The sequence below is a fragment of the Sporosarcina sp. BI001-red genome (assembly GCF_003384035.1).
Lineage (GTDB): Bacteria > Bacillota > Bacilli > Bacillales_A > Planococcaceae > Sporosarcina.
The window spans coordinates 403,374-461,044 of the sequence record NZ_QQAK01000009.1; the positions used below are offsets into that span (position 1 = coordinate 403,374).

The following is a 57,671-nucleotide window of genomic DNA, read 5'->3' on the forward strand; positions in this document are numbered from 1 at the left end:
ACAAGGCTTCCATCACGATGCGCTCTATTCAAATAGCTTAACAGCGACTGAAGTGAGTTTCACAACTGCACGGACGTTGCCTGAAGCGTTCAAATGCACAGCTAAATTCAGATACCGTCAACCAGATACGGGTGTCTCTGTTAAAATGACAGGCCCGACTACTGCTGAAGTTGTATTTGACACTCCAGTACGAGCAATTACACCAGGACAAGCTGTCGTCTTTTACGATGGCGATGAATGTCTAGGTGGGGGAACCATCGATACAGTCATCAAAAATGGAAAAACACTCGACTATGTCGGATAAGGGAGAACTAAAAATGGGACACAATGAACAAGCGATAGAAGCCTTACAAGCAGGTAACTTTGAAAAAGCGGTTGCAGAATTCATTAAAGCAGCAGAAGAAGCTCCTGATGATCCGGTCGGTTATGTAAATGTCGGAAATGTATTCGCATCCATTGGCGACACTGAAAAAGCAGAACCGTTTTTCCAAAAAGCCCTCACATTAGATGGCGAAATGGGAACAGCCTATTACGGGCTTGCGAACTTGTACTTTAACCAAGAGCGGTATGACGAAGCGACAACGCTCTATGAAAAAGCGATTTCCTGTGGTGTTCAAGAAGCGGATGCCTATTTCATGCTAGGGAAAAGCTTGGAGCGTGCTGAAAAAGGACGCTTAGCGTTGCCTTATTTACAACGTGCACTTGAATTGTCACCAGACGATCTCGAAATCCGTTTGTCTTATGGGATTTTGCTAGCCAACGAGGGAGTTTATGATTTAGCGGAAGACCAATTCAAATCTATCTTAGAAGTGGAAACGGAGAACTCTGACGCTCACTTCAATTTAGGATTCTTATACGCAGTTTCTACAGAAGACAAAGAACAAGCGCTCCATCATCTAGAGCGTGCATACACGATTGATCCAGAACATGTCCAGGCGAGATATATCTATGACATGATTCAAATGGGGGAAGAAAACGAATCCGCTGACGAATGAGGTGACACTAGACGTATGGAAAAAACCGATTCAGCAGTTCAAGAAGAACCTTTTTTAATTGGCCGAGCGGTCGTGACAATTTTCCATAACACGGATAGCTTGTTTACGATTGCTAAGTTGAAAGTGCGAAAAACAAATTGTTCATTTGAGGGAAAAGAAATTGTCGTCAAAGGGAACTTTCCAAAACTATCTGAAGATGAAGAATACCGGTTTTCAGGAAGGCTTATAAATCACGCAACGTATGGTCAGCAATTTGATGTGATAACGTTTCAAAAAGAATTGCCTGCGACTGAAACAGGATTAATCCATTACCTATCAGGAGATTTGTTTCCGGGGATTGGGCGGAAAACAGCTGAAACAATTATCAATCATCTTGGTCCAGAAGCAATTCGTAAGATTATGGAAAACAAAGATGTCCTGGATGAAATCCCTCGTCTTAACGCTGAAAAGAAAGAAACACTCGTTTCCGTCCTTCGCGATAATCTTGGTTTGGAACGAACTATTGTCAAATTGAACGAATGGGGGTTCGGACCGCAGGTTGCCATGCGGATTTATCAAACTTACAGGGAAGAGACGATTGAAAAGCTGACTGAGAACCCTTACCGTCTCATTGAAGATGTGGAAGGGGTCGGATTTCAACGGGCAGATGAACTTGGTAGGCAACTAGGGATCACTGGTACTCATACATCTCGAATACAGGCTGCAATCCTGCATACGATCAATACTGGCATTCTTTCGAGTGGTCATGTGTACTTGGAAGCCGTTCAAGTGTTACCTGAAGTCAAACGGCTGTTGGAATCCAGTCAACCTGAGGAAATCCCATTCAAACTAATATCCACCGCTATTATTGAACTAGTTGAGGAAAGCCGATTGAGTGCAGAACAGCGCAAGCTCTACTTGCCCTCTTTGTACTTTTCAGAACTAGGAATTGCTTCTAAAATGGAGCGGATTTTGGATCAAGACCGTAAAAATACGTTCCCTTCCTCAGAAATGAGAAAAGCGATTGGCGAAACGGAAGACCGTCTTGAAGTCAACTATGCGGAAACGCAAATTGCTGCGATTGAACAAGCGCTCAATTCTCCTGCTATGATTTTAACAGGTGGACCCGGGACCGGTAAAACTACTGTAGTAAGAGGTCTTGTTGAAGTATACGCGGAGTTGCATGGCCTGACACTTGATCCCAAGGAGTACGCAAAAAAAGAAGAGCCATTTCCGATCATTTTGGCGGCTCCTACAGGGCGAGCGGCAAAAAGGCTGTCGGAATCCACTGGACTGCCCGCGATGACGATACATCGTCTTCTCGGCTTTACGGGGCAAGAAAAAGAAGAAGAAACCGAACGTGAAATCAAGGCTAGACTTGTCATCATTGATGAGACGTCCATGCTCGATACGTGGCTTGCCCATCAGCTGTTGAAGGCGATCGACGATGACGCTCAGATCCTGTTTGTCGGAGACCAAGATCAGCTACCTTCTGTTGGTCCAGGTCAAGTGTTACGTGACTTTTTAGAGTCGGGAACAATACCAGTCGTTGAGCTTACCGAAATCTATCGTCAGAGTGCGGGGTCGACAATTATTGAATTGGCTCACGCTATCAAAAAATCCGAACCACTTGGGAATTTGGCGTTAAAAACATCGGACCGTTCATTCATTCGTACGGATGCGGACCAAGTAACGACCGCTGTAAGCCAGATTGTTAAAAATGCGTTAGCGAAAGGCCAAGCCATTAAAGATATTCAAGTGCTTGCCCCGATGTACAAAGGTCCTGCGGGCATTGATGCATTAAATACGATGATTCAGGAAATGGTGAACCCAGCTTCACCAGGTCGTAAGGAAGTGGCTTTCGGAGACGTTGTCTACCGAATTGGTGATCGCGTACTTCAACTAATCAATCAGCCGGAAAGTAATGTGTTCAATGGGGATATGGGTGAAGTGATTGCGATCTTGAAGGCTAAGGAAACAATCGAGAAAAAAGACCTGATGGTTGTATCGTTTGACGGGATTGAAGTGACGTATGAACGGATAGATTTGAATCAGCTAACGCTTGCGTACTGTTGTTCCATCCATAAGTCGCAGGGAAGCGAATTCCCTACAGTCATCATGCCGGTCGTTCGTAGCCATCGGAAAATGTTGCGTCGCAATTTACTCTACACAGGGATCACCAGAGCCAAAAACTTTCTCATTCTGTGTGGCAGTCCTAGCGAATTTGAAGAAGGCATTGCACGGATGGATGAACGTGAACGTCAAACTACTTTAAAAGAACGTCTTCGCGGAGAAAGTCCGGAGCCTGTTACGAATGAGACGACTAAAGCGGAGGCACCTGCTTCTTTCACAGTAGAAACGACTGATACAAAAAATGCTAAGCCGGAAACATCCCTTCAAACTGAACCAGCTATTGAAAACGGTGCCCTGGTCCCAGCGCACAAGGAATTGCCACAAGTCCTATCCATCGAAACTGTATTGGACGTTGCCCCGATGGTAGGGATGAATGGAGAGAGTCCATATGACTTTATGCAAAGTGTGGATTGACAACACTTTCTGACTTCCTTATAATCCAAGTATAGCTTGAATACAAAACACATTGATGGAGAAAGTATGCATGATGAAGTGTGGAAAGAGAGGCTTCCCCAGGCTGAAAGGGAGCTCACACAGAGAATGCTGAAAGCTGCTCCGGAGTGCGGGTGAACCTCGCCGTCTGCCGCGTTACGGCAACTCAAGATGCCGGAGTCTACGTTTTCGGCAATGAGGGTGGTACCGCGAAAAAACTTCGTCCCTTTCCAGGGGCGGAGTTTTTTTATTTTCAGTTAGGTCCTTCTATAGTAATGAAGTCCTCTGAAGGCAGCGGTTTTTAGCTTTAATCAATCGAACTGCCTGTACCTAAAAATGTTTTTCAGAAAGCCTATTTCCGAGGAGGAATTGATGATGAAATCACTAACAGCATCCGAAATACGTAGTTTATTTTTAGAGTACTTTAAAGCGAAAGGGCATAGTATCGAGCCTTCTGCACCACTAGTCCCAATCGACGATGCTTCCCTACTATGGATCAACAGCGGGGTCGCAACTCTTAAAAAGTACTTTGACGGACGAGTTGTTCCCGAAAATCCACGGATCGTCAATGCTCAAAAATCAATCCGTACGAATGATATCGAAAACGTTGGGAAAACTGCACGCCATCACACATTCTTTGAAATGCTTGGCAATTTTTCAATCGGGGACTACTTCAAAGAAGAAGCGATCCTTTATGCTTGGGAGTTTCTAACACATCCAGATTGGATCGGGTTCAATCCTGATTTGTTATCGATCACGATCCATCCTGAAGATGAAGAAGCCTATATGATTTGGAAGGACAAAGTGGGCTTACCGGAAGAACGTATTATTCGTCTGGAAGGAAACTTCTGGGACATTGGTGAAGGACCAAGCGGACCGAACTCTGAAATCTTCTATGATCGTGGGCCTACTTACGGAGACGACTTCTCTGATCCAGAACTCTACCCTGGTGGAGAAAACGACCGCTATTTGGAGATCTGGAACTTGGTATTCTCGGAATTTAACCATAATCCAGACAATACGTATACACCACTACCTAAGAAAAATATTGATACAGGTATGGGGCTTGAACGGATGGCGTCTGTCATTCAAGAAGTTCCAACTAACTTTGACACAGATCTTTTCTTGCCGATCATTCGTGCTGTTGAAAACTTTTCGGGGGACACGTACGGTAAAGACGAAGTGAAAGATACAGCATTCAAAGTCATTGCGGATCATATCCGTACCGTTGCATTCGCAATCGGTGACGGTGCACTTCCTTCCAACGAGGGTAGAGGGTATGTGCTCAGAAGACTTCTACGTCGTGCTGTACGTTTTGCAAAACAGCTTGGCATCGATCGTCCATTCATGTATGATCTCGTTCCAGTTGTTGCTGACAAAATGGAAGATTTCTATCCACAAGTAAAAGAAAAACAGGAATTCATCATGAAAGTCGTTAAAAATGAAGAAGATCGATTCCACGAGACATTATCGGAAGGCATGAGCATGTTAACTGGTATTTTGGAGAAAGCGAAATCTACCGAACAGCCGACAGTTTCTGGTGCGGACGCATTCCGACTTTATGATACTTACGGATTCCCGTTCGAATTGACTGAAGAATTTGCTGAAGAAGCAGGTGTAGCGGTTGATGAAGTTGGTTTCCGTAGCGAAATGGAAGCACAGCGTAAGCGTGCAAGAAGCGCTCGTCAAGATGTTGACTCAATGCATGTACAGTCAGGGGTGCTTGGTGATATCCATGAATCGAGTGAATTCATCGGATATGAGCAACTGGAAAGTGAATCTAAAATTGTTGTCCTCTTAAAAGATGGTGAACTTGTTGAGACTGCAACAATAGAAGATGAAATTCAATTTATTCTTGACCGGACTCCGTTTTATGCGGAAAGTGGGGGTCAAATAGCAGATAAAGGGTTGATTGCGAATGATTCATTTTCTGCAGAAGTGTTGTCTGTCAAGAAAGCACCGAATGGTCAGCATTTGCATACAGCCATTGTACGCTCAGGTGAAGTGACACCTGCAACATTTGTGCGTGCACAAGTGAATAAGGCTGATCGTGCTCTGACTGTGAAAAACCATACGGCAACACACTTATTGCATAAGGCTTTGAAAACAGTCCTTGGAGAGCATGTTAACCAGGCAGGCTCTTATGTAGGGCCAGATCGCCTTCGCTTTGACTTTTCACACTTCGGACAAGTTACAAAAGAAGAGATAGAGCAAATCGAACAGATTGTGAACGAGAAGATTTGGGAAGACATCGCGGTTTCAATTGAACAAAAAGGCATTGGAGAAGCGAAAGACATGGGCGCAATGGCATTGTTCGGAGAAAAATATGGAAACGTCGTACGTGTGGTATCGGTCGGGGACTACTCACTAGAGTTATGTGGTGGCTGTCACGTTCATTCAAGTGGTGAAATCGGAGTCTTCAAGATTGAATCCGAAGGCGGTATTGGAGCAGGAACTCGACGCATCGAAGCTGTGACTGCGAAACAAGCCTATCGTTCATTTAAAGAAGAGGAAGCAATTTTAATTGAAGTTTCGTCACTACTAAAGTCCAATCCAAAAGAGCTTGCGACAAAAACGGCATCGTTCCTAGCTGATTTTAAGGATTTGCAGCGTGAAAATGATTCGTTATCTGCTAAACTTGGGAATAGCCAATTGACGGATGTCTTAGCCAATGCAAAACAAATTGACGATATGACAATCATCGCTGCTCGTGTCGATACGAAAGATAATAATGCATTACGCCAGATGATTGACGAATTGAAGCAAAAGGTGGAAAAAGGGGTTATTGTCCTTGGGGCGGCATCTGGAGGCAAAGTTATGCTTGCAGCAGGCGTAACTTCTGATTTAAAAGGTAGACAGCATGCTGGTAAAATCGTCAGCCATGCGGCGTCATTATGCGGAGGTAAGGGCGGAGGTCGTCCCGATATGGCAATGGCTGGAGCAAAAGACGTCTCAAAACTTGATGAAGCGCTACTTTCCGTGTATGATTATGTCAAATCTGTTTAACTGAATCCGGCTTCCGAATTTGTGTCTCGTGAGGGTCATAGAAATGGTTAGCCGATCGGACGAATTGAAAGCGGGGTGTCGATTGTGAATTCATATGACAAAACGATGAAGTTCAATTTTCCTGAGGAATCGATGGAGCAAGAGGTCAAACAGGTGATGCTCCATGTGTACAAAGCTTTAGAGGAAAAAGGATACAATCCCATTAATCAGCTTGTGGGCTACTTGCTCTCGGGCGATCCTGCTTATATCCCACGCCATGAGGATGCACGTAATATGGTCCGTAAATTGGAGCGGGATGAAATTTTGGAGGAACTAGTGAAGTTCTATATCCGTGAAAACGGAGGCAGTAAGAATTGAGAGCGATGGGCCTAGATGTAGGATCTAAAACAGTTGGCGTAGCAATCAGCGATGCCCTGGGTTGGACTGCTCAAGGAATTGAAACAATTCAGATCGATGAAGAATCAGGTAACTTAGGGATGAAACGTATTAAGGAACTTGTCAAAGAATACAACGTCAGTTCTTTTGTAGTCGGTCATCCTAAAAACATGAATAATTCGATTGGTCCTCGTGCCGAGGCCTCTGAAAGGTATGCCGCGTTGTTGACACAAAAGTTTGAGTTGCCCGCACTACTATGGGATGAACGGATGACGACGATGGCTGCTGAACGGATGTTGATCGAAGCGGATGTAAGTCGTAAAAAACGAAAAACTGTCATCGATAAGATGGCAGCAGTCATGATTCTTCAAGGATATCTTGACTCAAAAACTTTATGAGGTGATTAAATGGAACACGGTATGGAAACAATGACAATTGTAGATGAAAAAGGGCAAGAACATGTATGTGAAGTGATTTTTACATTTGAGTCAGAAGACTATGGTAAATCGTACGTACTTTATCACGTACTTGGTGAAGAGTCTGAAAACGAAGATGAAGAGATTGAAATCTTTGCTTCAAGCTTTGTCCCTTCAGAAGAAGGCGAAGACGGAGATCTAATGCCTGTAGAGTCTGACGAAGAGTGGGAAATGATCGAAGAAGTTTTCGGCACTTTCTTGGACGAGCAAGACGAAGACGAAGACGAAGAATAAGCCATATGCGCACGTACGGAACGGTGCACACCGTTCCGTTTTTTTCATTGCAGACGATTGGGTGCTTTTAGTCCACTGGCCCGTGATACAACGAGAAAGAGGTGACCTTCCATATGGCGAAGGGTTCAAAAAAAGAAGTTATGTTTGAACGTATGCAAGAGCAGAAGAAAGAAGTTAAAGTTGTTCGCAAAATTGTCTTTTGGGTAGCGATTGCATTGATTTTAGTTGTTGCTGTTGGTGGATTCTTCACTTATCGATACATAAAAAGTGCCCTTGAGCCAATCGAACCAGAATCCGAAAAAGCAGTAGAAGTTGAAGTGCCAATTGGTTCAGGATTAGATACGATTTCTCAGATCCTTGAAGATAAAGGGCTTATTAAAAGCGCGAAAATTTTCAAGTATTATGCGAAAGTGAACAACGAATCAGACTTTCAAGCAGGATCTTATAAATTGTCAAAAGCTATGACGCCCAATGAACTTCTTGAAAGTTTAAAAACAGGCAAAGTCTATCGGACTCCTGTATTTACGATGACGATTCCGGAAGGGTTATCAGTTGAGCAAATTGCGGAACGTGTAGCATCGAAAACAACCATAACAAAAGAAGAATTTTTAACATACATTGACGCAGATGAGACAATCGCGAATTTGCAAGCTATCTATCCGGAAATAATTACCGACGAAGTGAAAAATGAAAACATTCGTCATCCCTTAGAAGGCTACCTATTCCCGGCTACCTATCCATTTTATGAAGAGGAACCTACTGTACAGACTGTAGTTGAGACTTTAATAGATGGGACAAAAGCGAATGTCACTCCATACCTAGCAGCGCTTGAAGAAGATAAGAAGTCCGTTCATTGGTTGCTTACTTTTGCATCATTACTTGAACGTGAAGCAACTGCACAAGCAGATCGCGAGACGATAGCTAGTGTCTTTAACAATCGTTTAGAAGAGGGCATGCCACTGCAAACGGATCCTACTGTTCTTTACTCGTTAGGAGAACATAAGGATAAAGTATCTCTGAAAGACTTGGAAGTAAAGAATGCGTACAATACGTATCAGAACAAAGGATTACCACCTGGTCCAATTGCAGCACCAGGAGCTGCATCTATCCAAGCTGTCATTGATCCTTCTGATACATCCTATTTCTATTTCCTAGCAGATAAAACTGGGAAAAACCACTTCGCCAAAACGTATGATGAGCATTTGAAGTTAAAAGCGGAGTATATCGATGGCAAGTAAAACAGCAGGATGGAGTTTGAATGATGACGAATTATGAAACATATAGGTTGAACTTCGAGAAGGAGTTGGATCCCGTTGTAAAGGAAATGGAAGAGGATGCAAAAGTGCATTTTGTTCCAATCATGGATCCTATCGGCATTGAGACGTTTATCGGCTTGTTAACTATTCAAAAGCCGACTACGTTATTAGAAATTGGAAGTGCTATCGGATATTCTGCAATTCGTCTGGCGCAGGCAAACCCGGAACTGCGTATTGCAACGATCGAACGTGACGAAGAACGACATGCAAAAGCAGTTCATTATATTGAACGTGCCAAGCTGAACGAACGAATTTCACTTTTCAAAGATGACGCCTTAACTTTTGACACAACATCTCTTCCATACGATTATTTTGATGCTTGTTTTATCGATGCAGCAAAAGGGCAGTACCAACGTTTCTTCGAGAAGTACGAGCCCCTCGTTAAGACGGGTGGGTTCATTTATTGTGACAATATGTTTATGCATGGAATGGTATTTCTGGATGACCAGGAGGTACCCAAACGCAGTCGGACGATGATTCGTAATTTAAAAGCATTTACTGAATGGATAATGGGAAATCCTGCGTATGAAACTTCCTTACTTCCTGTAGGAGACGGAATTTTAATCGCTCGTAAAAATTCATAAAGTTGCACGAACTACAGAGGAGGAATTAGGAAGATGGGAACGCAAAAACCATTAGTCATCGGTATCGCAGGGGGCTCAGGCTCAGGGAAAACAAGTGTTACAAAAAAGATTCATCAAGTTTTTCAAGAGCATTCTGTAGTCGTCATCGAACAAGACTTTTATTATAAAGATCAGTCACATTTAGAGTTTGAAGAACGTCTCAATACAAATTACGATCATCCACTTGCATTCGATACGGATTTATTAATTGAGGATTTGGAAAAACTCCTCATTCGACAGCCTATCAAAAAGCCAGTCTATGACTATGCTTTTCATACACGTTCCAGTGATAAAATTGCAATCGAGCCTAAAGATGTGATTATCCTTGAAGGGATCCTGATCCTAGAAGATAAGCGTTTGCGTAACTTGATGGACATTAAATTATTTGTCGATACGGATGCAGATTTACGTATTATTAGAAGGATCTTGCGGGATATCAATGATCGGGGAAGAACAATAGAATCCGTCATTGATCAGTACATGAGTGTCGTTCGTCCCATGCACAACCAGTTCATAGAACCAACCAAGCGTTATGCGGATATTATCATTCCTGAAGGTGGCCATAATGAGGTCGCAATTGACTTAATGGTAACGAAAATAAAAACAATTCTTGATTCTGGTAATGATTTGTAATATGATGTTGTCAGATATTCATATAGTAAACACTATGTCGCATACCTTTTACGAGGTGCGACATATTATTTTGATGATTTTGCAAAATGAGGAGTGAGGAAATGGTTTCTGAAAAAAAATATCCAATGACTGTTTCAGGAAAACAGAAATTAGAAGATGAACTTGAATTTCATAAGACTGTAAAACGTAAAGAAGTTGTTGAACGTATTAAGATTGCTCGTAGTTATGGTGACTTGTCTGAGAACTCAGAGTATGATTCTGCGAAAGAGGACCAAGCGTTCATCGAAGGGAAAATCTCGTCGCTTGAATCAATGATTCGTAATTCTGTCATCATCTCAGAAGATACACGTACCGAAGAAGCGCAACTCGGCAGCACAGTGACGTTTAAAGAAATCCCTGACGGGGAAATTGAAACGTATACCATTGTAGGATCCGCAGAAGCAGACCCTCTAGAAGGGTTGATTTCCAATGATTCACCTATAGCCAAAGGAATTCTTGGCCGTAAAAAAGGGGATCTAGTGAAGATCATAACTCCGGGTGGCGAAATGCAAGTTGAAATTACAGAAGTGAAGTAACACAGAGATGCCGCCTTCGAATATAAGGCGGCTTTTTTTGTGAAACATCAGGCAGGAAGAAACGTCCAATCGTTAGAAGCGTGGAAGTTAAGGAGATGATTTCAAGTGAGTGAACAAAAACCGGAATTTTCAAGGGTGCGTCGGAAACGACAAAACAATAAAGGGAATAAGATGTTGAATTGGATGATCGCCATCGTTGTTCTGTTAATTGTCCTCGTGGGTGTGAAAATACTTTCAAGTGACAGCTCACCAGAAAACAAAGAAGTAGCTATCACTGAAACAACTCCGGATGATGAAGCGAGTGGTACTGAGAGTAGTACTGAAGGATCTGATGGTGAGGACAAGGTGGAGGATTCAGACCAGGGTGCAGACGCTGGTGACAAGGAATCGTCTAAAGAAGGAACTGTCAGTGACGAATCCGATGAAAGTGATGATTCTTCAACAAAGAAAGATACTGAAAAAGAAGGAACTGTTACATATACAGCTAGTGAAGAGGCCGTCGTGGATGAAACGGTTTCAAATACATCGTGGGAGCCTGTAGGGACGTCACAGTCAGGTAATCACGTATCACAGTATGATGGGTCGTCAGTAGACTGGCAAGAGAAAAAGAAGGCACTAGCATATGCAACAGGCATGACTGAAAATGACATGATTTTCTTGAAGATAAAAAATGGGGGAAGCCCACAGAAGTCAATAGGGATTGTTTCTTCAAGAGACAAATCAAAAAAGTATAGAGTCTATTTGGAATGGGTTGACGGCGAAGGTTGGAAACCGACACAAATGGATGTATTGAATACACTGGATTTTAACTACTAAACGCTTTAAAAGATAGGGGATACTTATGATGAAAGTTGGAATTATCGGCGCAATGGAAGAGGAAGTTACCATCCTTAAAAAACAGTTACAATCCGCTCGTCACACGGTTATCGCTGGTTATGAATTTAGTGAAGGAACACTTGTTGGTCGTGAAGTCGTGCTCGTGAAAAGTGGTATTGGTAAAGTGAACGCTGCAGTTGCGACCACATTACTTCTCCAATTGTTTAAACCGGATGCAGTGTTGAACACTGGATCTGCAGGCGGTATTGGTGAAAATTTAGAAGTTGGGACAGTTGTGCTATCAAAGAATGTAACGCATCACGATGTAGACGTGACTGCATTTGGATATGCACTTGGTCAAGTGCCTGGTGGTCCAGTCACATACACGGCTGATGACAACCTACTTCTAGTCGCTGCAAAAGCAGTTGAAGACATTGGTAAGCATGCGCATGCATCAGGACTTATCGCATCAGGAGATGTGTTTATGAGTGATCCAGCACGTGTGTATCAGGTAAAGCAACAGTTTCCGGAGCTAATCGCTGCAGAGATGGAAGCTGCTGCAGTTGCGCAAGTATGTCACGAGTACCAAGTACCGTTTGTAGTCATTAGAGCTCTTTCAGACATTGCGGGGAAAGAATCATCTTTGTCGTTCGACGAGTTCCTTCCGGCAGCTGCACAACATTCTTCAGAAGTTGTTCTCCAAGTCATCTCGAAACTTTAAACCATTCGTGGTAAACTAGACATAAGTAGTAAAACCTAATTCATGCAGCAAGGAGGCAACCAGGATGTTATTTTTAATGTTAGGCGCATTTATCGTCACGACCGCTCTTACAGGCTTGATTTACTTTGAAGTAAAAGCCTGATTAAAGATAATCAGTGTAGACGTCTCCAGCGAGGGTACGAATGCTGGAGATGTCTTTTTTTCTTTGGAAAAGGGTGTTACTTTGAGTCTTGTTCACGTTTGAACAACTGATACAATTTGACAATCGCTCTTTTTTCAATTCTTGAGACGTAACTGCGAGAAATTTGAAGTTGGTCTGCAATTTCTTTTTGCGTCATCGGCTTGTCATTTAACAATCCAAAACGCTTCTGAAGGATTTCGAGCTCACGACCTTCTAATTTGTGCAGGTGTCGATAAAGTCGCTCTTTTCGTTCATTCAATTCCGCTCGATCGTGAGGCGATTCTTCGTCAGTTTGTAGGAGATCTGCAATTTCTAAAGACTGTCCTTCACTGTCTGTGCCGATCGGTTCGTTTAAAGAGATATCCTTTTGCGTTTTTTTCTGGGTGCGCAAAAACATTAATATCTCGTTTTCGATACAACGAGCTGCATACGTCGCCAGTTTTGTTTTACGATCTGGTGTAAAGCTTGCGATGGCTTTCATGAGACCAATCGTGCCGATTGAAATGTAATCGTCAAGTTGTTCGTGTTTGGGATGGAACTTCTTAACGATATGAGCAACGAGCCTCATATTGCGCTCGATCAGTTCATCACGGGCATCTTCGTCCCCTTGGGCCAAACGTTCGAGACAATCGGCTTCTTCCGCTTTTGATAGCGGGCGTTTAAACGCCTGACCTCGAATGTAACCTAAAACTGCAGGGATTTCGAGCCATAGTTGGACGATCGCCATCACTAAGCCGCTCAAATGATCCACCTCCTGTGTCGTTGTCTGACATCCTATGCGGTATTAAGATGGCGTATCACCGCTGATTTTGGCGGACAGGCAGTTTTTGAATAACAGGAACTTCCTTGGTTGGTCATCAAGTATTTTGTCTGGGATATGGTATAATAAGTGCGAATCAGCACAGTAATGGAGTGGATAGGATGTACAATTATTTCTTACCGGATGAATATGTTAAAGATGTTTATCAGCTTTCGCCAACTGATTTTTTAAATAGAGGCATTAAGGGGATTATCACTGATCTCGATAATACGCTCGTCGCTTGGGATTGTCCGGATGCAACCCCGGAAATTACTACTTGGATTAAAGAAATGCAAGATGCGGGTCTGCAAGTAACAATTTTATCGAACAATAATGAGCCTCGTGTAAAAGCATTCTGTGAGCCAATCGAAATACCTTTCATCTTTTCAGCGAGAAAACCTTTGTCAAAAGCGTTTAAAAAAGCGCTAAAACAAATGGAACTTCAAAAAGAAGAAGTCGTAATGATCGGGGATCAGTTAATGACCGATATACTTGGGGGCAATCGATTCGGATTACACACGATTCTGGTCGTGCCTGTTGCAAGTTCTGATGGCGTTATGACGAAATTCAATCGTCAACTAGAACGTCGTATTATGAAAACGTTGAAACGAAAAGGAATGATTTCGTGGGAGGAATAGATTTGGAACTCACTTGCATTGGATGCGGAATTGCCATCCAAACAGAAAACCCTCAAAAAGAAGGGTATACACCACCCGCTTCGCTTGAAAAGGAAGAGGTAATTTGTCAGCGTTGTTTCCGATTACGAAATTATAATGAGTTGCAGCCTGTCTCTCTCTCTGGAGATGACTTTCTGGCGATTTTAAACGGAATCGGCGACCGGGAGGGTCTAGTTGTCCTTGTAGTCGATATCTTTGACTTCAATGGTAGTTGGATTCATGGTTTACAGCGCTTTGTCGGTAAAAAAGATATTGTTTTGATCGGAAACAAAGCCGATGTATTGCCGAAATCGGTGAATCGAAATAAGTTAATCAACTGGATGCAGGAACAATCCGCTAAACTTGGGTTGAAGCCTGCAGAAGTGATGTTAGTATCTGCAGTTAGGGGGCAAGGAGTTCCTGAAGCGCTCGAGAGAATTGATGAGTTACGTAAAGGTAAGGACGTATATGTAGTAGGTTGTACAAATGTCGGTAAATCCACATTTATCAATAGAATCATCAAGCAAGCTACCGGTACCGGAGAAGTCATTACGACTTCGCATTTCCCGGGGACAACACTGGATCTTGTTGAGATTCCATTGGATGATGGGAAAGCGATTTATGACACTCCTGGTATTATCAATAGCCACCAGATCGCTCATTATTTAGATCCGAGTGAACTGAAAGCCATAACACCTAAAAAAGAAATCAAGCCAAAAATATTCCAATTGAATGCAGACCAAACGCTTTTCATTGGCGGTTTAGCACGCTTCGATTTCATGAAAGGCGAGCGCTCTTCATTTAACGTACACACTGCAAATGCACTTCCGCTCCATCGGACAAAGCTTGAAAACGCGGATGCATTATATCAAGCACATCTTGGTGAAATGCTGTCACCGCCAGGCAAACAATCTTTAGAGTCATTCCCTAAACTCGTACGCCATGAGTTTTCTATCAAAAAGGCAAAGACGGACATTGTCATTTCAGGTCTAGGTTGGATAACTGTTCAGCATCCCAACGTTGTAGTAGCTGTTCATGCGCCTCGTGGCGTTGATGTGGTCTTGCGCCCATCATTAATCTAACAAGGGGGATTTAGGATGAAGAAATGGTTTGCGGTCATTGGGGATCCGGTTGCGCAATCGATGTCTCCTGGGATGCACGATTATTGGCTCCAAGAGAACGGGATCGATGCGACCTATCTACCTATTCGTGCGAAATCCGAAAAACTCCAGTCCGTCATTGAGAGCTTGGAAATGTTAGGCTGTAGTGGTTGGAATGTGACGGTGCCGCATAAAAGTGATATACTCCCTTTTCTAGACCGTGTTGACGAAGCAGCAGAACATATGGGTGCAGTCAATACGGTAGTGATTGAGGAAAAGGAATCACTAGTTGGTTATAATACAGATGGAATCGGTTTTGTGCGTGCATTGGAAGAAACGTATGGAAATGATCGTAAAGAGGATGAAATTCTAATTATCGGAGCTGGTGGGGCTGCAAAAGGGATCGCCTTTGCATTGCGCAACGCTGGCTATGGATCGATTACCTTTACCAATCGGACAATGGCGAATGCAAATGATTTAAGTAAACGATTATCGAATTCTACTTGTCTAACGATTGCTGATGCCCAACAGCACCTAGCACGTTTTGGAATCATTATTCAAACAACGTCTGTAGGAATGGCATATTCCACTGAGGGAATGCCATTGGATCCTGCTAATGTTGCACCAGGAACCGCAGCCATTGATATTATCTATAATCCTCTGGAAACGAAATTTTTAGAAACTGCCCGTAATAAAGGGGCGAAAACAGCAAACGGGATTGGCATGTTTGTCCATCAGGGAGCACTGGCTTTTGAGAAATGGACAGGCATTCGTCCTGACACTGTTGGAATGATGGAACAACTCACACAAACATTGGAGGATCAATATGCTAACAAGTAAACAAAAGAGCTATTTGCGTAGTGAAGCACATCACTTACAACCTATTTTTCAAATCGGCAAAAGCGGCTTGACAGACGCAATCATTAAACAAATCGAAGAAGCGCTAGAAGCTAGAGAACTAATTAAGATCTCTGTCCTACAAAACTGTGAACAAGACAAAGAAGAAATTGCTGACAATCTTGGCCAGCAGGCTGGATTAGAAGTCGTCCAAATCATTGGTAAAACGATTGTCATCTATAAAGAATCGACAGAGAAGAAAAAGATCGTTTTACCATAAGGAGTGAAGACATGCGGAAAATCGGGATTCTTGGTGGTACCTTTAACCCACCGCATATCGGACATCTCATTATAGCAAGTGAAGTTCAGGAAGCGCTTGAATTGGATGAAGTCAGACTTATGCCTACGGCAATTCCTCCACATAAGCAACTCCCAGACACAGCGACGCCCATTCAGCGACTCGTGATGACGGAACGGGCAGTACAAGGAAATGAATACCTTAGCAGTTGTGATGAAGAAGTCCATTTCGGTGGCGTTTCTTATACGTTCAATACGATGCAACGTCTCCTTGCGAAAGAACCTGATGCCGAATTTCACTTCATCATAGGTGGAGATATGGTGGATTCTCTGCACACTTGGTTCAAAATTGACGAACTTATAAAGATGGTTCGCTTTGTTGGTGTCCACAGACCAGGTACTTTGCGTAAGACCAATTATCCGATTCAATATATAGACACGCCATTAATTGATGTCTCTTCGACTCTTCTTAGAACTAAATATGCGTTGCATAAAACAACTACATATTTAGTGCCAGAGTCCGTGGATAGCTATATTCGTCAGGAGGGCTTGTATGGAACCTGCTAACCTCATCAAAGAATTACAGCAGCGGATGCCCCAGCAACGTTTTCAACACGTGTTACGGGTGACTGAGACGGCTAAATCGCTTGCTAGAATTCATGGCGATTCGATTGAAGCGGCAGAAACAGCTGCGCTATTTCATGATATTGCGAAATTCATGGATCCCGAAGAAATGCGGAAGCTTTTAATCGCTCACGAGGAAAATCCATTGTTGTTTGAATTCCATAAAGAACTATGGCATGCGCCTGCTGGAGCAATCATTGCCCGCGAAGAATTCGGAGTACACAGTGAAGACATTTTAAATGCAATTCGTTTTCACACTACCGGTAGAGCGAACATGTCTAATCTGGAAATGATCTTGTATATCGCAGATATGACTGAACCTGCGCGGAACTTTCCTGGGATCGATGAGTTACGTATTCGTGCAGAAGGTCCGTTAGACCAAGCCATGCGTGCCTGCATTACACACACCGTTACACACTTAATTGGAAAACAGGTACCAGTATACCCAGACTCCATTGAGTGCTACAATTATTTTGTGAACTGAAAGGAAAGTGAAACAATGCCAACATTATTAGAAGTAACATTTAAAGCAGCTGACGACAAACGTGCAGAAGACATTGTCGTTCTAAATATGGAAGGTGTCTCATTAATTGCGGACAATTTTGTAATCTGTCATGCGAATTCTGAGCGTCAAGTGCAAGCCATTGCTCGCGAAATTGCGGACAAAGCATCTGAAGAAAACTATGAAGTTAAACGGATCGAAGGAATGGATTCAGGTCGCTGGGTTCTTGTTGACCTTGGAGATGTAGTCGCTCACGTATTCCATAAAGACGAGCGCGGTTTCTATAACTTGGAACGACTTTGGGGCGATGCTCCGATGATCGAAGTTGGAGACAACTCCGTTCAATGATGTATGCTCAATTTGCGTCTGTATATGATGAGCTTATGTCAGATATTCCCTATCCGGCATACGTGGACTTAGTAGATACAGCGTTACATGGGTTATCAGGTAAAAAGATCCTGGATGTCGCTTGCGGCACCGGGATTCTTTCCGTTCTTCTTGCAGAAAGAGGTGCGGATGTCACGGGAATTGATTTGTCTGAAGAAATGCTTGCTGTCGCTAGCTCACGTGCAAGTGAGCGTTTTCCGTCCCTGACATTTTTGCAACAGGCAATGCAACAGTTAGATGTACCTGAACAATACGATGCGGCATTGATTCCGATTGATTCACTGAATTATTTGGAGGATGAGCAAGACGTCGAGCAAACGTTTAAAAAAATCCATGATGCACTTGTTCCTGGAGGCCTGTTCTTATTTGATGTACATTCAACATTTAAAACAGATGTACTCTTTATGGAGGGCCCGTTCACGTATGACAGCAACAAAATTTCATACATTTGGGAAACGGACGAAGGCGAAGATCCTCATTCCGTCCATTCGGAACTCGCTTTTTTTGTACGTGAAGAAGATGGGAAGTACTCTCGTTTTGATGAAGTCCATTATCAACGGACATTTCCGGTTATGAAATACGTGGAATTGCTGGAGCAATATGGATTTTTAGTAGAAAGAATTTTTGCGGATTGGTCGGATGAAGCTCCTGAAGAAGAAAGTGAAAGAATATTTTTTCAAGTCCGGAAATAACAGTATCCCTTCATATGCGCATGCGGTATAGTATAGGGGAAACCATGCGTTAACATCTATAAGAAAGGGTGATATATTCTGTTTTCTGAATTAATCTTTGGAAAATGGCGGAAAATCACCACTCCTCTTGCTATTGCGGCAGTTATCTCAGCATTTTTGTTCTTTCCCCGAGGACAAGGAGATGACGAGCTTCCCCCTGATGAAAGTTTGTACGATTCACTTGAAACGCCATCTGAAAATGAAGTGATTGAAGTGGTACCAGAAGCAGTCATTCAGCCCCCTTCAATAATTGTTGTAGACGTGAAAGGTGCAGTGCTTCATCCGAATGTGTATACATTACAGGAAGGGCAGCGTCTGATTGATGCGATTACAGCCGCAGGAGGATACACGGCTGACGCTGACAGTAGACTTCTGAATCATGCGCTCCGACTAACAGATGAGTCGGTGGTTTACGTGCCCCTCGTTGGTGAAGAGATTCCGCTATATGGCCAGTCAGCCAATGAGGTGACGAACCCGAATGATTCAGCTTCGTCACTTGTCAATATTAACACGGCTGACGAGACTCAGTTGATGACCTTAACAGGAATTGGACCTGCAAAAGCCGGAGCAATCATTAAATACCGAACCGAACAAGGTGCATTTCAAACAATCGAAGATTTGACGAAGGTTTCCGGTATCGGTCAAAAGACATTTGAATCATTATCAGAAGCAATAACCGTAAATTGAATGAACGTTTCTACATGTTGTAAAAGTTTGGAGGCGAGTGTATGGAGAGAATTACATGGGAACAATTTTTTATGGCGCAATGCAGCTTACTTGCTGTGCGAAGTACGTGCACGCGGTTGGCGGTAGGCGCAGTCATTGTTCGAGATAATCGAATTATTGCTGGAGGCTATAACGGTTCAGTATCAGGTGGCGATCATTGCATCGACAAAGGATGCTACGTTGTAGATAATCATTGCATTCGTACAATTCACGCGGAGATGAACGCCCTTTTACAATGTGGCAAGTATGGAACTCCGGCTGCAAATTCCACGTTGTATGTGACGCATTTTCCTTGTTTGCAATGTTCAAAAGCCATCATTCAAGCCGGTATTTCTAAAGTCTACTATGGCACAGATTATCGTAATAATGATTATGCAATTGAATTGTTTGAGCATGCAGGAATTGATCTAGAACATATTCCATTTGATGGACGCAACCTTGACTTTGAGAAAGCTTCTAAAGAGAAGTTGTTTACCGATATGTTACAAACGATGCAACACGCCAATGTTCCTGAAAATGACCTGAAAAGTTTTTCGGAACGTGCACAAGAATTATTCGGAAATTAGTACCTAAAACCCGTTTGATGTACTGGACACTGTCAGTAGCCGTATCAGCCATCGCTGCATACGGTTTTACTGAATTGTTATGGCTCAACCTACTTCTACTCCCCCTCATTCTGACAAGTAAAAAAGACATCCCTAATCTATTGATATTACTTGCAGTTAGCACACTTTCCTATTGTTACTTCTTAAATTATATAACTACACGCACACCTATACCGACCGATGAGACATTAACCCGTTCAATGCAATGGACTGAAACTGTCAAAATTGACGGGGGTAAAGTAAAAGGATTCGCGAAAGATTCAGAGGGTATTCCCTTTTACGTCTTGTACTCAATTGAAAGTGAAGAAGAAAAAAGGAATCTACTGGAAACTCCTTTGGCGGGTAGGAGGATTTCTCTGCAAGGGTCACTCGAACTTCCAGAACCTCCAGCTCATGAGTTTTCATTTAACATGGCATCTTATCTTCGAATGAATGGGGCTACCTATTTATTTCGTGCAAATAAAATGACTGTACAGGAAAAAGTAATTCGACCATCTACTCGATTAACAGAGAGACGGACTGCAGTTAAAAATCATATTAAACAAGCATTTCCCGTTTCCTTGCAAACTGAGGCCCAAGCACTATTGATCGGGGATAGAACCGGTATGGATGCTGAGCTTTCTTCTGAATATAGGACCCTAGGCATCACCCATTTGTTCGCAATCTCTGGACTTCATGTAGGCCTGTTGACGGTTATGCTCCGCATAGCAGCAAAACGGTTACGCATCCGCATGGAGACGATAGATACCACCTTGTTGTTCTTATTACCTTGTTATGCGCTCCTCGCGGGAGGTGCACCTTCTGTCTGGCGTGCAGTATCTGTTACAATGCTATTGTTATTATCAGCATCCGGAAAGTTGAAATTGAAAATGGACGATGCATTAGCGTTAAGTGCATTAGGTTTTATATTTTTAAAGCCATATGTTTTGTTTCAACCAGGATTTCAGCTATCGTATATGGCTGCATTTTCGTTATTGTATTCAGCTAATTATCTACAGAAACAACAATCGGTTCTTGCGCTCTCTGCAAGTGTGACTGCGATCACTCAAGTTGCATTATCGCCGATTCTATTAGTTCACTTCTATGAGTTATCCTTGTCATCTTTTCTCGTGAATATATTATATGTTCCTTTATATTCAATCATAATTCTACCGAGCAACATAGTTTTGCTCATCATTTCATTACTTTCCGAAACAGTTGCTGGTCCACTATTTTTCATTTATGAACCTTTCCGCAATTCGATCGCAACCGTTACTAGTTGGTTGGCAGGTCTACCTTGGCAAGTGTGGACTGCTGGAAAGCCAGATGCAGTATGGTTGATAGTAATGGTGGTTAGTATTGCTTGTGCTTTTATTGTAATTGAAAGATGGAACAGGCTACGTTTAGGAATTGTAATTGTTCTTATACCAGCGATCCTCTTTCATGTCAAACCTTATTTGGATCCTACTACGTACGTTTCATTTTTAGATGTCGGCCAAGGAGATAGCATTGTCATCGAACTAGGTTATCGAAAAGGGGTATACGTCATTGATACTGGTGGGACGGTTTCGATTGGTCCTCCTACATGGAAAACACCAGAGAAACAGTTTGAAGTAGGTAGGCAAATTGTCGTTCCCTATTTGAAAGGGAAAGGGATTAGTACGATTGACAAGTTGATTATTTCCCATGCTCATGATGATCACATGGGAGGTGCAGATGAAGTGCTCCAAGAGCTCCGTGTTAGGGAAGTACATGCTCCTGTCGGAAGTTGGACAGAAGAGAATATGGTTCCTGTTTTAACAGAAGCAAAGCGTCGAAAGACTCGTACCGTAAGCATGCAAGCGGGAGAGGAGTGGAAGACGGGCCAAACAGAATTTACGTACTTATCGCCATTCGATGATAAGTACTCACATAATGACAGTTCACTCGTACTGCTGATGAAAAATGAATATGGCTACTTGCTGTTCACCGGTGATTTGGAAGAGGGGGGAGAACAGAAAATCATACAGAAATATGGACAAGCCGAATTCTCTCCACTCATTTTGAAAATTGGCCACCATGGAAGCAAAACATCGACAACACAATCGTTCTTGAACTTGCTACAGCCTGATATCGGAGTGATTTCGGTTGGTCGTAATAATCGATATGGGCACCCTCATGAGGAGGTAGTGGACCGCCTTTTATCACAAAAAGTGAAGGTGTTTTCAACCGCAGAGCATGGAACTGTCATCTTGGAGATAGACGGGGGAAGTTTGAAATCTTCTAGTACACGATAAAAAAAGAAAGACTCCCAGTTGTGGAGTCTTTCCTAGTTCAACTATTGTCTGATCAGCGTGAAGCGACTTCGACAATCGTAGCAATTACCCAAATTAAAGAGAAACCTACGAAAGATACAATGAAGCCAACACCTGAGTCAAGAAGATCATTACGTTTGGACTGGACGTCCTTTTCGAATTCGTTCATTGCTACACCTCCTGATTCAACTTCAAGTATAGAACAAAGGGACTTAAAAATCCATAGTAAAACGGAGATATGGCAATTGCGTTTCAATTTGTCACAAATTCTCCATACACATCAACTGTCATGTATACTTAGAAATAGCGAATGAGGTGATTGAATATGGTATCAGTTGCATGGAAAGAAATAAGGAAAAATCCAGAACAACCAGTTTACTTACTAATTGGTTCAGAGCAGTATTTGTTACAAGAGACATTAGCTAAAATCATTACTGAAACGAAGGGGATAGAGCAGCAAGATGTCATTTACTTCGACTTGGAGGAAACATCAGTCGATCGAGTAATCGAAGAGGCGGATACACTTCCTTTCTTGCAAGATCGAAAAGTAATCGTTGCTAAAAATGCGTCATTTTTAAAGGCGAAAGAGCGAGGAAAAGAAAAAATTGAGCATCCGCTTGACCAACTTGAAGCATGGCTACAAGACCCGTCTCCAACTGCAACAGTTATTTTTACGGCACCTTATGAAAAGTTGGATTCCAGAAAAAAAATCACAAAAGTGATGTCGTCAAAAGCAGTCGTCATTGAAGCGAATAAGTTGTCTGGAAGTGACCTAACGGTTTGGGTACAACAGCAAGCAGCGACATTCGGAATTTCAATGGATAGGGAGTTAGCAGACTATCTCGTGGAAACAACAGGGGAAAATATGATGCAACTGTCTAACGAGCTTGAAAAACTTGCCGCTTATTTGAAAGAGGCTGGGAATGTGACAAAAGAAGTGATCGATAGCTTGGTTCCGAGATCTCCGGAAACAGAGATCTTCAGACTAACCGATACGTATATTTCTGGAAATCGTGCACAAACGTTGGCCGTTTATCATGATCTATTGAGAAGTGGAGAAGAACCGATTGCTATGACTTCATTAATCGCTGGACAAGTCCGACTAATGTTACATGTTGGGACTCTTAAGAGGAAAGGGTACCATCAGCAACAAATTGCCAGTACACTAAATGTGCATCCATATCGTGTGAAATTGGTTATGAATAACAGGAACAGTCCTTCAGAACAACGTTTGTTGCGCGTATTGAATGAACTGGCATCTATCGATTTGAAATTGAAATCCACATCTGGCAGCCGGGAAAGGGTTCTAGAACTGTTCTTTATGGAAAAACTATAACAAAAAAAGCTGTCCGTCATTGACGGACAGCTTTTAAAATTACAAAGCTTTTTTTGTAAGACGTGCTTTTTGACGTGCAGCTGTGTTTTTATGGATAAGGCCTTTACCGGCAGCAGTGTCCAATGATTTAATAGCAGCGCGCTTCATTTCCTCTGCATTGTCAGCTTTGTTGTCAATTGCAACATCAGCTTTACGCAAAGCAGAACGCATTGCAGACTTTGCTTTTGAGTTTTGCTCGTTAGTCGCGTTGTTTTGCTTAACGCGTTTGATTGCACCTTTAATGTTTGGCATTTCATTCACCTCCAGAAATCAGGTAAGAAGAGTGTTTCCACGATCTCTCGGATATCTCTTTATAACAAAAATAATTTTATCAAATTAACACCATTTATGCAACTACAAAACGCAGACAAGAGAAAACTCCTATCAAAAAAAACGATGTAGCATAAAAAGTAACCATCGCGTACACACTTGTAATAGAGGTGATGGTCATGGAAAACTACGACTTTTACAGGACGGATCTAGTCGTTGAAAGTGAAGAAATGGTGAGACACCAAACTTCAGAGGAAAAAGAAAAACTTGATGAGTCGGCCGGTATTCTGTTCAATGAAGAAAAAAAGGGCAGAACAATTTTGACTACAGTTGTTGTGGATGAAGAAGGCGAGAAACGGATAGGGAAGAAAAAAGGGACCTACATTACGTTAACAGACCCACTGCTAAATGCAGATGATCAAGCAGGATTAACGAAATTGGCAAAAGCGATGACACAGCAACTAAAAAAGTTGACTGAACCTTTAAATCTTAGAGAAGATAGTAAACTTTTATTCATCGGACTTGGTAATAAGGATGTTACCCCTGATGCCGTCGGTCCGCTGACCATGGAGCGTCTCAATGCGGTGGTGCCTGATTACTATAAAGAAGATGGTGCTGATGTATACGTCTATTCACCGGGCGTGACAATTCAAACTGGCTTGGAGACGGCTGATTTCATCAGAGCGGTTGTCGACGTCGTACATCCAGATTTACTCATAGTCGTTGATGCACTTGCTGCACGCGATAGTTCAAGGTTGTGTAGAACAATACAGCTCACAGATACAGGGATTCATCCGGGCTCAGGAGTAGGGAATAGTCGAAAAGAAGTGTCACAGGAATCATTAGGAGTTCCTGTTATCGCAATTGGAATTCCTACCGTTGTGGACGGTCCTGTTCTCATTGCGGATGCAATCGATACATTGTTCGGTTATATGGCAGCTAAAATTGAAGAAGAAAGCAAACCGTCGTCACGGCTTTCTGTCACACCATGGCTCCATTCCGATACTAAAAGTGCAGACCGGAAAAATTTAATTCCTGTATTTGGGGACTGGGCATCCTGGCCACACGAGGAGCGCGTGCAATTATTTGAGGAAGTCCTGTCCAATCATCAGTTGAAGACGTTCATTTCCCCGAAAGAAATCGATGGTTGGGTGCAACACTATTCTTCAGCGCTGTCGGAGTCACTTGGATCTTGGATACGTAGTGTGAAACAAAGTTCTTGAATGACGTCTCCCTGCATATAGTAGCGGAGACGGGGGGATGACTGTTGAAAAACACACTGAAAATCTGGACTCTTGCTGTACTTATCTTATTTCTATTCCCAATCTTGCTTCAATTGCTTCCCGCGAAACAATCGGACAGTTCTTCAGTCATGCTGAAACAAAAAGCCTATATTGTTTACGCATCCAATGTACTTGAAGCGCCAAAAGCAACGAGTGACAAGAAAGTCTTACTACATTTCACACATTCTGAAGAAGCTTATGAGCCGATTACTCTAGCTAATAACGGAAAGGTTGCAGTCTCTCACAAAACAGAAAACATTACAAAATTGGGAGAGAAACTTCAACTTCAATTTACGGCATTCGGGGTAGAAGCTGATTTGCTACCGGTTGATATTCAAAAAGTGATGGCTAAAAAGGGAATTCCTTATCATCGGTCATACAAAGCGATTCGCCCATATTTGCAACAAACGCTCGCAGATAAAACCTATGATATCGTGCTGGATATACATCGTGACTCCGTTACTGCTGACAAAACAACAGTTACAGTTGATGGAGAGCGCTATGCGAAAGTAGCTTTTGTAATTGGCAAAGAACATAAGAACTATACGAAGAACTATGAACTAGCCAAGAAACTGACTAAACAAATGGAATCTAGGGTCCCTGGAATAACTCGCAATATCATTGTCAAAGGCGGTCCGGGAGTGGATGGGAAGTACAATCAAGATCTTCATCCGGGGTTTGTGTTGGTGGAACTTGGGGGGATAGGGAACAATGAAGAAGAACTGAATCGAACGGTTGCCGTTATTGCGGAAGCAGTTGCTGCCTCATTTGTTGTTGAATAATAGGATGAATTAGAAAGTGCGAACATAGATGCAGATTTTAAGAAGGGGAAGCAGAAAATGCTTCTCTTTTTTTTGCGTAGCGATTTTTTGCGGAAACACGGTATTCAACCGGAGTTAAAAGGAAAAGTGTAACACCCCTGCTCGGTTTCTGCTATAATTCATACTAGCCGAATTAGGAGTGAAAATTATGATGAATCATCAACAGAAAGTGGAACGACAGAAAAATATACGAAACTTTTCAATTATTGCTCATATCGACCACGGGAAATCGACTCTCGCCGATCGCTTGCTTGAAAAAACTGAAACGATTACTGCGCGAGAAATGAAGTCACAAACCCTCGACTCGATGGATCTTGAGAGGGAACGTGGAATCACCATCAAACTGAATGCTGTTCAGATCTCATATACTGCAAAGAATGGGGAAGACTATACATTCCACTTGATTGATACACCAGGGCACGTCGACTTTACGTACGAAGTGTCTCGTAGTCTGGCCGCTTGTGAAGGCGCAATTCTCGTAGTAGATGCGGCTCAGGGTATCGAAGCGCAGACGCTCGCGAATGTATACTTAGCTCTTGATAATGATTTGGAGATTTTGCCGGTCATCAACAAAATCGATTTACCCGCCGCTGATCCAGAACGTGTGAAAGACGAAATCGAGAATGTAATCGGCATCGATGCATCAGAAGCAGTCTTGGCATCAGCAAAAGCAGGAATCGGGATTGAAGAAATCCTCGAACAGATCGTAGAAAAAGTCCCAGCTCCAACAGGAGACCCTAGTGCGCCACTAAAGGCATTAATTTTTGACTCTCATTATGACCAATATAAAGGAGTCATTGTCAACATTCGAATTATGGAAGGTTCTGTTAAACCAGGAGATACAATTCGTATGATGGCAACTGGAAAAGAATTCGAAGTCGTCGACCTAGGAGTCTTCACTCCGAAAATCTCTCCACGGGATGAACTGACTGTAGGAGATGTCGGCTATTTGTCAGCAGCCATTAAAACAGTCGGAGATACGCGAGTAGGAGATACAATAACACTTGCAGAAAATCCTGCAGACAAAGCATTAGAAGGATACCGTAAGATGAATCCTATGGTGTTCTGCGGCTTATATCCGATTGATACTTCTAAGTATAATGATCTTCGGGATGCCCTGGAGAAACTTGAGCTCAATGACTCAGCTTTGGAATACGAAGCGGAAACCTCACAAGCTCTTGGTTTCGGATATCGTTGTGGCTTTTTAGGGCTTCTTCATATGGAAATCATTCAAGAACGAATTGAAAGAGAGTTTAATATCGACTTAATCACAACGGCACCAAGTGTTATTTACAATGTCGTCCTGACGGATGGTAGTGAAATGAAGGTCGACAATCCATCAATGATGCCAGATGCACAAAAAACGGAATACGTGGAAGAACCTTATGTTAAAGCGTCTATTATGGTGCCGAATGATTATGTCGGTTCAGTTATGGAACTTTGTCAGAAAAAACGCGGCAATTTCCTAACCATGGACTATATGGATTCTTCACGTGTCAACATCTTTTACGAACTGCCATTGGCGGAAATCGTTTATGACTTCTTCGATCAGTTGAAGTCAGGGACGAAAGGGTATGCATCACTTGATTATGAATTGATTGGCTATAAGAAATCGAAACTGAACAAAATGGATATCTTGTTGAATGGAGAAACTGTCGATGCACTTAGCTTTATCGTTCATCGTGATTTTGCTTACGATCGAGGAAAAGCAATTGTTGAAAAGCTTAGATCCTTAATTCCACGCCAGCAATTCGAAGTTCCCGTACAAGCCGCAATCGGACAAAAAATAATTGCTCGTTCAACGATCAAGTCAATGGGTAAAAATGTTCTTGCTAAATGTTATGGTGGAGACATTTCACGAAAAAGAAAACTTCTTGAAAAGCAAAAAGAAGGTAAAAAGAAGATGAAACAAGTAGGGTCTGTAGAAGTTCCGCAAGAGGCGTTCATGGCAGTCCTACGTATGGACGAAGAATAAATGAATTACAAGCTGCACGAGCAGAGGGCGTATAGCCCTCTGTTTGGCGTTTACAGGAGGGAAAACAACTAATGAGAGGTATTTACATCCACATCCCATTCTGCCACCAAATCTGCCACTATTGCGATTTCAACAAAGTTTTTTTTGAAAACCAGCCAGTGGATGAATACATCGAGATGATTGACAAAGAACTGACGTTATTAAAACAAAGTGGATCCGATTTTACAAAGGTTGAAACGGTCTTCTTCGGAGGTGGAACTCCTACAGCACTAACCGCAAAACAGTTGGATCGGTTGCTGTACATCGTTCACAGCCATATAAACGTCAAAAATTTAACGGAGTTTTCAACTGAGGCGAATCCCGATGAGTTAACACTGGATAAGTTGAATGTATTGAAAAACGGACAAGTAAAACGGCTAAGTCTCGGAGTTCAGTCCTTCGATGAGGGGCTTTTGAAAAAAATTGGGCGTTCCCACAGTCCAAAACAAGCGATTGATGTTGTCAATAACGCAAGACGAGCTGGCTTTGAAAACATCAGCATCGATTTGATCTATGCATTGCCAGGACAAACACAAACTCAATGGAAAGACACATTAGACCAAGCATTGGCGCTTGAGCTACCGCATTACTCTGGATACTCATTAATTATTGAGCCGAAGACAGTGTTCTATAACTTGATGAACAAAGGAAGATTACCTCTACCGGGTGAAGATGAAGAGACGGTGATGTTTGGCGAGCTCATCGACAGAATGGAGCAAGCAGGAAAATCTCAATATGAAATCAGTAATTTCGCAATTCCTGGGAGTGAGTCTATCCACAATATGATCTACTGGGAGAATGATGAATACGCTGGTATCGGTGCAGGTGCCCATGGTTATCTAAATGGGGTCCGTTATGCAAATATAGCACCACTAAAACGCTATATGGAGCATGTAGAAACAGGAGAATTGCCGAGGAAAGAAGAAAGCACAGTAACTCTGAAAGAAAGTATGGAGGAAGAAATGTTTCTCGGACTTAGAAAAACTGAAGGGGTTTCTGTAAAGCACTTCGCAGAAAAATTCGGGGTATCATTGGAAGAAAAATATGGAGCAGTTATTCAGGACCTCATTCAAAAAGACTTGGTTGAACAGCATGAAAATCGAATCAGACTAACCCGAAACGGTATTTTTAAAGGAAATGAAGCTTTTCAGCAATTTCTTGGATGAAACCCGATTCAAATGTTTGACACTGTCGTTTTGTTTTGATAAATTATGAGTAGTATTAGCACTCATTCACAAGGAGTGCTAACAGGAGTGATGATTATGTTGACAAACAGGCAATTGCTTATCTTGCAACTGACGGTTAACGACTTCATCGAATCCGCTCAGCCTGTGGGCTCCCGGCAACTTTCCAAAAAGGAGGAAGCTCCTTTTAGTCCGGCGACCATCCGAAATGAGATGGCGGATCTAGAAGAAATGGGTTTTCTTGAAAAACCGCATACGTCTTCCGGAAGGGTTCCTTCTGAAAAAGGATATCGATTTTATGTCGACCACTTGCTGTCACCTCAAAAGCTAAAAATGGAGGATAACCTTCAATTACGTTCGATCTTTCAGGAGAAAGTGCTGGAAGCGGAAGTACTCATCAGAAATTCAGCTTCTATTCTCTCGGAACTGACAAACTATACGACTGTATTACTTGGACCGGATACTACGGCTCATAAAGTGAAACGGTTTTCTATAGTTCCACTGTCAGGTACGAAAGCAGTCGCCATTATGGTGACGGATAGTGGGAGAGTGGAAAATCATGTATTCGATGCAGCTGACGGATTATCGCCTTCGGATATTGAGAAAATGGTCAATCTCTTGAATGAGCGACTTGTCGGAACTCCGCTGTCTGAAATACCGCGTAAACTAGCTACCGAATCGAAAATGCTGTTTGACCGGCATGTCAAAAACGCAGGGAACATTCTTACTTCCCTTCAAGACGCCATGTCAGGGAAAACGGAAGAACGGTTATTTTATAGCGGTCAGATGAACATGATGAAACAACCGGAATTTAATGATGTTCAAAAAGTTAAAACGTTTTTAGAAGCTATCGAGCAAGGAATGCCGCTCACATTGTTCAAAAATGATCTTGCTGGCATACAAGTCCGTATTGGGTCGGAAAACAATGAGCAAACACTAGATGATTTTAGTGTCATAACGACAGCATATGCAGTTGGTACTAATATGACAGGCTCGATTGCAATCATTGGACCCAAACGGATGGATTATGGAAGAGTGATTACATTGCTGGACATTATCAGTGATGATCTATCTAGCGCATTAGCAAGACTCACGCTTGACGGAAGAACGGATAGGAGGAACGAATCATGACAGAAAAAAAACAACCATCTGAAGAGCTAGAAACCGAAACTTCTGTAGTACAGGACGAAGTAATAACAGCCGATACAGTTGAAGATGATGCAATTGAAGTGGAAGAACAAGTAACTCTTACAGCAGAGGAACTAAAAGATGCTGAAATTAAAGAGTTGAAGACAAAGTTGCAGGAAGAAGAGAATAGACGTCTGCGGGTCTTAGCGGACATGGACAATACTCGTCGTAGAGCAACGTTAGATAAAGAAGCATTGCAAAAATATCGTTCGCAGGAAGTGTTAACGAATCTTGTGCCGGTATTGGATAACTTTGAGCGTGGACTATCTGTGAAAGCTGAAAGTGACGATGCTAAATCTCTTCTAACAGGAATGGAAATGGTTTTCCGGAGTTTTGAAGAAGCGCTAAAATCATCCGGACTAACTGAAATTGAGGCAGCTGGCATTGAGTTCGATCCGAATTACCATCAAGCGGTAATGACGGATTCAGACGAGAACTTCCCATCAGGATCTGTGCTTGAAGTATTGCAAAAAGGGTATACGTTGAAAGATCGTGTGCTCCGACCGGCAATGGTTAAAGTAAACGAATAAGCATTCAACTAAAAAACTTTGATGAACAAACTTAGGAGGAATTTTAATATGAGTAAAATTATCGGTATCGACTTAGGGACAACAAACTCAGTAGTATCTGTATTTGAAGGTGGAGAAGCAAAAGTAATTCCAAATCCTGAAGGTAATCGGACAACTCCATCTGTTGTTGCATTCAAAAATGGAGAACGACAAATCGGTGAAGTAGCAAAACGCCAGTCAATTACAAACCCCAACACGATTATGTCAGTTAAGCGTCACATGGGTACAGACTACAAAGAAAAAGTTGAAGACAAAGAATATTCACCACAAGAAATTTCTGCAATGATTCTTCAATATATGAAAGGTTATGCAGAAGAGTATCTTGGTGAAAAAGTAACGAAAGCTGTTATTACTGTACCTGCATACTTTAACGATGCTCAGCGTCAAGCAACCAAAGACGCAGGAAAAATTGCTGGATTAGAAGTAGAGCGTATCATTAACGAACCAACAGCTGCAGCCCTTGCTTACGGTTTAGATAAAACAGATGAGGATCAGACAATTCTAGTTTATGACCTTGGGGGCGGTACATTTGACGTATCAATCCTTGAACTAGGTGACGGTGTATTCCAAGTACGTTCAACTGCTGGAGATAACAAACTAGGTGGAGATGACTTCGATGACTTGATCATCGATTACCTAGTACAAGAATTCCGTAAAGAAAACGGTATTGACCTTTCTAAAGACAAAATGGCTATGCAACGCTTGAAAGATGCTGCAGAAAAAGCGAAAAAAGATTTGTCTGGCGTTACATCTACACAAATTTCACTTCCATTCATCACAGCAGGCGAAGCAGGACCACTTCACTTAGAAATTTCGTTAACGCGTACTAAGTTTGACGAATTAACTGCTTCACTTGTTGAACGTTCAATGGTTCCAACACGTCAGGCAATTAAAGATGCTGATCTTTCTCCTTCTGATTTGGATCGTGTTATTCTAGTTGGGGGTTCTACACGAATTCCAGCAGTTCAAGAAGCGATTAAGAAAGAAACAGGGAAAGAGCCATTTAAAGGCGTAAACCCTGACGAAGTAGTCGCGATGGGTGCAGCAGTTCAAGGTTCAATCCTAACTGGAGACGTAACAGACGTAGTATTGCTTGACGTTACACCGCTTTCACTTGGTATTGAAACTATGGGTAGCGTGTTCACCAAGTTGATTGACCGTAATACAACGATTCCAACTAGTAAATCACAAGTGTTCTCAACTGCTGCTGATAACCAGCCAGCTGTAGACATCCACGTGCTTCAAGGTGAGCGTGCGATGGCAACTGATAACAAAACACTTGGTCGTTTCCAGTTGACGGATATCCCACCAGCTCCACGCGGCGTGCCACAAATCGAAGTAACTTTCGATATCGACAAAAACGGTATTGTTACCGTTAAAGCGAAAGATATGGGCACACAAAAAGAACAAAACATTACAATCCAATCGAGCTCAGGTCTTTCTGACGATGATATCGATCGCATGGTAAAAGACGCAGAGGCGCATGCTGAAGAAGATAAGAAGCAAAAAGAAGAAGCGGACCTTCGTAACGAAGCGGACCAACTCGTATTCATGTCTGAAAAGACATTGAAAGACTTGGAAGGCAAAGTTTCTGAAGAAGAAGTGAAAAGCGTTGAAGAAGCGAAAGAAGCATTAAAAACGGCTATCGAAGCGAACAATCTTGAAGAGATGAAAGAGAAGAAAGATGCACTTGAACAAGTCGTTCAACAAATGACAATGAAAATGTATGAGCAAGCTCAAGCAGAAGCTAATGCACAAGGCGAAAATGCAACTGATTCAGATGATGGTGTTGTTGACGCTGATTTCTCAGAAGTTGAAGACGATAAGAAAAACTAAATCAGTAACTGATTGACGGAAAAGTCAAAGTCCGATATTCCGGCTTTGGCTTTTTCGTTTGTTACCATATCTTACTCAAAAAGTGTTACAATGCACACAATGCTAAATGAGTTTCGGGAGTGTAGACAATGAGCAAACGCGATTATTATGAAGTGCTTGGTGTGCCGAAGACGGCTACCAAAGAAGAAATCAGGAAAGCGTATCGTAAACTTTCTAAGCAATTCCACCCTGACTTGAACAAAGAGGAAGGCGCGGAGGCGAAGTTTAAAGAAACAACAGAAGCATTCGAAGTGTTAAGCGATGAAAATAAGCGCGCATCCTACGATCAGTATGGTCATGCAGATCCTAACCAAGGTTTTGGCGGAGGAGGCTTCAGCGGCTTTGGTGGCGGAGGCGATGGCTTTGGATTCGACGACATTTTCAGTTCATTCTTTGGCGGAGGCGGTGGTGGAAGCCGACGTCGCGATCCCAATGCTCCACGTAAAGGAGATGATCTCCAATACACAATGACTGTTGATTTCATGGAGGCTGCATTCGGTAAGGAAACGGAAATTGAAATACCACGCGAAGAAGTGTGTGATACATGTGACGGAACTGGCGCAAAAAAAGGTACATCAGTAAAAACTTGTACAAATTGTGGTGGAACAGGACAGATTTCAGTTACTCAAAACACACCACTCGGTCAAATGGTAAACCGAAAAGTATGTAACGTCTGTCAAGGAACAGGTAAGATTATTCCGGAGAAGTGCGAAACTTGTCACGGTAACGGTAGAGTCAAGAAACGTAAAAAAATTAAGATAACAATTCCTGCAGGTGTAGACGACGGGCAACAGTTACGCGTAGCAGGTCAAGGTGAAGCTGGTGTGAATGGCGGACCATCAGGGGATCTGTATATCGTATTCCGTGTACGACCGCATGAGAAGTTCATTCGTGAAGCTGATGATATTCTGTTGGAGGTCTCACTGACATTCCCGCAAGCAGCTCTCGGGGATGAAATAGAAGTGCCGACGATTCATGGTTCGGTGAATTTGAAAATTCCTGCTGGCACACAGCCGGGTACTACATTCCGTTTACGTGGAAAAGGGATTCAGAATGTACATGGGCATGGAATTGGTGACCAACATGTAATTATAAAATTGCTGACACCTAAGAAAATGACCGAAAAACAAAAAGAACTGCTTCGTGAATTCGCTTCGATTGATGGCGGCGCTCCGGGGGAATATTCAAGTTCACTATTTGATAAAATCAAACGATCGATTAAAGGTGATTGAAAGGACTGAGCTTACGTGAAATGGTCTGAAATAGCGATTCATACGACAAATGAGGCAACTGAGGCAGTTGCTAACATTCTCCATGAGGCAGGGGCGAGTGGTGTAGTCATTGAAGACTCCGGCGAACCGGAACGCACCCATGAAGATCGTTTCGGCGAAATCTACGATCTGGATCCGGAAGACTTTCCCTCTGAAGGTGTTGTCGTGAAAGCATATTTACCGGCAAGCAGCTTCTTAAAAGAAACCGTACAAGAAATTAGCGAATCGATTGATAAACTTCAGCAATTCAATTTAGATACAGGGAAGAAAGCCATCACGACAACTGAAGTGGATGAAGAAGACTGGGCGACTGCTTGGAAAAAGTATTATCATCCAGTGAAGATTTCAGGCCGCTTCACAATTGTTCCAACATGGGAAACATATGAACCAGTGGAATCCGATGAGCTCATCATTGAACTGGATCCAGGCATGGCATTTGGCACAGGGACTCATCCAACTACCGTCATGTGTTTGCAAGCACTTGAAAAGTATGTGAAGCCAGAAGACTATGTGATCGATGTTGGAACGGGGTCAGGTGTTCTCGCAATAGGTGCTACCTTGTTGTCTGCTAAACGAGTATTAGCTCTAGATCTAGATGAAGTTGCCGTTCGCTCAGCCAAAGAAAATATTGAGTTAAACCATTGCGATAAAAGAGTAGACGTTATGCAGGGGAATCTTTTGGATTCTGTAAAAGAGCCGGCAGATTTAATCGTAGCAAATATCCTAGCTGAAGTGATTGTCACATTCTCTCAAGATGCCTATCAATTATTAGCCGATAATGGACTGTTTATCGTATCAGGAATTATCGGTGCGAAAAAAGACTTTGTAAAAGAAGATCTTATTCAAAAAGGATTTGAAATCGTTGAATCTGTTGTAATGGAAGACTGGGTTGCCTTGATTGCCCGTAAACGGGGGGAATAACGTGCAACGCTATTTTCTTGAAAAGCCGTTTGATGTTGATGGCTATGCAGCAATAACTGGTGAAGATGAAAAACATATTACACGTGTTATGAGAATGCGAGAAGGCGAAGAGATTTGTTGTGTGTCTGAAGGTGTTGGCCACATTGCAACGATACATCGGATGGATGAAAATAGGGTAACTGTTCAGGATACTGGCACTATTTCTTCACAAGCAGAGCTTCCAGTCCAAGTTACTTTAGCATGTGGTTTACCTAAAGGGGATAAGTTGGAGTTAATAGCCCAAAAAGGAACTGAACTAGGAATGACAGGCATCATCCCTTTCCAAGCGGAGCGTTCAATTGTAAAATGGGACGAAAAAAAGGGCGACAAAAAAACAGCGAGGCTTCGTAAAATTGCAAAAGAAGCCGCTGAACAATCTCATAGGACAGTCATTCCAGAGATTTCCGAACCACTCACTTTTAAAGAGATTGTGAAGCTAGCAGAGTCTTTCGATGTTTGCCTCTTTGCAGACGAAGAAGAAGCAAAAGAAGGAACTTCTAAAAGAATTGCAGTACGTCTGGAGAAGGTGTATCATGGACAATCGATACTGGTCTTATTCGGACCTGAAGGTGGTCTATCAAGATCTGAAGCTGAAATTTTAAGGGTTGCTGGGTTCTTACCTATATCGCTTGGACCTCGTATTCTTCGCACAGAAACTGCGCCATTATATGTGTTATCCGCTATGTCTTACGAATTCGAATGAAAGAGGTGAGCAGCTGATGTCATTGGTTGCCTTCCATACATTGGGCTGTAAAGTGAATCACTATGAAACTGAAGCAATCTGGCAACTTTTCAAGGATGCTGGATATGACCGTACTGACTTTGAAAAAAACTCCGATGTTTATGTCATTAATACATGTACAGTTACGAATACAGGGGACAAAAAAAGCCGGCAAGTCATTCGTCGTGCGGTTCGCCAAAATCCAGATGCAGTCATTTGTGTAACAGGTTGTTATGCACAGACATCTCCAGCTGAAATCATGGCGATCCCTGGCGTGGATATCGTTGTCGGAACTCAAGATCGTACTAAATTACTAGGGCTCATCGAAGAATATCGTGAAGAACGACAGCCAATTAATGCAGTCCGTAACATCATGAAAAATCGGGTGTATGAGGAACTGGATGTACCTGCATTCACTGACCGTACACGTGCATCATTGAAAATCCAAGAAGGATGTAACAACTTCTGTACTTTTTGTATCATCCCTTGGGCTCGTGGACTTATGCGATCACGTGACCCTGAAGAAGTTGTCCGTCAAGCCCAGCAATTAGTCGATGCTGGATATCTGGAAATCGTATTAACAGGTATTCATACCGGTGGCTATGGTGAGGATTTGAAAGACTATAATCTAGCTAAGTTATTGATAGACCTCGAAACAAAAGTTAAAGGGCTCAAAAGGCTTCGCATTAGTTCGATTGAGGCAAGTCAGTTGACCGATGAAGTGATAGAGGTGTTAAATAACTCGTCAATTATCGTTCGCCATTTGCACATACCCATCCAATCCGGTTCTAATACGGTTCTAAAAAGAATGCGTCGTAAATATACAATGGAGTTCTTTGCGGAGCGTTTGGATCGTCTTCGTGAGGCATTGCCCCATCTAGCGATCACATCAGACGTGATTGTCGGATTCCCAGGTGAAACGGAAGAAGAGTTTATGGAGACCTATAATTTCATCCGTGATCATCGTTTCTCTGAGCTGCATGTATTCCCATACTCAAAGCGTACAGGAACACCTGCAGCACGCATGGAAGACCAAGTCGATGAAGTCGTCAAAAACGATCGCGTTCATCGACTGATCGAATTGAATGATCAACTTGCAAAGCAGTATGCAGCTGAATTTGAAGGGGACGTTCTTGAAGTTATCCCGGAAGAAAAGTTCAAAGAAGATCCAGAAAGTGACTTGTACGTAGGGTATACGGACAATTATTTAAAAGTGGTATTCCCTGCTGACGAGGCAATGGTCGGTAAAATTGTTCGTGTGAAAGTATTGAAAGCAGGATATCCATATAACGAAGGACAATTTGTTCGAGTGCTAGAACAAGAATTAGTCCACTAATTAAAACCACTGGGCAGTGTGCCTAGTGGTTTCTTTTCTAGCGGGCTTAATTCTGATATGATGGAAGAGGTACGTACATCCTCCAGGAGGTCATAAAAATGAATTCAATAGCAAAAATGATCGATCACACACTTTTAAAGGCAGATGCAACAAAAGAACAGGTTATAGAACTTTGCAATGAAGCTAAGCAATATGAATTTGCTTCTGTTTGTTTGAACCCGACATGGGTAAAAATGGCTGCAGAACTGCTTAAGGGAACATCAGTAAAAACGTGCACAGTTATTGGTTTTCCTCTCGGTGCAACAACGTCTGATGTAAAAGCTTTTGAAACGAGAAATGCAATTGAAAATGGTGCTAGCGAAATCGATATGGTCATTAACATCGGCGCTTTAAAAAGTGGAGATACGAAATCGGTGCAACAAGATATCGAAGCTGTTGTCAACGCAGCTGCAGGCAACGCAATCGTTAAAGTGATTATTGAGACGTCTCTGCTAACCGATGAAGAAAAGCGTACAGCTTGTGAATTAGCGGTTCTAGCGAAAGCGAATTTCGTGAAAACCTCGACAGGCTTTTCAACTGGAGGAGCAACAATAGAAGATGTTAAATTGATGCGCAGTACGGTTGGACCTAAAATGGGCGTTAAAGCTTCGGGTGGAGTTCGCAGTTTAGAAGACTTAACAGCTATGAAAGAAGCGGGTGCAACTCGCATTGGTGCAAGCTCCGGCGTAGCGATCATGAATGGTCTTCAGTCAAAATCCGACTATTAATTTCATCTTTTATATTGACCGTTAGAAAATAATACGTTATAATTTTCAAGTACATAGCAGTATGCTATGTTCGAAGTGTGTTCGGAGGGAGGGACAAGAGATGACTAAAACAACTGTTCGTAAGAACGAATCACTTGAAGATGCTCTTCGCCGCTTCAAACGTACTGTATCAAAGAGTGGTACGATACAAGACGTAAGAAAGCATGAGTTTTATGAGAAGCCAAGTGTTAAGCGTAAAAAGAAATCTGAAGCTGCTCGTAAACGCAAATTCTGATTAACTCCTATATTGTTTGCTTAAAGCAACGTTAACCCAGTAAAATGCGCGTAAGCCGGAAATCCTATGGATTTTCCGGCTTATTTTTTTGAATCTACAATCGGATTGCTTGTTTGTAGAGCTTTTCAAATATAATCAATAATACACATCATCGACTAACGAACTTATTTATTCACAAAACTTTTCGGATAGTGAAACTTACGTGTGTTTCGTTCGTATAATAGGTATACTTGAAGGACAATCAACTTAGAAAGTAGGTGGGATAATTGCAGAAGCTCATAAGAGGATTTCTGCTAGTGACACTTATAGTATCAGCCATTGCAATTCCGTTTTCGGCTACATCACTAGCGAAAACTGGAACCGTTTACAAAGTACCGATTCATAATGAAGTAGAAAAAGGCTTGTATGCCTTTCTGAAGCGGTCTTTTAAAGAAGCCGAGGAATCAGGTGCAGATGTAATTGTGCTTGATATTAATACACCAGGCGGCTTTACAGACGCTGCTGATGAAATCGCGAAGCTAATGGATGAAACCGAGCTTGATATTGTCGCATACATCAACAAAAGGGCATTATCAGCTGGTGCGTTTCTAGCCCTTCATGCAGACAAAATCTATATGGCTCCAGGTTCTACAATAGGTGCAGCGGCAATAATTGACGGCTCAGGCAATGCGGCAGACAAGAAAGCACAAAGCGCATGGTCTGCGGCTATGATAAACGCTGCAAAGTCGCAAGACAGAGATCCAAGATTTGCGTTAGCTATGGCAAATCCAGAAGAAGATATACCGGAATTTCGTGCAGGTAAAGGTGAATTGTTAACATTAAGAGATGAAGAAGCCGCCTTACCCGATGTCCGTTACAGTGAAGGGACGGTCGCTAATTATGGTGAGTTGTTAGCGGAAATCGGGATGAAAGATGCAACAACTATCTCTACCGATCCAACGTTCAGTGAACAAATTGCCCGGTTCATTACCAATCCTGTAGTCGTTCCGATCTTGCTGTCAATAGCAGGACTTGGTTTAATCGTAGAATTGTACTCTCCAGGATTTGGAGTTGCGGGAACAATGGGAGGATCAGCGTTGTTACTCTTTTTCTACGGACATTTGATAGCCGGTTTAGCAGGCTATGAAGCAATTCTCTTGTTCCTCCTTGGTGCGGGATTAATTGTCGCGGAGTTGTTCTTGCCTCATGGAATTGCAGGAGTAGCAGGTGCAGTCGCTGTAACCGGTAGTATTATAATGGCAGGTGCGAATCCTGCATATATGGCAATATCAGTGCTCATTGCAATCGTGATTGCTATAACGGGGATGGTGGTTATTATGAAATTCTTTGGAAAGAAGCTGCATTTGTTAAACAGAATGATTCTTATGGATGCTACAGACACCGAAAGTGGGTATGTTTCGAATGTAAACCGTGTCGACTGGCTTGGTAAAACAGCAGTCACGCTGACACCTCTTCGTCCGTCGGGAGCAATTGTAATGGATGGAGAACGTATTGATGTCGTTTCAGAAGGAAACTACATCGATAAAGGAAAGCATGTTAAGATAGTGAAAGTTGAAGGATCTCGGACAGTTGTCAGGGAACTTCAAGAAATGGAGGGAAATGAATAATGATCAGTGGTAGTCTAATTGGGATTGTAGTAATCGCCGTCGCTGCGATTATCGTGTTGTCTGTGTTCTTTACGTTTGTACCTGTTGCATTGTGGATTTCCGCAATATCAGCAGGAGTTAGAGTGAGTATCTTAACACTCGTCGGAATGCGTCTCCGTAGAGTTATTCCGAGTCGTGTTGTAAACCCACTCATTAAAGCGCACAAAGCTGGAGTGGATGTGACGATTAATCAGCTAGAAAGTCACTACCTTGCGGGTGGTAACGTGGACCGCGTCGTTAACGCATTGATTGCAGCTCAACGTGCAAATATTGAATTGACGTTTGAACGTGCTGCAGCAATTGACCTTGCAGGTCGTGACGTGTTGCAAGCTGTGCAAATGTCTGTAAACCCTAAAGTTATAGAAACACCATTCATCGCAGGTGTTGCGATGAACGGTATCGAAGTAAAAGCGAAAGCACGTATTACTGTTCGTGCTAACATCGACCGCCTCGTCGGTGGTGCTGGTGAAGAGACAATTGTTGCGCGTGTTGGTGAAGGTATTGTTAGTACAATCGGTTCTTCTATCAATCACGCAAAAGTGTTGGAGAATCCGGATTTGATTTCTCAAACAGTCCTTACAAAAGGGTTGGATTCTGGAACAGCATTTGAAATCTTATCCATTGATATCGCGGACGTTGATATCGGTAAGAACATTGGTGCAGAACTTCAAACTGAGCAAGCACAAGCAGATAAGAATATTGCACAGGCAAAAGCGGAAGAACGTCGTGCAATGGCTGTTGCAAGTGAACAAGAAATGAGTGCCAAAGTTGTTGAAATGCGCTCTAAAGTAGTGGAAGCAGAAGCAGAAGTACCACTTGCTATGGCTGAAGCACTTCGTAGCGGCAATATCGGCGTGATGGATTATATGAATTACAAGAACCTTCAAGCAGATACAGGTATGAGGGATTCCATCGGGAAAATAAGCGGTTCTGGTGATGAGGACAATAAGCCGAAGAACTAATGGTAAGCCGCAACTTCCCGGAAAGGGGATGTGCTGATGGAACAAATTATAATTCTGATTGTGATCGGACTTCTCAGTACGTTATTCAGTAAAAAGAATAAGGGCGGAGATCAGAATCAGAAGCAAGGGACACCTCAGAAAACAGAGATGCCTCAAAAGCAACCTATGACAGAGAGACAACCGATGGCACAACGAGCTCAACCGTCTGAAACTCGGCAGGCATCTTCTTCTGAACATATGGATCCTTTTAAAAGATTAAAAGAGCTTACAGGTGAAATTTATAAGGAAATTCAAGAAGACCAGCGTAAAACGGTTGCGCAACAAGCGGCACCAGTTGAACCTGTTTCAATTCCTGAAGCACCTGTGAAGAAGCCTGTAAAGCCTCAATCAGTTCGAGCTGAAAGACCAGCGAACTCTCGATCTTCAGGTAGACTTTCAACACACAACCCAGACCAACAGCGGTTTGTGAAGAGTGAATCTCTGAATGTAGATGTTACGAGTAGACAAGATATCCTAAAAGGGATTGTATTTTCGGAAATTCTTGGACCACCGAAATCAAAACAATAAACACATACGCATTGACCCCCTGTACCGAGCATAAGAATGGTATAGGGGGTCAATTCGTTGAGAAAACTATTTGAAATGGGTTCTTTAATATCAGTGGAAGAGTTAACTTCACTCAAAATTTTGGGTGGCTATGAGTTGGTGATAATTTCACAAGGTTTCGCAAAGATACGTAAGGAAGGCTATGTAATCCATATTAAAGGCACTGATATTCATTTTGACATGTTAATGGAACAATCGGCGTTACTCTCCTTCACTGAGCTTCATGAACTTCGAATTATTAAAGAGTTGAAGGAAGGGGAGGTCCATGAAACGTAAGCAATATGACATTGAATTGAGCGGGGGTGGAAAGCCTACCCATCTTGTCAATGAGATGATCCAGAATAAACAACGTGTTTCAAGTCTTGAGCATATAGATGGTGCAATTTGGTTTCGGACAGACACGAGTGGTTTGCGGTATATTCGGGCAAATAGACGACGACTAAAGTTAAAGGTTCATGTAGTTCGCATAGGGGATGGAACCCCAGTCAATAGGTTATTCCATTCATGGTCTGCTTTACTACTCTGCATCATCCCGTTTCTCGCCGCTCTATTTTTGTGGCAAGTAAACGTGGATTCAGAACATCCTGAAATTGCGGAACGCATTGAACAAAAGTTGGAACAATCAGCAGTCGTTCCCATGAAATTGTTACGTCAGCTACCAGATGAAGGAACAATTCGTAGTCTGATCATGACTGATGAGCCTGACTTATCTTGGGTGCGCTTTGAAAAAAAGGGGGCAACACTCACAGTTATTCCGATGATGTCACCTAACACTACCAGCAATGTTGAGAAAACTGGTAAGCCTGGCGAGCTAGCAGCACGCACTGGAGGGGTCATTACAGGCTTTCAGCTGAAAAGTGGGGAAAGGGTCGCTCGACTAAACCAAACCGTTAAAAAGGGAGATCTGCTGGCGACTGGTGTATTAGAACAAGGCGACAAGGTGTCGGTAGTAGGTGCGGAAGGCGCTGTCTTTGCAGATTATTGGCTTGAGTACAAATTCACGTTACCTAAAACGATTCAATACCGTGCAGCTGGGGAGAAGAATGTGGTACTAGAATGGCACCTACCCTGGTTGAAACAAACATCGCCCGATCGTCCATTTTGGAAAATTGTAGAGTGGAAAGAAGAAGTGGATGACACCGTTAAAACAATTACGTTAGAAGAAGGAACGGAGAAAAAAATTTTAGTGCCGTTATTAAAACATAAATTACTCTCTGAAACCTCATTTGAAAAGGATATAAAGGATGAAAATATTTTACAGGTGACGTTTGATAGTGATAAAGTAACAGGGACTATCCTTTTTCTGATCAACGAAAATATCGCGGTAAAAAGACCATTATCCCAAGGGGGAGACGATTAATTGAGTGAACAACTACTTCAACTACACCTAGAAGATCCAAACGAAGCGATCATGTTGCTTGGCATTTCCGACCAAAACATTAAACTTATTGAAGAAAATCTATCCGTAGTTGTACTGTCACGAGGTGAAACGATTTCTCTTAAAGGGTCAGAAGAGAACACGGATGCAGCGAAACAGCTTTTGGAACAACTTTTAAAAGTGATTCGTAAAGGAATTCAAATCAACCAACGAGATGTTGCAACTGCTATTGAAATGGTGAATAATGGTACTATTGAATACTTTGCTGAACTGTATGACGTGGAAATCGCTCGTAACAGTAAAGGTAAAGTCATCCGAGCTAAAACAATCGGACAACGTGAATATGTTCAAGCGATCCGACAGAACGATCTGACATTTTGTATTGGACCTGCTGGAACAGGAAAAACGTATCTTGCGGTTGTACTTGCAGTCCATGCGATGAAAACCGGTTCCGCTAAACGAATCATTTTATCGCGACCGGCAGTGGAAGCAGGAGAGAGTTTAGGCTTTTTACCTGGCGACTTAAAAGACAAAGTCGATCCGTATTTGCGTCCGCTTTACGATGCGCTCCATGATATGTTAGGGGCTGAACATACGGAACGGTTAATTGAACGTGGCACTATAGAAATTGCTCCGCTGGCTTACATGAGAGGACGGACACTTGACGATGCATTTGTCATTCTCGATGAAGCGCAAAACACGACGCACGCTCAAATGAAAATGTTCTTAACTCGTTTGGGATTCAACTCTAAAATGGTTATTACAGGAGATAAGACACAAATCGATTTACCAAAAGGTGCAAAGTCTGGGCTTATTGCAGCAGAATCTATTTTGTCTAAAGTCCGGGAAGTCCACTTTCAATATTTGGAGCCGGCAGACGTGGTACGACATCCTATTGTTGCAAAAATCATCGAAGCCTACGAAGAAGAGCAGTCCTAACCGGACTGCTCCTTACATACTTTTTGTATTTCAGACTGAAAGGGGATTCAAGGGATGCTAAAGCCGTTGATCCAACTGTTCAAGTCCTTAAAATTACATCTAACTGTCTGGTTGGTTATTGGATTATCTGCAGTCCTCCTATTTTTCTGCATTTATGATGATGTGAAGCAAGAGACATATGAGTTAACACCCTTCCAAATTTCTCCAAGTACAATCCGTTCCTTAAAGACGGTAGAGGATACTGTGAAAACTGAAGAAGAGCGTGACCGTGTGGCAGAAGAACAACCACCTGTCTATCAGTTCAATGAAGAGATTTCTACCAATCGACAGTCAATCGCAACCTCGCTGTTCGACTATATTCTTGAAGTCAAAAAAAGTACATTGAGTGAAGATGATACAATTTCAGCAACCTCGCTGAAAGCGGCAATTCGTGAAATGAATAAAAAGTTAAAGGAATTAAAAGAGACTGAACCAGACTTTTATTTAAGTGAAACTGTTTTAACGGGACTACTCACTGAAAATGAAACTGTGTTATTAGAGATGCGCTCTGAGCTGACTAAAATCGTGGCAGCCGAGTTATCGAAACCGATCAAAGCAAAAGATGTAGCGGTTGCTCAATATGATGCGGAACGAGAACTTAGAACTTCTTCAAAGATTCCTGATGGACAAGTTCAAACGATGATTCAGCTCGTCAGACCATTAATTGTTCCTACAGAAACTATAAACAAAGAGTTAACAGAGCAACGTTTGAAACAATCTAGAGATAGCATTGAGCCTACTAGAATACTACAAGGGCAAGTAATCGTTCGGGATGGCCAAGTGATTGATAAGGAAATTTACCGACAGCTGGAAGTAACGGGATTGCTAACAAATCAAACGTCTACTAAACCGATACTTGCACTAATTTGTTTAATTGTTCTTTTGTCAGGTCTTGTCTATATTTATTTCATGTCAAGAAAAGAAGATAAACAGGTCTTGAAGAAATCACTCCTCATCTTTTATACGATTTTCTTTTTAGTTATTGTAATGATGAAGTTTACAGGTGTGTTGGAAAAAGAGTTCGATGTCCAAGTTTCTTTTCTTTTTCCTGCAGCATTAGCACCTTTGCTCGTGAAAATCCTTACGAATGAACGCTTGGCCATTCTCTCAGTTGTCATGATTGCTGCTACAAGTGGCCTTATCCTACAAGAAGGCGTTACGTCGATCATGCAAATGGAAGTGGTATTGTATTTCCTATTAAGCGGTGTAACGGCGCTCCTTGCCCTTGGTGGAAGTGGAAGACGTCTCACGATTATGAGAACAAGCTTGGCGGTGGCCGGTGCAAACTTGTTGTACGTTGCGTTTTATCTACTAATGACGCAATCTACGTATACGCTTTCGGAAATACTTTTCTATGCGATAGCCGCTATTAGCTCAGCCATTATATCTGCAGCACTCACGATTGGCTTGTTACCGTTCTTTGAATCGATATTTGGAATCGTCTCGGATATGCGCTTAGTCGAGTTGTCTAATCCCAACCATCCGCTATTGAAAAAGGTGTTAACAGAAACACCTGGAACGTATCATCACAGTGTGATGGTTGCCAATTTAGCAGATGCCGCGTGTGAAGCGATTGGAGCGAATGGACTACTGGCTAGAGTTGGCAGTTATTATCATGACATCGGAAAAACTGTAAGACCTTTGTACTTTATCGAAAACCAGCATGGTGTGAACCCGCATGACCAGCTAACACCTAAAGAAAGTCGAGATATTATTATTGCGCATGCAGCAGACGGTGCAGACCTACTGGCTGCAAAGAAAATGCCCCAGCAAATTATAGATATCGCACGTCAACATCATGGAACTAGTTTCTTGAAGTTCTTTTATTTTAAAGCGAAAGAACAAGATGATGACGTGGTGGAGGATGACTTCAGATACTTCGGTCCTAAACCGCAAACAAAAGAGATTGCTGTCATTTCGATCGCAGATAGCTGTGAAGCGGCGGTTCGCTCCATGAAGGAACCAACACCTGAAAAAATATCAGGTCTGGTAAAATCGATTGTGAAAGATAAACTAAATGATGGTCAATTCGATGAATGTGAGTTGTCCATGAAAGAAATACGTATTGTAGAACAAGTGATCTGTGAGACGTTAAACGGTATTTTTCATAGCAGGATCGAATATCCGAAATAAGAAAAACAGAGGAGGGAGAATATGTTGGAGATCGATTTCATAGATGAAATAAAAGGGGATGGAAAAGCTGCCGAACAGCTCATTCAAAAACTTCTAACCTTTGCTGCTGAAGCAGAAGGACTTGAAGATGGGACGGAGCTCTCTGTAACTTTTTTAGATGACGATGCGATACAACAGGTCAACCGGGATTACCGAGGTAAAAATCAGTCGACTGATGTCATCTCGTTTGCATTGGAAGAAGAGGGTGAAGGAGAGGGAGTTATCATCGGAGCAGACGATATGCCCCGCCATTTGGGAGATTTGCTCATTTCCGTAGAAACAGCTCAACGCCAAGCTGAAGAATACGGACATAGTGTGGAACGGGAGCTTGGATTCTTGGCATTGCATGGCTTTTTGCACTTGCTCGGATATGATCACATGACGGAAAACGATGAAAAGAAAATGTTCGGGCGACAAGATGAAATTTTACAGTCGTTCGGACTCAAGAGATAATACGGTGAAAAAATTTTTTAAAGCATTTACCTACGCTTGGATGGGCATTGTCCACGGAGCAACTCAGGAACGGAACGTGAAGTTTCATCTATTTGCGGCAATTGTCGTAGTAGTTGCAGGCTGGTGGACAGGGTTAAGTAAACTTGAATGGATAATCATTACCACTGTTATTGCATTGATGATTGCATTAGAATTAATGAATGCTGCAGTTGAGCGTGTGGTAGACTTAGTTACGCAGGAAAGACATCCTTTAGCAAAACAAGCAAAAGACCTCTCAGCCGGGGCTGTGCTTGTTTTTTCTATCGCCAGTGCGATAATTGGTGTGCTCATCTTTTTACCTAAATGGCTGATGTAAACGAATGGAGTGAAATTTTTGGACAAACAACAACTAATGGAGCATGCAAAGCATGCGATGCAAAATGCATATGTACCCTATTCCAAGTTTCCTGTTGGGGCTGCTTTACTGACAGAAGAGGGGACAGTATTTGAAGGATGTAACATAGAAAACTCAGCGTATAGCATGGCGAATTGTGCAGAGCGCACAGCGTTCTTTAAAGCGATTTCAGATGGAAACCGCTCTTTCACAGCGCTTGCTGTGACAGGGGATACAGAAGGACCGATTTCACCATGTGGCGCATGCCGACAAGTCATTTCTGAGTTTTGCTCGGTGGACATGCCAGTCTACTTAACGAATCTTAAAGGTGATGTTACGGAAACGACGGTTGGAGAACTGATACCTGGTGCGTTTCGTAAGGAGGACCTCGAATATGGCACCAAGTAAATTTAAATCAGGATTCGTCTCAATTATAGGAAGACCTAACGTAGGTAAGTCTACATTCTTGAATCGAGTAGTTGGTCAAAAAATCGCCATCATGAGCGACAAGCCACAAACAACGCGTAACAAAGTTCAAGGAGTCGTTACAGGAGATTCTTCTCAAATTGTATTCATCGATACACCTGGAATCCATAAGCCGAAGCATAAGCTGGGTGATTTCATGGTGAAATCTGCAAGGAATACACTAAAAGAAGTAGACGTTATTATGTTTATGGTCAATGCGAACGAGAAGATTGGTCCTGGAGATCGCTTTGTTATTGAAATGCTAAAAGGCTCAAGCACACCAGTTTTTTTAGTTATCAATAAAATCGATTTGGTTCATCCGGATGATTTGCTCAGAATCATTACATCCTATGTGGACGAGTATGACTTTGCTGAAATCGTCCCATTATCCGCTTTAAACGGAAACAATGTGGAGCGTCTGATGGAGACACTTAACAAATATCTTCCTGAAGGACCGAAATATTATCCAGATGACCAAGTTACGGATCATCCGGAACGTTTCATTATCTCTGAATTAATTCGCGAGAAAGTTCTACATCTGACACGGGAGGAAGTTCCTCATTCTATCGCGGTAGTCATTGAGAAAATAGCGCGAGATGAAGATAAGAACATTGTCAATGTAATGGCGACAATTATCGTTGATCGTGATTCCCAAAAAGGAATTGTCATTGGTAAACAAGGTGCCTTGTTGAAGCAAATCGGTACAAAAGCTCGACGAGATATTGAAATGTTACTAGGCACAAAAGTATTCCTTGAACTATGGGTGAAAGTTCAAAAGGATTGGCGAAACAAACCTGGACAGCTGAAAGAATTCGGCTTCCGCGACGACGAGTATTGATCGTCCCGCACAGTAGTGGAGGCGAACGTCATGATGAACAAATGGGAAGGGATTGTACTGCGTACAATGCCTTACGGTGAGACAAACAAGATTGTAACGCTTTTAACGAAGGAAGCAGGGAAGATGACCGCGATGGCTCGGGGGGCAAAAAAACCAGCTAGTCGGTTGTCTTCGATTACTCAGATTTTCGTCTATGGTTCTTTTTTAATGCGAACAGGAAAGGGGATGGGTTCTCTCGAACAAGGGGAACCCATCGATTCCATGCGGCACATTCGTGAAGATTTGGAAGCCACTTCCTATGCGAGTTATATCGTGGAGTTGGTAGATAGACTTACGGAAGATGGTGAGCGATCATCAGGCGTTTTTAACCTTTTATACGAAGCATTGCACGCGATTAATGAGGGATATGATCCTGAAGCCATTGCGTTGTTTGTGGAGTGGAAGATGCTTCCGGTAGCTGGAATTCACCCTGTGTTGCATCAGTGTGCGTCTTGTGGTTCAGTTGAAGGGGAATTTGCATTTTCATTTCAGGAAATCGGATTTTTATGTCATCGTTGCTTCCATACCGATCCATATATCGTAAGAATAACCCCTGCTCAACTGAAGCTTATTCGTACATTTGCAACGGTACCGATCACGCAAGTAGGTTCCCTTACGTTGAAAAAACCGACTAAGCAATTCATGAAAAAATTGGTTCGTCAAATTTATGATGAACAAGTAGGACTGCGATTGAAATCACGGTCTTTTCTTGATCAGCTTGATCGGACACCAAGTCTATTGCCACCCAAAGAAAAACCGGTAGAGTCAGATGAATAATCTGATTCTGCCGGTTTTTTGTTAAAATGCGATACGTTCTTCGATATAAGCTTTTAACTCTTCAATCGGCAAGCGAACTTGCTCCATTGAATCACGGTGGCGTACAGTTACTTGACGATCTTCTTCAGAATCGAAATCGTACGTAATGCAGAATGGAGTTCCAATCTCATCTTGTCGACGGTAACGTTTACCAATGGACTGTGAGTCGTCGTACTGTACAGGGAAGTGCTTGCAAAGCTCTGCATACACTTCTCCTGCACCTTCAGCGAGTTTCTTGGATAACGGCAACACAGCAGCTTTAACAGGTGCTAATGCGGGATGGAAACGCATAACTGTACGTTTGTCATCGCCTTCCAGCTCTTCTTCATCGAAAGCGTCGCATAGGAATGCAAGAGTGACTCGATCCGCACCGACCGATGGTTCGATACAATATGGGACAAATTTTTCATTTGTAATTGGGTCTTGGTAATGGAAGTCTTCATTGGAATGCTCCATGTGACGGTTCAAGTCAAAATCTGTGCGGTTAGCGATTCCCCATAGTTCTCCCCAACCGAACGGGAATTTGAACTCGATATCGACTGTTCCTTTTGAGTAGTGGGAGAGTTCGTCCTCATTATGTTCACGAAGACGCATATTCTCTTCAGTAAGTCCGAGGTCGAGTAACCAGTTCTTAGAAGCATCGCGCCAGAAAGCATACCACTCTTCATCCTCGCCTGGTTTACAGAAGAATTCGAGTTCCATTTGTTCGAATTCACGCGTGCGGAATGTGAAATTACCCGGAGTAATCTCGTTACGGAAACTTTTACCGATTTGAGCGATTCCGAAGGGGAGTTTTTTACGCATTGAGCGTTGAACATTTTTAAAGTTCACAAAAATACCTTGAGCTGTTTCAGGACGTAAGAAGATTTCGTTTGCGGAAGAATCGGTAACCCCTTGAGTCGTTTTGAACATCAAGTTGAACTGACGGATATCCGTATAGTCCAATGCGCCACATGAAGGACAGACGATATTATGTTCCATGATCAAGTCTTTCATCTTCTCAAATGGCATTCCGTCAACGACAATTTCCATGCCTTTCGCTTCGAGTGCATCTTCGATTAGTTTGTCAGCGCGATGACGCGTTTTACACTTTTTACAGTCAATCATCGGATCATTAAAGTTCCCGATATGACCAGAAGCTTCCCAGACTTTCGGGTTCATCAAGATTGCAGCATCTAGTCCAACGTTATGCGGAGATTCTTGAACGAATTTTTTCCACCACGCTCGTTTAATATTGTTTTTGAGCTCAATTCCAAGTGGACCGTAATCCCATGTGTTTGCAAGCCCTCCATAAATTTCGGATCCAGGGAATACAAATCCCCGCTGTTTAGAAACGTTCACAATTTGTTCCATTGTATACATATTAATCCCTCCAATTAAAATAAGCACCCATCCTCGGACATATGTCCGAGGACGGGTGCGTAATGCCCCGCGGTTCCACCTCAATTGACTGCACAAAAACGAACAGCCCTCTTTAAACTAACAATGGCTCCAGGTTGCCTTTTCATGTCAAGTACGGGCTTTCACTATCCCCGATCGCTTTGGTTGACAGTACTTATTGACCTTTCTTTGCCTATTCAAATGTTAAGTTCAGTTTAGCACGGTTCACGATTCTTCGCAATAGAACTTAATTTGTTATATACTGTAGACAGATATGTTTATTTGAACGCTGAGGACGGTGACATAGATGGAACTCAATAAGCGCCAGACGGAGATTGTCGAGATCGTCAAGGCGGATGGACCGATCACAGGAGAACATATTGCCGAACGGTTAAATTTAACTAGAGCTACCATACGACCGGATCTCGCCATCTTGACGATGGCAGGCTACTTGGATGCTCGTCCTCGTGTCGGCTATTTCTACTCAGGCAAAAAGCAAGTGCACTCTGTGGGAGATGAAATGATCGGTATGCAAGTGGGCGACTTTCAATCCACTCCTGCTGTTGTAACTGAACATAGTTCGGTTTATGATGCTATATGCCAGATGTTTTTACAGGACGTTGGTACCTTGTTTGTGGTAGACGATAAGGCGTGTTTAACAGGAGTCCTGTCCCGAAAAGATTTGTTGAGGACAAGCATTGGAAATACAGAACTTGAAAAGATACCTGTGCATGTCATTATGACCCGAATGCCGAATATTATCTACTGTCATAAAAAAGACACACTTTTATCTGCTGCTCGTAAAATGATCGACAAGCAAATTGATTCATTACCTGTTATTGGAACAGAGCGGGAAGGGTTAGAAGTGGTTGGTAGAATCACAAAAACAAATATTACTGCAGCATTTTTAACGCTGGCACAAGATCATGAGCTATGAGGTGGGTCCTATGAAAAAACTCAAGTTTTTTATTGTTTCAGATTCTATCGGCGAAACCGCTGAACTAGTTGCAAAAGCAGCGGCAAGTCAATTTCGTCAAGACTTAGATACAGTTTCTATGAAACGATTTTCCCATATCGAAGAAAAAAGTCAGCTTGAGGAAATCGCATGGCTAGCGGAACAACAACGCGCAGTTATTGTGTATACACTTGTTCGTAGCGATATGAGGGACGCGCTAATAACGTGTTGTGGAAAACGTGACGTTCATTGTATCGACCTCTTGGGGCCTATCATGCAGTCAATTGGACAAGTGCTTGATGAGAAGCCTACTGAAGAACCAGGGCTAGTCCGACAATTGGATGAGGACTACTTCCGAAAGATTGAAGCGATTGAATTTGCCGTTAAATATGATGATGGACGTGACCCGCGCGGTGTATTAAATGCTGATATTGTGCTTGTGGGGATTTCAAGAACATCCAAAACTCCACTTTCTCAGTACTTGGCCCACCAGCGCTTTAAAGTCGCGAATGTCCCTCTCGTTCCAGAAGTTGAACCACCTGCAGAGCTCTATGAACTCGATCCTAGTAAATGTTTCGGGTTGGTCATCTCTCCTGAAATTTTGAATTCGATTCGAAAAGAGCGTCTGATTGCTTTAGGACTGAAAGATGATGCCAGTTATGCAAAAGTCGACCGAATCGAGCAAGAACTCGATCATTTTAACAAGGTAGTCAATAAAATTGGTTGTACGGTGATTGACGTCTCAAACCGAGCAGTTGAAGAAACTGCAAATATGATAATATCGAATATGAATAGCAGAAAGTTCGAGAAAATTCGGAAGGACCTCCATCGTTAGGCGGTCCCTCTTTTTTCGTTCAAGATCTCATTTAGCGACTATACTAGTATTCCTGGACCGTTTCCTGTAAAATAGCAGTTTCGAAGAAAAATAAAAAATTTGTCGAATAAGAAGGATTTTTAAAGTATACATCGAATCTATAGACAGTGAAGATGGTGATAGTGTGTCAAAAATTCCTGAACAGACGATAGAAGAGATTCGTACAAAGACGGATATAGTGGATCTAATCGGTGAACATGTCCGGCTTACGAAGAGAGGGAAGAACTGGTTCGGCCTATGTCCGTTCCATGGAGAAAGTACGCCTTCTTTTTCGGTTTCTGAAGAAAAACAGCTCTTTCACTGTTTTGGCTGTGGAGCTAGTGGGAATGCAATCACTTTTGTTATGGATGTCGATAACCGTCCATTTACAGAGGCCGTTGTTCATCTTGCTGAGCGGCTTAATATTCCGATTGATGCATCAGTTGAGATGGGAAATCGGTCAGAAAAAGATGTAGCTCATAAACAGATGTATGAAGCCCATGAATTCGCGGCAAACTTCTATAACCACCTTCTTTTAAATACTGTGGAAGGTGAAAAAGCATATCAGTATCTTGAACAAAGAGGATTTACAAGGGAAAACATCGAAAAGTATAGTATAGGGTGGGCTCTTGATGACTGGGAAGCGTTATCTTCCCTTTTACAGCGTCAAGGTTTCGATATGAACGAGATGGAACAAGCGGGACTTGTCATCCAACGTGATAGCGGAACTGGTTTTTTTGATCGGTTCCGTGGAAGGATTATGTTTCCCCTTTATGACGATCATGGTACAATAGTCGGGTTCTCTGGGAGAGTGCTTGAGAAGTCGGAAAAAGAAGCAAAGTATCTTAATAGTCCAGAAACCCCGATATTCGAAAAAGGTCGAGTGCTGTACAATTTTCACCGCGCACGTCTTAATGCTCGAAAAAAGGGTAATGTAATAGTATTCGAAGGATTTATGGATACGCTGTCTGCGGACCGTAATGGTGTTGAAAATACTGTAGCAGTCATGGGGACGGCGTTATCAGATACACAATTGATCAAGTTAAAGCGCATTACCAACGACCTTATTATTTGTTGTGATGGAGATAACGCTGGTTGGGAAGCATCAAAACGTTTTGCGGAGCTTGTTATGCAAAAAGGGTTTTCCCTAAAAATTGCAACGCTTCCGAATAAAATGGACCCTGATGATTACATTTCTGAAAATGGTATTGATGCATTTCGGGAAAAGATCTTAGACCGCCCACATTCGTTTATGTCTTTCATAATGTTATATGCAAAAAGATCAAAAAACCTGTCACATGAAAATGACGTATTGCAATATATTCATGAAGTGATGGAAGAGCTTGCTGGGGTTTTAACACCTGTCGAAAAAGACATGATGCTAAGACAGCTATCGATGGATACAAATGTATCTGTTGATGCACTTGAACAACAGTATGCAAAAGCTACAGGAAAAGCAGTTAGGAAAACACAAACTGACAGCTTTACAGAGCCAGTGATACCGATTATCCAACAAAAGAAGCAAAACATCTCCGCAACAGGACGTGCTGAGCGTTTGCTTCTAAGTCACTTGTTGAATGATGGTTCCTTATTTGACACGATTCAGAACCACCACGAAGACCTGTTTGTTCATGAGGACTATGCCACAATATATATCCGTTTGGCAGGATTCTATGAGCAATATGGTGCTCCTGATTTTCATCGATTTGCAGAAACGATTGAAGATCGCGGTTTGCGAAGAATTGTATTGGAAGCTGCTGTCATGGAGCGGGATCCCGAACATGCGGATAAAGAAGTGGAAGATTGTGTAACGCATTTAAAGAAACATCGAATTCAACAGCTTATTACACAAAAAATGCATGAATCAAAAGACGCAGAAAAAATGAACGATCTACCCGCAGCACTTCAGCTAGCGAGAGAGATCATACAGCTCCGGAAATCATTATCGGCAATGTAAGCCGACCGGCGTACTAAGGAGGAACAGGTTATTATGGCTAAAAAAGAGGAACTAACTGGAGAAACAGAGACAACGTTGGAAGAAGTCAAAGCTGCTTTGCTGGAAACCGGTAAAAAGAGTGGCGAGTTGACAATAGAAGAAGTCACTGAAAAATTGGCTACTTTTGAAATGGAGCCCGACCAGTTTGAAGAGTTCCTGGATCAAATCGAGGCAGCTGGTATTGAGATGGAAGGCAAAGAGGAAAGTTCTGAGGAAGCGCCGGGAAAACCTGCTGCAGATGAAGAACGATTCGATTTGAATGACCTAAGCGTCCCACCGGGTGTGAAAATTAATGACCCTGTCCGCATGTACTTAAAAGAAATAGGCCGAGTTGACCTGCTTACCGGTAAGGAAGAAGTAGCTCTTGCTAAACGTATTATTGCTGGAGAAGAAGAAGCTAAAAAACGCTTGGCTGAAGCTAACTTACGTCTCGTTGTAAGTATTGCAAAACGTTATGTTGGAAGAGGCATGCTGTTCTTGGATTTGATCCAAGAAGGAAACATGGGTCTTATTAAAGCCGTTGAAAAATTTGACCATACTAAAGGGTTCAAGTTCAGTACGTATGCAACTTGGTGGATTCGTCAGGCAATTACTCGTGCAATCGCCGACCAAGCGAGAACAATACGTATCCCGGTTCATATGGTAGAGACAATTAATAAACTTATTCGTGTCCAGCGGCAGTTGTTACAGGACCTAGGTAGAGAACCTTCACCTGAGGAAATCGGTGAAGAGATGGAGCTGACTCCTGAAAAAGTTCGTGAAATCCTTAAAATTGCACAAGAGCCGGTTTCACTTGAAACGCCGATTGGTGAAGAGGACGATTCGCATTTAGGAGATTTCATAGAAGATTCGGAAGCGCAGTCTCCTTCTGACCATGCGGCCTACGAATTGTTAAAAGAGCAACTTGAAGATGTGTTGGATACACTGACAGACCGCGAAGAGAATGTCCTTCGTTTGCGTTTCGGATTGGATGACGGTCGCACTAGAACCTTAGAAGAAGTTGGAAAGGTATTCGGAGTAACTCGTGAGCGTATCCGTCAAATCGAGGCGAAGGCGCTTCGTAAATTACGACATCCTTCTCGTAGTAAGCGTCTGAAAGACTTTTTAGAATGAGAAATTGGCACCGGGCAAATTCCTTGCCGGTGTCTTTTTTCAGTAGAAGGAGAGAACGTTTATGAATGCACAGCGTAAACGAATCATTATGTCAGAAATACATTATTGGAAAAAGAATCGTCTATTACCAGAGCATTATTGTGATTTTTTAATAACATTATATACTCAAGGGGATGAACAATCAGCAACAGACGTAAAGGTTGAAAAAGCAATTCTGGAAAAGGAGCGGTCTTCGGTTACGAAGAAAATGATTTTGTTGGTAATCTTAGCAACAGGTCTTTGCGCTTTGATGTTTACAGTTGGTAATTATCCTATAATTATGATTACGGTCTCCTCCATTTTTGTTCTTGGTTTACTAATAAGGTTAATGATGAGTAAACCATTTCGTTCTGCTCTTATTCCCTTTACATATATTATTGCCGCATTTATGTTGCTCGGTATATCACTTAAAGTATGGTTTGCTTTCTTTGAAGGAGAGACAATGTTGTTATTAGGCATACTTATGTTGAATAGCATTTTGTGGCTTTTTTCAGGACGTTTACTCAAATTATTGTATTTTACGATTTCAGGTGCTGCTGGCTTACTCATGATTATCGGATTCTTGCTCATTTCCTATTGAGCAAGAATTCTTTTTTTCTGTTAAACTATCGGCTAATTCTGTATAATGAAATTTGTAAGCGTTCACAAAAAAGGGGATGTCATAATGGATTTCAATTTATCATCAGAACAGCAAATGATACAGCGTACAATTCGGGAGTTTGCAAACGAAGTTGTCGCACCTGGGGCAATCGAACGGGATCGCACAAATGAGTTTCCTGTAGAAATTTTTAAACAGCTTTCTGAAATGGGGATGATGGGACTTCCGTTTTCAGAAGAGTATGGGGGAGCTGGGGCGGACACAATCAGTTTTGCAATCGTGACAGAAGAATTGAGTCGTGCTTGTGCGTCTACCGGAATTACATATTCAGCACACATTTCTCTTGGAGGAGCGCCTCTTAGCTTATTTGGGACAGAAGAACAAAAACAAAAGTACTTGCGTCCTATATGTGAAGGAACTTCATTTGGTGCGTTCGGATTGACCGAACCAAATGCTGGATCAGACGCAGGTGGCACTCAAACAACAGCTAAACTTGAAGATGGAGAGTATACCATCAATGGTTCAAAAGTATATATCACCAATGCCAGTTATGCTAAAAATCTTGCGTTGACTGCCATAACGGGACAGACTGAAAAAGGTGGAAAAGAAATTAGCGCTATAATTGTTCCTACAGATGCAGAAGGATTCAAAGTGATTGATAACTATGAAAAGATGGGGCTGCATGCTTCCAATACAACAGAACTCGTGATGGAGAATGTACAAGTACCTGAAGAGAATCTACTCGGTAAAAAAGGGAACGGATTCCGTCAATTTTTAGTAACATTAGATGGTGGACGAATTGGAATTGCAGCGATGGCAGTTGGTATTGCTCAAGCAGCCTACGATCGTGCAATGAAGTATGCAAAAGAGCGGAAACAGTTTGGAAAGTCGTTATCTGAGTTCCAGGTAACACAATTTAAACTGGCGGATATGGCTTTGAAAATTGAGCTTGCAAGAAATATGGTCTATAAAGCAGCTTGGTTGAAAGACGAAGGAAAGCCGTTTACAAAAGAAGCAGCGATGTGTAAGTTGTATGCCTCAGAAATTGCAATGGAAGTTGCAGACGAAGCCATTCAAATTCACGGTGGTTACGGTTATATGAGGGAATACGAAGTAGAGAGATATATGCGCGATGCGAAGTTATTGGAAATTGGGGAAGGAACTTCGGAAGTTCAACATATGGTAATTGCCCGACAAATCGGATGTTGACAAAAAAAGTTCACAAAGTATGTCCAAATTGTCACAAAAGAGAAAAGTCCATTGATATGTCTTTCGATTTTATTCGAAATACAGTACAATAAGAGTTGTGCACTATATACTACAGAATAGTTTCTGGTGAAGGAGGTTAAATTCGTTGAGTAAAAATCCTGTTATTCCTTATATTTTGATTTTCGCACTAGGAATTGGACTCATTTTCTTCATGTCCCTTTATGGTATTGATCAGAAGAAAGAAATTGCCGATGGCGATGGTGAAGCAACTGAAGAAGGTACGAAAGAAGAAGGCGCATCCTCTGAATTCGATGCTGAAGCTGTTGCTCAGCAAAAATGTATCGGATGTCACGGTGGAGACCTAAAAGGATCTGTTGGTCCAAACCTTCATGGTGAAGACAAAGATGCTAAAGAACTTCACGAGATCATTAAGAATGGTAAAGGCGGTATGCCTGCTGGACTCATCCCTGATGAGAACATCGATGATATGGTCGATTACATTCTAACACTAAAATGAACATCTAAAGAGCAATCAGTGTAGCGGAACTTCGCTGCCTGGTTGCTCTTTTGTTTGATACGTGCAAAAGCGTATTATTTTCGATAAGATAACTAGGAGAAGTCGACGTCGAATTTTACGTCTACTGAAAGGTGGAACAAAGTGTGAACGCGAAAAATTTATCAGAGCGATTGCGGTTGGTCGCATCATTTGCAAAACAAGGAACTGTCCTTGCAGATATCGGGAGTGACCACGCTTATTTACCATGCTGGTTAATTCAAGAAGGGCAAATATCTCGAGCTATTGCAGGAGAAGTTGTAAAAGGGCCATTTGAATCTGCCAAGCGAAATGTTGCGAAGGAAGGCT

At 42.3% G+C, this 57,671-nt stretch carries 62 protein-coding genes and 1 other annotated feature (2 of these 63 cut by a window edge); of the genes, 58 read left to right on the forward strand and 4 right to left on the reverse strand.

Annotated features, from left to right (window positions below):
- The 13 genes from mnmA to mtnN form a co-directional block, all read left to right on the forward strand.
- Positions 1-304, forward strand: partial view of a tRNA 2-thiouridine(34) synthase MnmA gene (gene mnmA / locus DVB69_RS03825; RefSeq protein ID WP_199562801.1) — the final stretch only. It extends 812 nt beyond the left edge of the window; 304 of the gene's 1,116 nt are visible here — the last part of the coding sequence; its start codon lies off the left edge, out of view; the stop codon is at positions 302-304.
- Positions 305-317: 13 nt separating this feature from the next.
- Positions 318-995, forward strand: a complete 678-nt coding sequence (locus DVB69_RS03830) for a tetratricopeptide repeat protein (RefSeq protein WP_116016713.1) — start codon at positions 318-320, stop codon at positions 993-995.
- A 15-nt stretch (positions 996-1,010) separates the two neighbouring features.
- Positions 1,011-3,521 (forward strand): SF1B family DNA helicase RecD2, encoded by a 2,511-nt coding sequence (gene recD2, locus DVB69_RS03835; RefSeq protein WP_116016715.1) that lies wholly within the window; start codon positions 1,011-1,013, stop codon positions 3,519-3,521.
- 43 nt (positions 3,522-3,564) lie between these two features.
- Positions 3,565-3,770: a binding site (T-box leader), on the forward strand.
- Positions 3,771-3,914: 144 nt separating this feature from the next.
- Positions 3,915-6,545, forward strand: coding sequence for an alanine--tRNA ligase (gene alaS, locus DVB69_RS03840; RefSeq protein WP_116016717.1), 2,631 nt, complete (start codon positions 3,915-3,917; stop codon positions 6,543-6,545).
- 84 nt (positions 6,546-6,629) lie between these two features.
- Positions 6,630-6,902, forward strand: coding sequence for an IreB family regulatory phosphoprotein (locus DVB69_RS03845; protein WP_116016719.1), 273 nt, complete (start codon positions 6,630-6,632; stop codon positions 6,900-6,902).
- The gene (gene ruvX, locus DVB69_RS03850) at positions 6,899-7,318 is read left to right on the forward strand and encodes a Holliday junction resolvase RuvX (RefSeq protein ID WP_116016721.1); all 420 of its coding nucleotides are present in this window, start codon (positions 6,899-6,901) and stop codon (positions 7,316-7,318) included. The genes DVB69_RS03845 and ruvX overlap by 4 nt, the downstream gene beginning before the upstream one ends.
- 9 nt (positions 7,319-7,327) lie before the next feature.
- Complete coding sequence (locus DVB69_RS03855) at positions 7,328-7,630, forward strand: DUF1292 domain-containing protein (protein ID WP_116016723.1); 303 nt, start codon at positions 7,328-7,330, stop codon at positions 7,628-7,630.
- Between the two features lie 113 nt (positions 7,631-7,743).
- A complete protein-coding gene (mltG, locus tag DVB69_RS03860; RefSeq protein WP_116016725.1) occupies positions 7,744-8,868 on the forward strand; it encodes an endolytic transglycosylase MltG in 1,125 nt (374 codons plus the stop codon).
- A 20-nt stretch (positions 8,869-8,888) separates the two neighbouring features.
- Complete coding sequence (locus tag DVB69_RS03865; protein WP_370452915.1) at positions 8,889-9,530, forward strand: O-methyltransferase; 642 nt, start codon at positions 8,889-8,891, stop codon at positions 9,528-9,530.
- 33 nt (positions 9,531-9,563) lie between these two features.
- Positions 9,564-10,202: a uridine kinase gene (udk, locus tag DVB69_RS03870; protein ID WP_116016729.1), complete on the forward strand. Its 639-nt coding sequence runs from the start codon at positions 9,564-9,566 to the stop codon at positions 10,200-10,202.
- A 101-nt stretch (positions 10,203-10,303) separates the two neighbouring features.
- Positions 10,304-10,777, forward strand: coding sequence for a transcription elongation factor GreA (gene greA, locus DVB69_RS03875; RefSeq protein WP_116016731.1), 474 nt, complete (start codon positions 10,304-10,306; stop codon positions 10,775-10,777).
- 105 nt (positions 10,778-10,882) lie between these two features.
- On the forward strand, positions 10,883-11,593 hold the full coding sequence (locus DVB69_RS03880; protein WP_116016733.1) for a YrrS family protein: 711 nt from the start codon (positions 10,883-10,885) through the stop codon (positions 11,591-11,593).
- Positions 11,594-11,621: 28 nt separating this feature from the next.
- A complete protein-coding gene (gene mtnN / locus DVB69_RS03885) occupies positions 11,622-12,314 on the forward strand; it encodes a 5'-methylthioadenosine/S-adenosylhomocysteine nucleosidase (RefSeq protein WP_116016735.1) in 693 nt (230 codons plus the stop codon).
- Positions 12,315-12,532: 218 nt separating this feature from the next.
- Here mtnN and sigK read toward each other — a convergent pair whose 3' ends face one another.
- A complete protein-coding gene (sigK, locus tag DVB69_RS03890) occupies positions 12,533-13,237 on the reverse strand; it encodes an RNA polymerase sporulation sigma factor SigK (RefSeq protein ID WP_116016737.1) in 705 nt (234 codons plus the stop codon).
- Positions 13,238-13,416: 179 nt separating this feature from the next.
- Here sigK and DVB69_RS03895 point away from each other — a divergent pair, with 179 nt between their 5' ends.
- From DVB69_RS03895 to DVB69_RS03945, 11 genes are all read left to right on the forward strand, one after another.
- Positions 13,417-13,932: a YqeG family HAD IIIA-type phosphatase gene (locus DVB69_RS03895; RefSeq protein WP_116016739.1), complete on the forward strand. Its 516-nt coding sequence runs from the start codon at positions 13,417-13,419 to the stop codon at positions 13,930-13,932.
- Entirely contained in the window at positions 13,929-15,032 is a 1,104-nt protein-coding gene (yqeH, locus tag DVB69_RS03900) for a ribosome biogenesis GTPase YqeH (protein WP_199562802.1), read from the forward strand. The genes DVB69_RS03895 and yqeH overlap by 4 nt, the downstream gene beginning before the upstream one ends.
- A 15-nt stretch (positions 15,033-15,047) precedes the next feature.
- Positions 15,048-15,890, forward strand: coding sequence for a shikimate dehydrogenase (gene aroE / locus DVB69_RS03905; RefSeq protein ID WP_116016743.1), 843 nt, complete (start codon positions 15,048-15,050; stop codon positions 15,888-15,890).
- Positions 15,877-16,167: a ribosome assembly RNA-binding protein YhbY gene (gene yhbY, locus DVB69_RS03910; RefSeq protein ID WP_116016745.1), complete on the forward strand. Its 291-nt coding sequence runs from the start codon at positions 15,877-15,879 to the stop codon at positions 16,165-16,167. Before aroE ends, yhbY begins: the two co-directional genes overlap by 14 nt.
- An 11-nt stretch (positions 16,168-16,178) precedes the next feature.
- A complete protein-coding gene (locus tag DVB69_RS03915; protein WP_116016747.1) occupies positions 16,179-16,751 on the forward strand; it encodes a nicotinate-nucleotide adenylyltransferase in 573 nt (190 codons plus the stop codon).
- Entirely contained in the window at positions 16,738-17,292 is a 555-nt protein-coding gene (yqeK, locus tag DVB69_RS03920; RefSeq protein WP_116016749.1) for a bis(5'-nucleosyl)-tetraphosphatase (symmetrical) YqeK, read from the forward strand. Before DVB69_RS03915 ends, yqeK begins: the two co-directional genes overlap by 14 nt.
- 15 nt (positions 17,293-17,307) lie before the next feature.
- The gene (gene rsfS, locus DVB69_RS03925) at positions 17,308-17,658 is read left to right on the forward strand and encodes a ribosome silencing factor (protein WP_116016751.1); all 351 of its coding nucleotides are present in this window, start codon (positions 17,308-17,310) and stop codon (positions 17,656-17,658) included.
- On the forward strand, positions 17,655-18,389 hold the full coding sequence (locus DVB69_RS03930) for a class I SAM-dependent DNA methyltransferase (protein ID WP_116016753.1): 735 nt from the start codon (positions 17,655-17,657) through the stop codon (positions 18,387-18,389). The genes rsfS and DVB69_RS03930 overlap by 4 nt, the downstream gene beginning before the upstream one ends.
- Positions 18,390-18,545: 156 nt before the next feature.
- On the forward strand, positions 18,546-19,115 hold the full coding sequence (locus DVB69_RS03935) for a helix-hairpin-helix domain-containing protein (RefSeq protein WP_233505311.1): 570 nt from the start codon (positions 18,546-18,548) through the stop codon (positions 19,113-19,115).
- 41 nt (positions 19,116-19,156) lie between these two features.
- On the forward strand, positions 19,157-19,720 hold the full coding sequence (locus tag DVB69_RS03940) for a ComE operon protein 2 (RefSeq protein WP_116016757.1): 564 nt from the start codon (positions 19,157-19,159) through the stop codon (positions 19,718-19,720).
- 17 nt (positions 19,721-19,737) lie between these two features.
- Positions 19,738-22,014, forward strand: coding sequence for a DNA internalization-related competence protein ComEC/Rec2 (locus DVB69_RS03945; protein ID WP_116016759.1), 2,277 nt, complete (start codon positions 19,738-19,740; stop codon positions 22,012-22,014).
- Between the two features lie 52 nt (positions 22,015-22,066).
- Here the strand turns inward: DVB69_RS03945 and DVB69_RS03950 are convergent, their stop codons facing one another.
- A complete protein-coding gene (locus DVB69_RS03950; protein WP_116016761.1) occupies positions 22,067-22,201 on the reverse strand; it encodes a YqzM family protein in 135 nt (44 codons plus the stop codon).
- A gap of 156 nt (positions 22,202-22,357) precedes the next feature.
- On the opposite strand from DVB69_RS03950, the gene holA reads away from it, so the two are divergent.
- A complete protein-coding gene (gene holA, locus DVB69_RS03955) occupies positions 22,358-23,368 on the forward strand; it encodes a DNA polymerase III subunit delta (protein WP_116016763.1) in 1,011 nt (336 codons plus the stop codon).
- A 39-nt stretch (positions 23,369-23,407) separates the two neighbouring features.
- On the opposite strand, the gene rpsT is transcribed toward holA, so the two are convergent.
- On the reverse strand, positions 23,408-23,659 hold the full coding sequence (rpsT, locus tag DVB69_RS03960) for a 30S ribosomal protein S20 (protein WP_116016765.1): 252 nt from the start codon (positions 23,657-23,659) through the stop codon (positions 23,408-23,410).
- 197 nt (positions 23,660-23,856) lie between these two features.
- Between rpsT and gpr the strand changes: the two genes are divergently transcribed.
- The 25 genes from gpr (at position 23,857) to recO (ending at position 48,627) form a co-directional block, all read left to right on the forward strand.
- Positions 23,857-24,900 (forward strand): GPR endopeptidase, encoded by a 1,044-nt coding sequence (gpr, locus tag DVB69_RS03965; RefSeq protein ID WP_116016767.1) that lies wholly within the window; start codon positions 23,857-23,859, stop codon positions 24,898-24,900.
- A 44-nt stretch (positions 24,901-24,944) separates the two neighbouring features.
- A complete protein-coding gene (gene spoIIP / locus DVB69_RS03970; RefSeq protein WP_116016769.1) occupies positions 24,945-25,742 on the forward strand; it encodes a stage II sporulation protein P in 798 nt (265 codons plus the stop codon).
- Positions 25,743-25,929: 187 nt separating this feature from the next.
- The gene (gene lepA, locus DVB69_RS03975) at positions 25,930-27,756 is read left to right on the forward strand and encodes a translation elongation factor 4 (protein WP_199562795.1); all 1,827 of its coding nucleotides are present in this window, start codon (positions 25,930-25,932) and stop codon (positions 27,754-27,756) included.
- Between the two features lie 71 nt (positions 27,757-27,827).
- Entirely contained in the window at positions 27,828-28,961 is a 1,134-nt protein-coding gene (gene hemW / locus DVB69_RS03980; protein WP_116016771.1) for a radical SAM family heme chaperone HemW, read from the forward strand.
- Between the two features lie 96 nt (positions 28,962-29,057).
- Positions 29,058-30,110, forward strand: coding sequence for a heat-inducible transcriptional repressor HrcA (gene hrcA / locus DVB69_RS03985; RefSeq protein ID WP_116016773.1), 1,053 nt, complete (start codon positions 29,058-29,060; stop codon positions 30,108-30,110).
- Positions 30,107-30,697, forward strand: a complete 591-nt coding sequence (gene grpE / locus DVB69_RS03990) for a nucleotide exchange factor GrpE (RefSeq protein WP_116016775.1) — start codon at positions 30,107-30,109, stop codon at positions 30,695-30,697. The genes hrcA and grpE overlap by 4 nt, the downstream gene beginning before the upstream one ends.
- 48 nt (positions 30,698-30,745) lie before the next feature.
- Positions 30,746-32,572, forward strand: coding sequence for a molecular chaperone DnaK (gene dnaK / locus DVB69_RS03995; RefSeq protein ID WP_116016777.1), 1,827 nt, complete (start codon positions 30,746-30,748; stop codon positions 32,570-32,572).
- 128 nt (positions 32,573-32,700) lie between these two features.
- On the forward strand, positions 32,701-33,843 hold the full coding sequence (gene dnaJ / locus DVB69_RS04000) for a molecular chaperone DnaJ (RefSeq protein WP_116016779.1): 1,143 nt from the start codon (positions 32,701-32,703) through the stop codon (positions 33,841-33,843).
- Positions 33,844-33,858: 15 nt separating this feature from the next.
- Complete coding sequence (prmA, locus tag DVB69_RS04005) at positions 33,859-34,803, forward strand: 50S ribosomal protein L11 methyltransferase (protein WP_116016781.1); 945 nt, start codon at positions 33,859-33,861, stop codon at positions 34,801-34,803.
- 1 nt (position 34,804) lies between these two features.
- Positions 34,805-35,545 carry a 16S rRNA (uracil(1498)-N(3))-methyltransferase gene (locus tag DVB69_RS04010; protein WP_116016783.1) on the forward strand — a complete coding sequence of 247 codons (741 nt, stop codon included), beginning with the start codon at positions 34,805-34,807 and terminating at the stop codon, positions 35,543-35,545.
- Between the two features lie 16 nt (positions 35,546-35,561).
- Complete coding sequence (gene mtaB / locus DVB69_RS04015) at positions 35,562-36,899, forward strand: tRNA (N(6)-L-threonylcarbamoyladenosine(37)-C(2))-methylthiotransferase MtaB (RefSeq protein ID WP_116016785.1); 1,338 nt, start codon at positions 35,562-35,564, stop codon at positions 36,897-36,899.
- Between the two features lie 98 nt (positions 36,900-36,997).
- On the forward strand, positions 36,998-37,666 hold the full coding sequence (gene deoC / locus DVB69_RS04020; RefSeq protein ID WP_116016787.1) for a deoxyribose-phosphate aldolase: 669 nt from the start codon (positions 36,998-37,000) through the stop codon (positions 37,664-37,666).
- Between the two features lie 100 nt (positions 37,667-37,766).
- On the forward strand, positions 37,767-37,940 hold the full coding sequence (gene rpsU, locus DVB69_RS04025) for a 30S ribosomal protein S21 (RefSeq protein ID WP_025784794.1): 174 nt from the start codon (positions 37,767-37,769) through the stop codon (positions 37,938-37,940).
- Positions 37,941-38,236: 296 nt separating this feature from the next.
- Positions 38,237-39,547, forward strand: a complete 1,311-nt coding sequence (locus DVB69_RS04030; protein WP_370452916.1) for an NfeD family protein — start codon at positions 38,237-38,239, stop codon at positions 39,545-39,547.
- On the forward strand, positions 39,547-40,548 hold the full coding sequence (gene floA / locus DVB69_RS04035) for a flotillin-like protein FloA (protein WP_116016791.1): 1,002 nt from the start codon (positions 39,547-39,549) through the stop codon (positions 40,546-40,548). Before DVB69_RS04030 ends, floA begins: the two co-directional genes overlap by 1 nt.
- Before the next feature lie 36 nt (positions 40,549-40,584).
- A complete protein-coding gene (locus tag DVB69_RS04040) occupies positions 40,585-41,115 on the forward strand; it encodes a hypothetical protein (RefSeq protein WP_116016793.1) in 531 nt (176 codons plus the stop codon).
- A 57-nt stretch (positions 41,116-41,172) separates the two neighbouring features.
- On the forward strand, positions 41,173-41,430 hold the full coding sequence (locus DVB69_RS04045) for a hypothetical protein (protein WP_116016795.1): 258 nt from the start codon (positions 41,173-41,175) through the stop codon (positions 41,428-41,430).
- On the forward strand, positions 41,420-42,514 hold the full coding sequence (locus DVB69_RS04050) for a sporulation protein YqfD (protein ID WP_116016797.1): 1,095 nt from the start codon (positions 41,420-41,422) through the stop codon (positions 42,512-42,514). The genes DVB69_RS04045 and DVB69_RS04050 overlap by 11 nt, the downstream gene beginning before the upstream one ends.
- Positions 42,515-43,471 carry a PhoH family protein gene (locus DVB69_RS04055; protein WP_116016799.1) on the forward strand — a complete coding sequence of 319 codons (957 nt, stop codon included), beginning with the start codon at positions 42,515-42,517 and terminating at the stop codon, positions 43,469-43,471.
- A 54-nt stretch (positions 43,472-43,525) separates the two neighbouring features.
- Positions 43,526-45,643 (forward strand): HD family phosphohydrolase, encoded by a 2,118-nt coding sequence (locus DVB69_RS04060; RefSeq protein ID WP_116016801.1) that lies wholly within the window; start codon positions 43,526-43,528, stop codon positions 45,641-45,643.
- Between the two features lie 21 nt (positions 45,644-45,664).
- On the forward strand, positions 45,665-46,135 hold the full coding sequence (gene ybeY / locus DVB69_RS04065; protein WP_116016803.1) for an rRNA maturation RNase YbeY: 471 nt from the start codon (positions 45,665-45,667) through the stop codon (positions 46,133-46,135).
- Positions 46,101-46,490 (forward strand): diacylglycerol kinase family protein, encoded by a 390-nt coding sequence (locus tag DVB69_RS04070; protein WP_116016805.1) that lies wholly within the window; start codon positions 46,101-46,103, stop codon positions 46,488-46,490. The genes ybeY and DVB69_RS04070 overlap by 35 nt, the downstream gene beginning before the upstream one ends.
- 18 nt (positions 46,491-46,508) lie before the next feature.
- Positions 46,509-46,916, forward strand: coding sequence for a cytidine deaminase (locus DVB69_RS04075; protein ID WP_116016807.1), 408 nt, complete (start codon positions 46,509-46,511; stop codon positions 46,914-46,916).
- Positions 46,903-47,811: a GTPase Era gene (gene era / locus DVB69_RS04080; protein ID WP_116016809.1), complete on the forward strand. Its 909-nt coding sequence runs from the start codon at positions 46,903-46,905 to the stop codon at positions 47,809-47,811. The genes DVB69_RS04075 and era overlap by 14 nt, the downstream gene beginning before the upstream one ends.
- A 30-nt stretch (positions 47,812-47,841) precedes the next feature.
- Entirely contained in the window at positions 47,842-48,627 is a 786-nt protein-coding gene (gene recO / locus DVB69_RS04085) for a DNA repair protein RecO (RefSeq protein ID WP_116016811.1), read from the forward strand.
- 21 nt (positions 48,628-48,648) lie between these two features.
- Here the strand turns inward: recO and DVB69_RS04090 are convergent, their stop codons facing one another.
- Positions 48,649-50,028 (reverse strand): glycine--tRNA ligase, encoded by a 1,380-nt coding sequence (locus tag DVB69_RS04090; protein ID WP_116016813.1) that lies wholly within the window; start codon positions 50,026-50,028, stop codon positions 48,649-48,651.
- A 325-nt stretch (positions 50,029-50,353) separates the two neighbouring features.
- On the opposite strand from DVB69_RS04090, the gene ccpN reads away from it, so the two are divergent.
- From ccpN to DVB69_RS04130, 8 genes are all read left to right on the forward strand, one after another.
- On the forward strand, positions 50,354-50,983 hold the full coding sequence (gene ccpN / locus DVB69_RS04095) for a transcriptional regulator CcpN (RefSeq protein WP_116016815.1): 630 nt from the start codon (positions 50,354-50,356) through the stop codon (positions 50,981-50,983).
- Between the two features lie 10 nt (positions 50,984-50,993).
- Positions 50,994-51,836: a pyruvate, water dikinase regulatory protein gene (locus tag DVB69_RS04100; RefSeq protein ID WP_116016817.1), complete on the forward strand. Its 843-nt coding sequence runs from the start codon at positions 50,994-50,996 to the stop codon at positions 51,834-51,836.
- 163 nt (positions 51,837-51,999) lie between these two features.
- A complete protein-coding gene (gene dnaG / locus DVB69_RS04105) occupies positions 52,000-53,811 on the forward strand; it encodes a DNA primase (RefSeq protein WP_116016819.1) in 1,812 nt (603 codons plus the stop codon).
- A 33-nt stretch (positions 53,812-53,844) separates the two neighbouring features.
- Positions 53,845-54,963 carry an RNA polymerase sigma factor RpoD gene (rpoD, locus tag DVB69_RS04110; protein WP_025784778.1) on the forward strand — a complete coding sequence of 373 codons (1,119 nt, stop codon included), beginning with the start codon at positions 53,845-53,847 and terminating at the stop codon, positions 54,961-54,963.
- Positions 54,964-55,024: 61 nt separating this feature from the next.
- Positions 55,025-55,582 (forward strand): hypothetical protein, encoded by a 558-nt coding sequence (locus tag DVB69_RS04115; protein ID WP_116016821.1) that lies wholly within the window; start codon positions 55,025-55,027, stop codon positions 55,580-55,582.
- 84 nt (positions 55,583-55,666) lie between these two features.
- On the forward strand, positions 55,667-56,809 hold the full coding sequence (locus DVB69_RS04120; protein ID WP_116016823.1) for an acyl-CoA dehydrogenase family protein: 1,143 nt from the start codon (positions 55,667-55,669) through the stop codon (positions 56,807-56,809).
- Positions 56,810-56,954: 145 nt separating this feature from the next.
- Positions 56,955-57,326 (forward strand): cytochrome c550, encoded by a 372-nt coding sequence (gene cccA, locus DVB69_RS04125; RefSeq protein WP_116016825.1) that lies wholly within the window; start codon positions 56,955-56,957, stop codon positions 57,324-57,326.
- A gap of 143 nt (positions 57,327-57,469) precedes the next feature.
- Positions 57,470-57,671: the start of a tRNA (adenine(22)-N(1))-methyltransferase gene (locus DVB69_RS04130; RefSeq protein ID WP_116016827.1), read on the forward strand. Its footprint extends 497 nt past the window's final position; only the first 202 of its 699 coding nucleotides appear in the window; its start codon is at positions 57,470-57,472; its stop codon lies off the right edge, out of view.

Coding starts and splice junctions, on each gene's coding strand:
- dnaK (WP_116016777.1), top strand. CDS start 30,746: ATGAGTAAAATTATCGGTATCGACTTAGGGACAACAAACTCAGTAGTA.
- hemW (WP_116016771.1), top strand. CDS start 27,828: ATGAGAGGTATTTACATCCACATCCCATTCTGCCACCAAATCTGCCAC.
- DVB69_RS04100 (WP_116016817.1), top strand. CDS start 50,994: ATGAAAAAACTCAAGTTTTTTATTGTTTCAGATTCTATCGGCGAAACC.
- greA (WP_116016731.1), top strand. CDS start 10,304: ATGGTTTCTGAAAAAAAATATCCAATGACTGTTTCAGGAAAACAGAAA.
- DVB69_RS04070 (WP_116016805.1), top strand. CDS start 46,101: ATGAAATTTTACAGTCGTTCGGACTCAAGAGATAATACGGTGAAAAAA.
- rpsU (WP_025784794.1), top strand. CDS start 37,767: ATGACTAAAACAACTGTTCGTAAGAACGAATCACTTGAAGATGCTCTT.
- deoC (WP_116016787.1), top strand. CDS start 36,998: ATGAATTCAATAGCAAAAATGATCGATCACACACTTTTAAAGGCAGAT.
- mltG (WP_116016725.1), top strand. CDS start 7,744: ATGGCGAAGGGTTCAAAAAAAGAAGTTATGTTTGAACGTATGCAAGAG.
- DVB69_RS03855 (WP_116016723.1), top strand. CDS start 7,328: ATGGAACACGGTATGGAAACAATGACAATTGTAGATGAAAAAGGGCAA.
- DVB69_RS04090 (WP_116016813.1), bottom strand. CDS start 50,028: ATGTATACAATGGAACAAATTGTGAACGTTTCTAAACAGCGGGGATTT.
- DVB69_RS03865 (WP_370452915.1), top strand. CDS start 8,889: ATGATGACGAATTATGAAACATATAGGTTGAACTTCGAGAAGGAGTTG.
- DVB69_RS04115 (WP_116016821.1), top strand. CDS start 55,025: ATGAATGCACAGCGTAAACGAATCATTATGTCAGAAATACATTATTGG.
- DVB69_RS03915 (WP_116016747.1), top strand. CDS start 16,179: ATGCGGAAAATCGGGATTCTTGGTGGTACCTTTAACCCACCGCATATC.
- aroE (WP_116016743.1), top strand. CDS start 15,048: ATGAAGAAATGGTTTGCGGTCATTGGGGATCCGGTTGCGCAATCGATG.
- floA (WP_116016791.1), top strand. CDS start 39,547: ATGATCAGTGGTAGTCTAATTGGGATTGTAGTAATCGCCGTCGCTGCG.
- rpoD (WP_025784778.1), top strand. CDS start 53,845: ATGGCTAAAAAAGAGGAACTAACTGGAGAAACAGAGACAACGTTGGAA.
- DVB69_RS03895 (WP_116016739.1), top strand. CDS start 13,417: ATGTACAATTATTTCTTACCGGATGAATATGTTAAAGATGTTTATCAG.
- mtnN (WP_116016735.1), top strand. CDS start 11,622: ATGAAAGTTGGAATTATCGGCGCAATGGAAGAGGAAGTTACCATCCTT.
- DVB69_RS03930 (WP_116016753.1), top strand. CDS start 17,655: ATGATGTATGCTCAATTTGCGTCTGTATATGATGAGCTTATGTCAGAT.
- recO (WP_116016811.1), top strand. CDS start 47,842: ATGATGAACAAATGGGAAGGGATTGTACTGCGTACAATGCCTTACGGT.
- dnaJ (WP_116016779.1), top strand. CDS start 32,701: ATGAGCAAACGCGATTATTATGAAGTGCTTGGTGTGCCGAAGACGGCT.
- mtaB (WP_116016785.1), top strand. CDS start 35,562: ATGTCATTGGTTGCCTTCCATACATTGGGCTGTAAAGTGAATCACTAT.
- DVB69_RS03950 (WP_116016761.1), bottom strand. CDS start 22,201: ATGAACGAATTCGAAAAGGACGTCCAGTCCAAACGTAATGATCTTCTT.
- DVB69_RS04120 (WP_116016823.1), top strand. CDS start 55,667: ATGGATTTCAATTTATCATCAGAACAGCAAATGATACAGCGTACAATT.
- holA (WP_116016763.1), top strand. CDS start 22,358: ATGGTATCAGTTGCATGGAAAGAAATAAGGAAAAATCCAGAACAACCA.
- rsfS (WP_116016751.1), top strand. CDS start 17,308: ATGCCAACATTATTAGAAGTAACATTTAAAGCAGCTGACGACAAACGT.
- rpsT (WP_116016765.1), bottom strand. CDS start 23,659: ATGCCAAACATTAAAGGTGCAATCAAACGCGTTAAGCAAAACAACGCG.
- alaS (WP_116016717.1), top strand. CDS start 3,915: ATGAAATCACTAACAGCATCCGAAATACGTAGTTTATTTTTAGAGTAC.
- gpr (WP_116016767.1), top strand. CDS start 23,857: ATGGAAAACTACGACTTTTACAGGACGGATCTAGTCGTTGAAAGTGAA.
- yqeK (WP_116016749.1), top strand. CDS start 16,738: ATGGAACCTGCTAACCTCATCAAAGAATTACAGCAGCGGATGCCCCAG.
- hrcA (WP_116016773.1), top strand. CDS start 29,058: ATGTTGACAAACAGGCAATTGCTTATCTTGCAACTGACGGTTAACGAC.
- DVB69_RS03940 (WP_116016757.1), top strand. CDS start 19,157: ATGGAGAGAATTACATGGGAACAATTTTTTATGGCGCAATGCAGCTTA.
- udk (WP_116016729.1), top strand. CDS start 9,564: ATGGGAACGCAAAAACCATTAGTCATCGGTATCGCAGGGGGCTCAGGC.
- era (WP_116016809.1), top strand. CDS start 46,903: ATGGCACCAAGTAAATTTAAATCAGGATTCGTCTCAATTATAGGAAGA.
- recD2 (WP_116016715.1), top strand. CDS start 1,011: ATGGAAAAAACCGATTCAGCAGTTCAAGAAGAACCTTTTTTAATTGGC.
- DVB69_RS04040 (WP_116016793.1), top strand. CDS start 40,585: ATGGAACAAATTATAATTCTGATTGTGATCGGACTTCTCAGTACGTTA.
- yhbY (WP_116016745.1), top strand. CDS start 15,877: ATGCTAACAAGTAAACAAAAGAGCTATTTGCGTAGTGAAGCACATCAC.
- DVB69_RS04050 (WP_116016797.1), top strand. CDS start 41,420: ATGAAACGTAAGCAATATGACATTGAATTGAGCGGGGGTGGAAAGCCT.
- ybeY (WP_116016803.1), top strand. CDS start 45,665: ATGTTGGAGATCGATTTCATAGATGAAATAAAAGGGGATGGAAAAGCT.
- grpE (WP_116016775.1), top strand. CDS start 30,107: ATGACAGAAAAAAAACAACCATCTGAAGAGCTAGAAACCGAAACTTCT.
- DVB69_RS03830 (WP_116016713.1), top strand. CDS start 318: ATGGGACACAATGAACAAGCGATAGAAGCCTTACAAGCAGGTAACTTT.
- DVB69_RS03945 (WP_116016759.1), top strand. CDS start 19,738: ATGTACTGGACACTGTCAGTAGCCGTATCAGCCATCGCTGCATACGGT.
- ccpN (WP_116016815.1), top strand. CDS start 50,354: ATGGAACTCAATAAGCGCCAGACGGAGATTGTCGAGATCGTCAAGGCG.
- lepA (WP_199562795.1), top strand. CDS start 25,930: ATGATGAATCATCAACAGAAAGTGGAACGACAGAAAAATATACGAAAC.
- DVB69_RS04060 (WP_116016801.1), top strand. CDS start 43,526: ATGCTAAAGCCGTTGATCCAACTGTTCAAGTCCTTAAAATTACATCTA.